Source organism: Variovorax sp. 05L425, from assembly GCF_056397705.1.
In genome coordinates this window covers 1-56,533 of the sequence record NZ_JBFTNY010000020.1, presented here as the reverse complement: position 1 = coordinate 56,533, position 56,533 = coordinate 1, and the positions used below count along the sequence as shown (strand labels likewise).

The 56,533-nt window shown below is 65.8% G+C and carries 51 protein-coding genes (1 of these 51 cut by a window edge); 24 read left to right on the top strand and 27 right to left on the bottom strand.

What is annotated here, in order from left to right:
• The 4 genes from AC1DN9_RS21700 to AC1DN9_RS21685 all read right to left on the bottom strand — a co-directional run.
• On the bottom strand, positions 1–566 hold the 5' portion of the coding sequence (locus AC1DN9_RS21700) for an alpha/beta hydrolase (RefSeq protein ID WP_478103612.1). 58 nt of this gene lie to the left of the window's left edge; 566 of the gene's 624 nt are visible here — the first part of the coding sequence; it begins with the start codon at positions 564–566; its stop codon lies off the left edge, out of view.
• 212 nt (positions 567–778) lie between these two features.
• Entirely contained in the window at positions 779–1,651 is an 873-nt protein-coding gene (locus AC1DN9_RS21695) for a LysR family transcriptional regulator (protein ID WP_478103611.1), read from the bottom strand.
• Positions 1,652–1,682: 31 nt separating this feature from the next.
• Positions 1,683–2,939 carry a type II toxin-antitoxin system HipA family toxin gene (locus AC1DN9_RS21690; protein WP_478103610.1) on the bottom strand — a complete coding sequence of 419 codons (1,257 nt, stop codon included), beginning with the start codon at positions 2,937–2,939 and terminating at the stop codon, positions 1,683–1,685.
• Positions 2,929–3,198, bottom strand: coding sequence for a helix-turn-helix domain-containing protein (locus AC1DN9_RS21685; RefSeq protein WP_478103608.1), 270 nt, complete (start codon positions 3,196–3,198; stop codon positions 2,929–2,931). Before AC1DN9_RS21685 ends, AC1DN9_RS21690 begins: the two co-directional genes overlap by 11 nt.
• A 319-nt stretch (positions 3,199–3,517) precedes the next feature.
• On the opposite strand from AC1DN9_RS21685, the gene AC1DN9_RS21680 reads away from it, so the two are divergent.
• Positions 3,518–4,657: an ABC transporter substrate-binding protein gene (locus AC1DN9_RS21680; RefSeq protein ID WP_478103607.1), complete on the top strand. Its 1,140-nt coding sequence runs from the start codon at positions 3,518–3,520 to the stop codon at positions 4,655–4,657.
• Between the two features lie 18 nt (positions 4,658–4,675).
• Here the strand turns inward: AC1DN9_RS21680 and AC1DN9_RS21675 are convergent, their stop codons facing one another.
• Positions 4,676–5,701 carry a GGDEF domain-containing protein gene (locus AC1DN9_RS21675; protein ID WP_478103606.1) on the bottom strand — a complete coding sequence of 342 codons (1,026 nt, stop codon included), beginning with the start codon at positions 5,699–5,701 and terminating at the stop codon, positions 4,676–4,678.
• Between the two features lie 537 nt (positions 5,702–6,238).
• Between AC1DN9_RS21675 and pgaA the strand changes: the two genes are divergently transcribed.
• From pgaA to AC1DN9_RS21655, 4 genes are read left to right on the top strand one after another with little or no spacing between them, the layout of a single operon-like run.
• Positions 6,239–8,311, top strand: a complete 2,073-nt coding sequence (pgaA, locus tag AC1DN9_RS21670; protein ID WP_478103604.1) for a poly-beta-1,6 N-acetyl-D-glucosamine export porin PgaA — start codon at positions 6,239–6,241, stop codon at positions 8,309–8,311.
• Between the two features lie 14 nt (positions 8,312–8,325).
• Positions 8,326–10,104, top strand: a complete 1,779-nt coding sequence (gene pgaB, locus AC1DN9_RS21665) for a poly-beta-1,6-N-acetyl-D-glucosamine N-deacetylase PgaB (RefSeq protein WP_478103603.1) — start codon at positions 8,326–8,328, stop codon at positions 10,102–10,104.
• Positions 10,105–10,133: 29 nt separating this feature from the next.
• A complete protein-coding gene (gene pgaC / locus AC1DN9_RS21660; protein ID WP_478103602.1) occupies positions 10,134–11,387 on the top strand; it encodes a poly-beta-1,6-N-acetyl-D-glucosamine synthase in 1,254 nt (417 codons plus the stop codon).
• Between the two features lie 16 nt (positions 11,388–11,403).
• The gene (locus AC1DN9_RS21655) at positions 11,404–11,925 is read left to right on the top strand and encodes a PgaD family protein (RefSeq protein WP_478103600.1); all 522 of its coding nucleotides are present in this window, start codon (positions 11,404–11,406) and stop codon (positions 11,923–11,925) included.
• Here the strand turns inward: AC1DN9_RS21655 and AC1DN9_RS21650 are convergent.
• The 6 genes from AC1DN9_RS21650 to radA all read right to left on the bottom strand — a co-directional run bounded on the left by AC1DN9_RS21650 (position 11,922) and on the right by radA (position 19,107).
• On the bottom strand, positions 11,922–12,335 hold the full coding sequence (locus AC1DN9_RS21650; protein ID WP_478103599.1) for a PaaI family thioesterase: 414 nt from the start codon (positions 12,333–12,335) through the stop codon (positions 11,922–11,924). The two genes, AC1DN9_RS21655 and AC1DN9_RS21650, sit on opposite strands and share 4 nt — an antisense overlap.
• Before the next feature lie 229 nt (positions 12,336–12,564).
• Positions 12,565–13,269, bottom strand: coding sequence for a PIN domain-containing protein (locus tag AC1DN9_RS21645; protein ID WP_478103598.1), 705 nt, complete (start codon positions 13,267–13,269; stop codon positions 12,565–12,567).
• On the bottom strand, positions 13,266–15,080 hold the full coding sequence (locus AC1DN9_RS21640; RefSeq protein WP_478103596.1) for a DEAD/DEAH box helicase: 1,815 nt from the start codon (positions 15,078–15,080) through the stop codon (positions 13,266–13,268). Before AC1DN9_RS21640 ends, AC1DN9_RS21645 begins: the two co-directional genes overlap by 4 nt.
• A gap of 69 nt (positions 15,081–15,149) precedes the next feature.
• Positions 15,150–16,526 (bottom strand): ATP-dependent nuclease, encoded by a 1,377-nt coding sequence (locus tag AC1DN9_RS21635; RefSeq protein WP_478103595.1) that lies wholly within the window; start codon positions 16,524–16,526, stop codon positions 15,150–15,152.
• Positions 16,527–17,089: 563 nt separating this feature from the next.
• On the bottom strand, positions 17,090–17,446 hold the full coding sequence (locus tag AC1DN9_RS21630; protein WP_478103594.1) for a hypothetical protein: 357 nt from the start codon (positions 17,444–17,446) through the stop codon (positions 17,090–17,092).
• Positions 17,447–17,715: 269 nt separating this feature from the next.
• Positions 17,716–19,107, bottom strand: a complete 1,392-nt coding sequence (radA, locus tag AC1DN9_RS21625) for a DNA repair protein RadA (RefSeq protein WP_478103592.1) — start codon at positions 19,105–19,107, stop codon at positions 17,716–17,718.
• 95 nt (positions 19,108–19,202) lie between these two features.
• Between radA and AC1DN9_RS21620 the strand changes: the two genes are divergently transcribed.
• Both AC1DN9_RS21620 and AC1DN9_RS21615 read left to right on the top strand, forming a co-directional pair.
• Positions 19,203–19,598 (top strand): MAPEG family protein, encoded by a 396-nt coding sequence (locus AC1DN9_RS21620; RefSeq protein ID WP_478103591.1) that lies wholly within the window; start codon positions 19,203–19,205, stop codon positions 19,596–19,598.
• Between the two features lie 155 nt (positions 19,599–19,753).
• Entirely contained in the window at positions 19,754–21,682 is a 1,929-nt protein-coding gene (locus tag AC1DN9_RS21615; protein WP_478103590.1) for a hybrid sensor histidine kinase/response regulator, read from the top strand.
• 98 nt (positions 21,683–21,780) lie between these two features.
• On the opposite strand, the gene AC1DN9_RS21610 is transcribed toward AC1DN9_RS21615, so the two are convergent.
• On the bottom strand, positions 21,781–22,683 hold the full coding sequence (locus tag AC1DN9_RS21610) for a LysR substrate-binding domain-containing protein (protein WP_478103588.1): 903 nt from the start codon (positions 22,681–22,683) through the stop codon (positions 21,781–21,783).
• Between the two features lie 98 nt (positions 22,684–22,781).
• On the opposite strand from AC1DN9_RS21610, the gene AC1DN9_RS21605 reads away from it, so the two are divergent.
• The 12 genes from AC1DN9_RS21605 to AC1DN9_RS21550 all read left to right on the top strand — a co-directional run bounded on the left by AC1DN9_RS21605 (position 22,782) and on the right by AC1DN9_RS21550 (position 33,561).
• Positions 22,782–24,476, top strand: coding sequence for an FAD-dependent oxidoreductase (locus AC1DN9_RS21605; protein ID WP_478103587.1), 1,695 nt, complete (start codon positions 22,782–22,784; stop codon positions 24,474–24,476).
• Entirely contained in the window at positions 24,473–25,459 is a 987-nt protein-coding gene (locus tag AC1DN9_RS21600; protein ID WP_478103586.1) for a Bug family tripartite tricarboxylate transporter substrate binding protein, read from the top strand. The genes AC1DN9_RS21605 and AC1DN9_RS21600 overlap by 4 nt, the downstream gene beginning before the upstream one ends.
• An 80-nt stretch (positions 25,460–25,539) precedes the next feature.
• Positions 25,540–25,971: a homoprotocatechuate degradation operon regulator HpaR gene (gene hpaR / locus AC1DN9_RS21595; protein WP_478103584.1), complete on the top strand. Its 432-nt coding sequence runs from the start codon at positions 25,540–25,542 to the stop codon at positions 25,969–25,971.
• Positions 25,968–26,591: a fumarylacetoacetate hydrolase family protein gene (locus AC1DN9_RS21590; protein ID WP_478103583.1), complete on the top strand. Its 624-nt coding sequence runs from the start codon at positions 25,968–25,970 to the stop codon at positions 26,589–26,591. The genes hpaR and AC1DN9_RS21590 overlap by 4 nt, the downstream gene beginning before the upstream one ends.
• Positions 26,588–27,340, top strand: a complete 753-nt coding sequence (locus tag AC1DN9_RS21585) for a fumarylacetoacetate hydrolase family protein (RefSeq protein WP_478103582.1) — start codon at positions 26,588–26,590, stop codon at positions 27,338–27,340. Before AC1DN9_RS21590 ends, AC1DN9_RS21585 begins: the two co-directional genes overlap by 4 nt.
• A gap of 35 nt (positions 27,341–27,375) precedes the next feature.
• Entirely contained in the window at positions 27,376–28,833 is a 1,458-nt protein-coding gene (hpaE, locus tag AC1DN9_RS21580; protein ID WP_478103580.1) for a 5-carboxymethyl-2-hydroxymuconate semialdehyde dehydrogenase, read from the top strand.
• 1 nt (position 28,834) lies between these two features.
• The gene (hpaD, locus tag AC1DN9_RS21575) at positions 28,835–29,713 is read left to right on the top strand and encodes a 3,4-dihydroxyphenylacetate 2,3-dioxygenase (protein ID WP_478103579.1); all 879 of its coding nucleotides are present in this window, start codon (positions 28,835–28,837) and stop codon (positions 29,711–29,713) included.
• A gap of 14 nt (positions 29,714–29,727) precedes the next feature.
• Positions 29,728–30,132: a 5-carboxymethyl-2-hydroxymuconate isomerase gene (locus tag AC1DN9_RS21570; RefSeq protein ID WP_478103578.1), complete on the top strand. Its 405-nt coding sequence runs from the start codon at positions 29,728–29,730 to the stop codon at positions 30,130–30,132.
• A 1-nt stretch (position 30,133) separates the two neighbouring features.
• Positions 30,134–30,934, top strand: coding sequence for a 2-oxo-hept-4-ene-1,7-dioate hydratase (gene hpaH / locus AC1DN9_RS21565; protein ID WP_478103576.1), 801 nt, complete (start codon positions 30,134–30,136; stop codon positions 30,932–30,934).
• A 9-nt stretch (positions 30,935–30,943) separates the two neighbouring features.
• Positions 30,944–31,756, top strand: a complete 813-nt coding sequence (locus AC1DN9_RS21560; RefSeq protein WP_478103575.1) for an aldolase/citrate lyase family protein — start codon at positions 30,944–30,946, stop codon at positions 31,754–31,756.
• 12 nt (positions 31,757–31,768) lie between these two features.
• Positions 31,769–32,560, top strand: coding sequence for a class II aldolase/adducin family protein (locus AC1DN9_RS21555; protein WP_478103574.1), 792 nt, complete (start codon positions 31,769–31,771; stop codon positions 32,558–32,560).
• 23 nt (positions 32,561–32,583) lie between these two features.
• Positions 32,584–33,561 (top strand): 2-dehydropantoate 2-reductase, encoded by a 978-nt coding sequence (locus AC1DN9_RS21550; protein ID WP_478103572.1) that lies wholly within the window; start codon positions 32,584–32,586, stop codon positions 33,559–33,561.
• 40 nt (positions 33,562–33,601) lie between these two features.
• Here AC1DN9_RS21550 and AC1DN9_RS21545 read toward each other — a convergent pair whose 3' ends face one another.
• Entirely contained in the window at positions 33,602–35,410 is a 1,809-nt protein-coding gene (locus AC1DN9_RS21545) for a tannase/feruloyl esterase family alpha/beta hydrolase (protein ID WP_478103571.1), read from the bottom strand.
• A 166-nt stretch (positions 35,411–35,576) separates the two neighbouring features.
• On the opposite strand from AC1DN9_RS21545, the gene AC1DN9_RS21540 reads away from it, so the two are divergent.
• Positions 35,577–36,128, top strand: a complete 552-nt coding sequence (locus AC1DN9_RS21540) for a MarR family winged helix-turn-helix transcriptional regulator (protein WP_478103570.1) — start codon at positions 35,577–35,579, stop codon at positions 36,126–36,128.
• Here AC1DN9_RS21540 and alr read toward each other — a convergent pair.
• Positions 36,112–37,200 carry an alanine racemase gene (gene alr / locus AC1DN9_RS21535; RefSeq protein WP_478103569.1) on the bottom strand — a complete coding sequence of 363 codons (1,089 nt, stop codon included), beginning with the start codon at positions 37,198–37,200 and terminating at the stop codon, positions 36,112–36,114. The genes AC1DN9_RS21540 and alr overlap by 17 nt on opposite strands.
• A 169-nt stretch (positions 37,201–37,369) precedes the next feature.
• On the opposite strand from alr, the gene lplT reads away from it, so the two are divergent.
• From lplT to AC1DN9_RS21520, 3 genes are read left to right on the top strand one after another with little or no spacing between them, the layout of a single operon-like run.
• Positions 37,370–38,674, top strand: coding sequence for a lysophospholipid transporter LplT (lplT, locus tag AC1DN9_RS21530; RefSeq protein WP_478103567.1), 1,305 nt, complete (start codon positions 37,370–37,372; stop codon positions 38,672–38,674).
• A gap of 19 nt (positions 38,675–38,693) precedes the next feature.
• On the top strand, positions 38,694–39,596 hold the full coding sequence (locus AC1DN9_RS21525; protein WP_478103566.1) for a DMT family transporter: 903 nt from the start codon (positions 38,694–38,696) through the stop codon (positions 39,594–39,596).
• Positions 39,593–40,078: a glutathione peroxidase gene (locus tag AC1DN9_RS21520; RefSeq protein WP_478103564.1), complete on the top strand. Its 486-nt coding sequence runs from the start codon at positions 39,593–39,595 to the stop codon at positions 40,076–40,078. Before AC1DN9_RS21525 ends, AC1DN9_RS21520 begins: the two co-directional genes overlap by 4 nt.
• A gap of 22 nt (positions 40,079–40,100) precedes the next feature.
• Here AC1DN9_RS21520 and AC1DN9_RS21515 read toward each other — a convergent pair whose 3' ends face one another.
• The 7 genes from AC1DN9_RS21515 to AC1DN9_RS21485 all read right to left on the bottom strand — a co-directional run bounded on the left by AC1DN9_RS21515 (position 40,101) and on the right by AC1DN9_RS21485 (position 46,900).
• On the bottom strand, positions 40,101–40,514 hold the full coding sequence (locus tag AC1DN9_RS21515; protein WP_478103563.1) for a carboxypeptidase-like regulatory domain-containing protein: 414 nt from the start codon (positions 40,512–40,514) through the stop codon (positions 40,101–40,103).
• 86 nt (positions 40,515–40,600) lie between these two features.
• Positions 40,601–41,839 carry a glycolate oxidase subunit GlcF gene (gene glcF / locus AC1DN9_RS21510; protein WP_478103562.1) on the bottom strand — a complete coding sequence of 413 codons (1,239 nt, stop codon included), beginning with the start codon at positions 41,837–41,839 and terminating at the stop codon, positions 40,601–40,603.
• A gap of 19 nt (positions 41,840–41,858) precedes the next feature.
• Positions 41,859–42,959, bottom strand: a complete 1,101-nt coding sequence (gene glcE / locus AC1DN9_RS21505) for a glycolate oxidase subunit GlcE (protein WP_478103561.1) — start codon at positions 42,957–42,959, stop codon at positions 41,859–41,861.
• Positions 42,960–42,986: 27 nt separating this feature from the next.
• Positions 42,987–43,907, bottom strand: coding sequence for an SMP-30/gluconolactonase/LRE family protein (locus AC1DN9_RS21500; RefSeq protein WP_478103560.1), 921 nt, complete (start codon positions 43,905–43,907; stop codon positions 42,987–42,989).
• A 157-nt stretch (positions 43,908–44,064) separates the two neighbouring features.
• Positions 44,065–45,603, bottom strand: coding sequence for an ammonium transporter (locus AC1DN9_RS21495; RefSeq protein ID WP_478103559.1), 1,539 nt, complete (start codon positions 45,601–45,603; stop codon positions 44,065–44,067).
• Between the two features lie 27 nt (positions 45,604–45,630).
• Positions 45,631–45,969, bottom strand: coding sequence for a P-II family nitrogen regulator (gene glnK / locus AC1DN9_RS21490; protein ID WP_028249673.1), 339 nt, complete (start codon positions 45,967–45,969; stop codon positions 45,631–45,633).
• A gap of 58 nt (positions 45,970–46,027) precedes the next feature.
• Positions 46,028–46,900, bottom strand: a complete 873-nt coding sequence (locus tag AC1DN9_RS21485; protein WP_478103693.1) for a TorF family putative porin — start codon at positions 46,898–46,900, stop codon at positions 46,028–46,030.
• Between the two features lie 165 nt (positions 46,901–47,065).
• On the opposite strand from AC1DN9_RS21485, the gene AC1DN9_RS21480 reads away from it, so the two are divergent.
• Positions 47,066–48,604, top strand: a complete 1,539-nt coding sequence (locus AC1DN9_RS21480) for a YifB family Mg chelatase-like AAA ATPase (RefSeq protein WP_478103558.1) — start codon at positions 47,066–47,068, stop codon at positions 48,602–48,604.
• Positions 48,605–48,613: 9 nt separating this feature from the next.
• Here the strand turns inward: AC1DN9_RS21480 and AC1DN9_RS21475 are convergent, their stop codons facing one another.
• The 6 genes from AC1DN9_RS21475 to AC1DN9_RS21450 are packed head-to-tail and all read right to left on the bottom strand — an operon-like array spanning position 48,614 to position 56,324.
• Positions 48,614–49,798, bottom strand: a complete 1,185-nt coding sequence (locus AC1DN9_RS21475; protein ID WP_478103556.1) for a fumarylacetoacetate hydrolase family protein — start codon at positions 49,796–49,798, stop codon at positions 48,614–48,616.
• A gap of 40 nt (positions 49,799–49,838) precedes the next feature.
• Positions 49,839–53,558, bottom strand: coding sequence for a molybdopterin cofactor-binding domain-containing protein (locus AC1DN9_RS21470; RefSeq protein ID WP_478103554.1), 3,720 nt, complete (start codon positions 53,556–53,558; stop codon positions 49,839–49,841).
• Positions 53,555–54,034, bottom strand: a complete 480-nt coding sequence (locus tag AC1DN9_RS21465; protein WP_478103553.1) for a (2Fe-2S)-binding protein — start codon at positions 54,032–54,034, stop codon at positions 53,555–53,557. The genes AC1DN9_RS21470 and AC1DN9_RS21465 overlap by 4 nt, the downstream gene beginning before the upstream one ends.
• On the bottom strand, positions 54,031–54,762 hold the full coding sequence (locus AC1DN9_RS21460; protein WP_478103552.1) for a nicotinamidase: 732 nt from the start codon (positions 54,760–54,762) through the stop codon (positions 54,031–54,033). Before AC1DN9_RS21460 ends, AC1DN9_RS21465 begins: the two co-directional genes overlap by 4 nt.
• A 27-nt stretch (positions 54,763–54,789) precedes the next feature.
• The gene (locus AC1DN9_RS21455; protein WP_478103550.1) at positions 54,790–55,524 is read right to left on the bottom strand and encodes an ABC transporter ATP-binding protein; all 735 of its coding nucleotides are present in this window, start codon (positions 55,522–55,524) and stop codon (positions 54,790–54,792) included.
• Complete coding sequence (locus tag AC1DN9_RS21450) at positions 55,521–56,324, bottom strand: ABC transporter ATP-binding protein (RefSeq protein ID WP_478103549.1); 804 nt, start codon at positions 56,322–56,324, stop codon at positions 55,521–55,523. Before AC1DN9_RS21450 ends, AC1DN9_RS21455 begins: the two co-directional genes overlap by 4 nt.
• Positions 56,325–56,533: the final 209 nt, after the last annotated feature.

Here is a 56,533-nt window from a genome sequence, read left to right as displayed (position 1 = left end):
TGCCAGTTGTTGTGCTCGGCACCTTTGACCAAGGTCAATCTCTTGGGATCGGGTAGTGCCTCATAGAGTGCCCGCCCGAAGGTTGGCGGCACGACACTGTCGCGCTCCGCAATGACGACCATGATCGGACGACCGAAGTCCCGCAGGTTCGTCTCGCTGTCGTAACGATCGCGCAGTAGCCATCGAACAGGCAGCCACGGGTAGTGATACGCCGCCACGTTCTCCAGGCGGTTCCATGGCGTGATCAGCAGCAGTCCTGCGACCCGGTTCCGCTGCCGCCCAGCCGCTGCCGCCGCGACGCCAGAGCCCAAGGACTCCCCGACGATCATGAGCGGTGCGCCATACATCTCGTAGGCCAGCCTGATCGTCTCATCGGCATCGTCCACGAGACTGGTCTCACCGACGCTGCCATCCCGCGGGCCATACCCTGGGTACTCGGCAAGTATGACGCGCAGGCCATGCGCCTCGAGTGTTTCTGCGTAGTACGCGCGATCGCCCGCATGGCCTGCATTGCCATGGAAAACAATCGCCGTGCCACGCTTCGAGCCAGCGGAATCAGCGATCAATCCGCGGAATTCGCCGGCTGAAGGCCAAGGTCGAAGACCGGCAGACGCCAAGTCTGAAATCTCGGCCTTTGCGGGATAGTAGAGGAGGCGGTCTTGAAGTGACACGAGGGCGAGGACGGGGGCGACAAGCGCTGTCAGAAGGAGAAGGCCGCACCACACGATCCGAGAAATGATTCGTGCATTCTTCATGTGAATCCGTCTGCGCGGAAGCCCTATCGCGCCTCGGCGGCCTCTCGAAGACACTCCGCGAACTGCGCGACGACGGGCGGGCTGGCCCGGGGCTTGCGCCTGAGCAGGCCGATCTGGCGGTAGAACGTCGATTCCCCCAACGAGATCGCGCGCACGCCCGGCGGCAGCGGAAGGTGCGCCTCGACCAACGGCACCAGCGCGACGCCCAAGCCCTTCGATGCCAGATGGATGAGTCCCGATATTTCATCGATCTCGATGGAATCGTGGACCGCAAGACCCTCGCGGCGCAGGAATCCTTGCACCAGCCGCCCGCCGAACGAGGCGCGGTCATAGCGAAGGAAGGGCTGCGACTGGATGAGCGTTCGCCAGTTCTTTCCCGGCACGGTCTTGGGTGCGATGAGGACATAGGGCTCGTGCACCAGGGCCTGCCATGTCAATTCAGGCAGCACGCCGAACGGCGGCCGGATGATCAGGGCCGCATCGATTTGTCCGGCGTCCAGATCGTCCATCAGGCGCATCGACACGCCGGGCGACACATGCACGAGCACCTGCGGAAGCGCCTTGCGAAATCGTTCGAGCGCACGCGCCAGAAGCGTCGGTTGCGCCGAAGCAATGGCCCCGATGCGCAGGAGCCCGCGCGTGGACGTGTCGCTGGGTGGATCGCCGAGCTTTGCGTAGAGCGCGCAGATTTCCTCCGCACGCGCGAGCGTTGTTTGACCTGCCGCGTTCAAGGTGGCGGACCGCCCGGTCCGGTCGAAGAGTTCGAAGCCCAAGGCTTCTTCGAGCCGCTTGATCTGGCTGCTGACCGCTGACTGCGTCAGGCCGATGCGCTCTCCTGCGGCCGCAAAGGTGCCATGCTTGCGCACGGCAATGAATGTCTGGAGTTCGCTGATCACCGATCGAGCATCTCAAGGATCGATGCTTGGGTCAACGATGCATCGACATTCGTTGTGGTCTGGCGTATCGCATGCCCTCTTCCCAAGTGCCCTTCATCTTCGCAAGGAGTTCTGTCGGCACCCGCGCATCGCCTTTGGCCTCTTCGAGGATCTGGTGCATAGCCCCGGCAATGGCTTCGAGCACGCGAGCAGGCTGGCTCACGCCGCAAACCCGGCGGCCGAAATCGTGGAGCTCTTCGGTGGTCGGGTAGGCCTTGGTTCGATGCCTGCCTGCGAAAAGCTTGAGCGCCAGCGTACGGTCCTCGAGCTCGGGGCCTCCTTGGTACTGCGCGTACTTGTAGATGGAGGTTGTCACAACGTCGAACATCGGGGCGAGCCATACCTCGGCAGAGGAGCGGTACAGCACGCCGAAGTTCTTCAAGTGCGCGTCGCCATTGCGAACCATGATGGAAAAGGCTACCTGCTGGAAGAACCGGTGCAAGTTGTCGCTGTGCAGTTGCAGCTGTCGCAACAGCTCGGCGATCCGTTGGTAGCTGCCTTGGTACTTTCTGTCCGACAGAACGTCACGTACGCGCAGGCCTGCCAAGGCGGCGACGTCCTCGAAGCCGAGCCGCTCAATGCGGCCGCCTTCGTGGGCCACCAAGTCGAATCGGTCCAGTATCAGCATCTGTCCATCGTCGGAGAGGGCGAACGAGGGGACATCGATGCCGGCGCTCCGGGCCGCGCTCAAGCACAGGTACTCATTGGCGGCCAGTCCCGGGTAAGCCGCGCTGGCAGCTTTCACGATGAGCGATGGGATGGGGACCGTCGGGCGGTCCGGGACCATGATCTTGGGTTGCATACCTGCAATCCCGGCGCCGGTACTCAGATAGGCGGCCACCAATTCGTTGAAGATCTCCGGCGTATAGCGCGTCTTGAGCAGTTCTTCCTTGCTCAGCGTCCGTGGTGCCGAAGGAACCGGCAACTCCGAAAGGCTGTATCCCAGCCGGCCGATGCCGTTGCGGCCGACCAATGCCAGCAGATGCATGGGCGTCATCGGCTGCTTGGGAAACAGCGCCCGAATCTTCATGAACAAGTCGCCCTCGGGCAGGTTCTGGTCCATCGGGGCGAACAGGTCGCCGTCTTGCCAGGTCAGGCGCTCCCGCGGTGACATCAGCAAGGCCACTGTCGGCTGCTCAGGGTCCGGACTCAGATAGCGGAACTCGTAGGTCGAGGTTTTGAGCAGCTGTCCCGCAAGCTCGGCGTCACCGATCGAGACCGAGAGGGCACGAATTTTTTCAGGAAGCATCGTCCTCTTCCTGGAAGCGGCGTGCGACCTCTTCGGCCGAAGGCAGACCGACTCGCTCCAGGCTCATTCCCAAGCCCAGAGCGCCCAGCACGGCCATCAGGGACGACACGGTGGTGTCTTCACCGGCCTCCAGCCGGTAGATGACCTCCCGAACCTTTCCGGCCTTCTCGGCGAGTTCAGACTTGCTCATTCCCAGAGCTTCGCGGCGCTCGCGTAGCTGGCGGCCAAGTTCGTCAGGCAGACGTGCGATGTCAGTCATAGCTGACAATTGTGACCATTCGACCCGTGGTTGCAAGCCATAGCTTCCGCATCCTTGTTGACCCACCGCACAACAAGCTGCAAGCTTTGACTTGCAAAATTCAGCAAGAGTCAGAATTTGTCAGCCATAACTGACACTTGTCGACGAATGATCGCCCAGAAAGACGGATAGTTTCTCAGCCCGGCAATTTCTCACGCTATGCCCCGCTCATTCGCAACGATCGGGCATCTCAAAACCGGAATGAATGGCTAGCATCGCCGCGCCGGCATGCAGCCATGGCGCGGCGCTGAAAAAAATCATTCGAGGAGACCCGACTCATATGGATCGTCGTACTTTTGTCCGCGCCACCGGCGCGGGCGTTGCACTGGGATGTGCCTCGCTGGCGCGTGCGGCCTTCGAGCCCGTCGCCGCAGGCGACGTGATCGCCATCGGCCAGAGCGCGGTGCTCAGCGGCCTGCTGGGGCAGACGGCCCTGGTCATGCAGGCAGGGGCCCGGCTGGCGTTCGACGAGGTGAACGCCCAGGGCGGCATCGGGGACCGCAAGCTGAAGCTGATCGCGCTCGACGACGCCTTCGATCCGGCCAAGGCCCAGGCCAACTACCAGACGCTGATCCAGAAACACAACGTCCTGGCCTGCTTCGGGGGCGTGGGCGCCGCCACCACGCTGGCCGCCCTGCCGCAATTGCGCAGTGGCGGCACGCCCCTGGTCGGCGCGACAGCGGTGGTGGACTCGGTGCGCGACAAGGCCGAAGGCATTGGCTACTTCACGCGGGCCAGCCAGCAGCGCGAAGCCACCGCCCTGGTGCAGCATCTCCACACGCTGGGCATTCGGCGCCTGGCGGTTGGGTACTTCAACTCGAAGGGTGGCGAGGAAGTGCTGGCCCAGATCAGACAGGCGGCAGAGAAGTCCGACATGTCGGTGCTCGGCGCGGCTGCAGTAGACGGGGACGGCGGCAACGCCGCCGCGGCGGGCAAGGCACTGTCGCAGATGCGGGCGCAGGCGGTCATCCTCTACCTCACCGCGGCGCCGGCCGCCGGACTCGTCCAGGCTGTGTGGGCCGACGGCGGCGCGCCCTCCTTCTACGGCATGTCGATCCTGGCCGGCGACGTTGCCGCAAAGTTGCTGGGCCCGCAATCGCGCGGCATCGCGATTTCGCAGGTCACGCCCTTTCCCTGGGACGCTGCCGATGCGGATGCCACCCGCTACCGCCAAGCCGCCCAGGCGGCCAAGGTGCCCCTGGGCTACCACAGCTACGAGGGCTACATCTCCGCCCGCGTGCTGGTCCAGGCGATCCGGCTGGCAGGGCGCGACCTGAGCCGCGCCAGCCTGCATGCCAGCCTGCGCAAGCTCAAGACGCGCGTGGCGACGCTCGACGTCGATTTCAGCGCGGGGCAGAGCACGGGCTCGGAATTCGTCGAACTGGTGCAAGTGCGAAGCGACGGCCGCTACGTGCGCTGAACACGGCGCGCCGAGGAGCTAGCGTGGCTGCAACCCGATGCGGGTGACACCGAATTTCTCAAGCGCTTTCGTGAACACGAACGATCGCTCGAAATCGGGTCGATTGTCCGGTTCGGAGTTGACGCTCCAGCAAATCTCAAAGTTGTCGACAGGCTTTGCCGCCCGGCCGGCGTAGAAGCTCGTGTAGCACTCGCTGACCCTCTCGAGCGCATCCTGGGCATATCGCTTCGCGTTCGCCGGATCGGGCCAATGGACTTGCGCCAGCGCGCAACGAAAACTCAACGCGATCCTCTCTCCGAGGATGGGCTCGGTGTTGAAGTCGCGGAAGAGGTCGCGCAAGCGATTGCAGAAACCCAGCGCAGCGATCAGATCGCCGCGCACCAGGAACAGGAACTCATCACCCGCCGCGTACTTTCTGTAGAAGCGGCGTTGGGTCAACGGGACCTTGGCGAGCGACTCGCTTCCGACTGGAGCGTCGCCAAATTTCTTCTTGTACATCTCCTCGTCCCTGCGCATGGTTGCGTGGATCTTCTGCACGATGCCCCTGAGCAACCGGTCACCGCGTTCAAAACCGAAGTTCTGGTTGACGCTGCTGAAGTCATGGATGTCGAGGAGGATCAGGTGCCCTTCGCGCTGCAGACCCTGAGCCAGCGCGAACATGGAAAAGTCTTCTTCAAGACGGTCCTGCCGAGGTATGCCGGTGACGACGTCGAGCGTGAAGCTGCGATTGACCGAAGCCAACATCCGCCTGAGATTCTCGATTTCATCGTCCTTGCGCTTGCTCGCCACCTCTTCCGCGAACCAGAGCCTGTCGACCAGAAACCACGCAGCGCTCGCCGCAAGCATCATCGAGAAGATCAACAACGGCCACGAAAGCAGGAGCACCGAGCCATCGACATGCACGATGGTGTCGGCCGGCACCAGGAAGAAGTCAACCAGCGTCTTCCGGAAATCGTCACTCAGCTTGGCCGCCCCCAGCAGCAAGCTTGCGACCGGGCCCACGACCGCGATCACCAGTTTGGGATTGACCGGCCTGAGTTTCATGCGGGGCTCACAACGCTACCGGAACCACTCGGCCGACGAGAGGTAGCTTCTGTCGCTTCTCCCCCCCACGGCCAGAACCAGGCCGTGCCCCCCGCAACCAGCATCTGGCCGTCGGGCAGCAGAACGGCAGCGGCAGAGGCATGCACGTGCTTCATGCTGCCGGCGAGCGACCAGGCGCCGGTCTTCGGATCGAACAGTTCGGCAGTGGCGCCGTCGCCGCGGCCTCGCCGACGGCCTGGACCTTTCGCGACATCATCTTGATCCCCCGCCGCAGCCCCCGTGCAACGGGGTGGGCCGCGCATGTTCAGTAGAAAGCGGTGCCTTTCGCCTGCCCGAAGTAGATCTCGTCGGGTGGGTGCCTGTCCAGCGATGCGTGCGGAGGCCGGACGACGCCAGAGAGGATTGATCGTATGCTCCCGGCGGATGACGCTCCGACTGCGATTCACGGCTCGGACCCGCTGGAGGTGCATCGGAATCGCTGTGACGGTTGCATGCGGCAGTGCGGGGGGACAGACCGCGCCACCGCATGACCCGGCCATGCCGGTGCCCGGCGCAGCTGAAACCGCCCGCGCGCAAGCCGGTCCCGACAAACATTCCGATGCCGGGACGGAGGCGTCCGCGTCGGCGTCCGCGTCGGCGTCGGCGTTGCTCGAGCGCGGCCGCGCCTCCCTGCGTGCCGGCGATCGGTACGCGGCCCTCGCCGCCATCGCGCAGGCCCGACGCCTGCAACCCGACAACGCCGAGATTGCCCAGGCCCTGGCCGATGTGCTGATGGAACTGGGCGCCCCGAGTGCCGCAGCCCAGGTGCTGGGCGCGCGCGCTGACCCAGGCGTGCGCAGCCGCGTCGCCGGTCAGCGCCTGCGCTGGGCCATCGACATACCACCGCGTTCGCCGGACCCGCGGCGGCGCTTCGATGATGTGGATGCGGCATTGGCACGGCTGGACGCGCTGCTGGTCGAGGCGCGCACCGCCGCCCCGCCGGATACCGGGCTCATCACCCGCCTGGAGCGCGACCGTGCGGTGGCCCTGCGCCATCGCGAGCGCTGGCAGGAGGCGGTCGACCAAGTGGGCGCGCTGCGCGAAGCGGGGGACACGCTCCCCGCCTATGTCCTGCGAGCAGAAGCGGACGCACTGCTCGCTCTGCGCCGCCCGATGGATGCTCGCCGCGTCTACGAAGAAGCCCTGCAGCGCCTGTCACCGGCCGAGCGCGCGGATGACGACGGGCCGTGGCGCTCGATCATGGTGGGGCGCGCGTACGCCGAGGAAGAGAGCGAAGACTTCGATGCGGCCTTCGCCACTGTTGACGCCCTGCTGGCCGCCGCTGGCCCTCCTTTTCGCAGCGCCGGCGAGTTCCAGACGCCGCGCGAGAACGACGCCTGGCTCGAGGCAAAAGCGCTCGACGCCGCCATACGCAGCTACGCGGACATGCCGGCCGAGGCGTGGGCACGGATCGCACCGCTGGAGCAAGGCGCGCCGGCGCTGCCTTGGCTGCGGGCGCAAGCGGCCGATGTCGCTGCGCAGCAGGGCTGGCCTCGCTTGGCCGAAGACGACGTGGACACCGCCGCGGCCCTCGCGCCGGAAGACTTCGGCGTCCGCGTGCAGCAGGTGGATTCGGACACGCGCCGACATCGCCTGCTGCGGGCCGATGAGCGCCTGGCGCCGTTGCTGGAAGAGGGCGCGGACATCCCGCGCGTGCAGCAGGTTCGTCGGGAACTCGACGCCGCAATGGGCCCCAGCCTGAGCTTCGAGCTCGGAGGAAGGCACACCAACAGCCAGGCACTTCAAGGGCCGGGGAATGGCGGTGAGGCCAGTCTTCAGGTCGAGTCCTCGACCTTCGCCGGAACATGGCGGCTCATCGGCATGGCCGACAGCAGCTCCGACTCGCTGGAGGAAGGCCGCGCCGAGCGCCATCGCTTCGGCGGCGGCGTGCAGGCCCGCTGGCCCGATTGGAAGCTCAATGCGTTGGCATGGTCCCAGACGGGCTCCCTGAACACTTCCGGCGGTTCGCTCGCCGCTCAGTGGGAGCCCACCGATCACTGGACCTTTCTGGCGGACGCCGCCAAGCATTCGCCCGACGCCCCGTTGCGCGCCGACTTCCACGGCATCACCGCGGACGCCGTGCGCGGCGGTCTGCGCTATGCATGGAGCGAATCGGCGGAGGCGGGCCTGAAAGCGCAGTACATGGACTTCAGCGACGGCAACAGGCGGGACCTGGTGACGATCGACGGCGTCCTCAAGGTGCTCGAGCAGCCCCACCTGCGCGTCACGCTCAAGCCGCGCATCGAGTGGCAGAGCAACAGCCTGTTGGTCACGCCGTATTTCAATCCGAGCGAATCGTGGCTGCCGTCCATCGAGGCTCAGGTCGAACACGTCATGTCGCGCGTCTACGAGCGCACACTCTTGCAGCGGCTGCGACTGACCGTGGGCATGTTCGATCAACGCTTCTTCGGCGAACACGCGGTTGGCGGCGCCGCGTATGAACAGACCTGGCGCCACGATCCATGGACCGAGGTGACCTGGGGCATCGAATGGGCGAGCGCGGTGTACAACGGCCAACGCGAACGCACCCTCAACGGCTACCTGAAGCTCGAACACAAGTTTGGACGATGAGCACGAACCATCCCTTGAGCACAGCGATCTGCGCCCTCGCGTCGGTGCTGCTGGGGATGTGCATTGCCGCGCAACCCGCGTCCGCGCAAGAACCGTCTTCGATGTCCTCGTCGCCACCCGCCTTCGCAACCATCGGCTTCCATGATGTGGTCGATGCCAAGAGCGAACTGGACGATGACGCGGTCACTGCCGACCGCCTGGTGAGCTTCTTCGACTGGCTGCGCGGCAACGGATGGACGGCGGTCTCGCTGGATGACATCGCGCGCGCGGGCCGGGGTGAGAAGGCGCTGCCGGCCAAGGCCGTGCTGATCACGTTCGATGACGGCTACCGAAGCTTGTACACCCGTGTCTATCCGTTGGCCCTTGCCTACGGAATCCCGATCGTCGCAGCGCTGGTCAGCGACTGGATGGAGCCGCCTGCGGGCTCGTTGGTGAAGTACGGCAGCCGCATGGTGCCGCGGGAGCGCTTCATCTCCTGGGATCAGGCACGCGAGATGCAGCGTTCGGGCCTGGTCGAATTCGCGCTACATACCCAATCGCTGCATGATGAGGTCGTCGGAAACCCGCAGGGAAACACCATGCCCGCCGCGGTGACGCGCAGCTACGCGGCCGGCGTCGGATACCAGAGCGAGGCCGACTTCGTTGACACCGTCCGCGTCGACCTCGCAAGCGGGCGCGCCACGCTGATGCGCGAGTTGGGCCGCGCGCCGCGTGCGCTCGTGTGGCCCTACGGCCGCTACAACGCCACTGGCACGCGGGTGGCTCGCGGTCTGGGATTCGAGTTTGCGCTCGTGCTGGACGAAGGGCCCTCCAGCCTGCGAGAACCTCTCAGGATTGCTCGCTACTTGCCCACCTACAACCCTCCTCTGCTGGACCTGGTGCGGAACCTGCGACCCGATCCGAATGAAAGGAGGGTGGATCGCCTGGTGTGTCTGGACCCGGAAGCCTTGTGGACCGGAGACGAGGCCACGAGCAACGAACGGCTGGGCCATGCGATAGAGCGCGTGCGCGCGCTGGGCGTGACCGGCCTCGTGGTCGATGCGGTTCGCCACGACGCGCAGGGGCAAATCACCGCCGCCTGGTTTCCGACGCACGAACTGCCGCTGGCGGGCGACTGGCTCTCGCGCATTGCCTGGCAGATGCACACGCGCGCCGGCGTGAAGGTCTATGCCCGCTTGCCGCACCGCGCATCGCTCGAGGTCCTGGGCGATGAGGCTCGGGTGCGGCGCCTCTACGAAGATCTGGGCGCACTCGTGCCGTTGGACGGTTGGCTGCTCGAGAACAGCGAAGTGCCGGCGCTGCCCCGCTTCGATGGTCCGCCGCCGCTCTTCGTGCATCGTCCTGGCATTCCTCCGAGTTGGTCCGCCTGGGTGGTGCGCGATCGGCGGCAATCGATGCTTCCTGCACTCGGCCAAGGTGACGGTATCGACGCGCTGGGCTGGCGGTCTTTTGCCGCGCTGGACGCCGCGCGACCCGGGTTGGAGTTGGTGTGGCTCGCGCCGACGCGTGCGACGACCGCCGCGCACCCACTCGCCGACATCAGCCTGGGGCCCGCCGGCTTCGGCGAACCGATCGCCGACAGTCGCCTCGCGCCGGTCGATCCCACGCTGACCCGCTGGTTCACCGGTGCCGAGCCACCCGACGCACAAGTGCTCGCCCGTGAGGCCATGGACTTCGAGCGCCACGGCGGCGTCTCGCTGGGCTGGTGCCCTGACGACCCTGTTGCAGACCTGCCTGGGGCGGCTGTCGTGGCGCCCGCGGTGTCTGCGTCCGTGTTTCCTCTGCGACATTGAGACGCAGGATCGCACCGAGGCTGAACCCAATGACCTTCCAGGACCTCATCGCCACCTTCTGCTTCGGCTATCCCTTCGTGATGGCGATCTACTGGATGTGTGGTGGCGCCCTCTACGTCTTTCTGCGCGGCCGCCATGAGCCGCGGCCGGAGGAACCCCCGCCTCTCTGGGACTATCCGGGCGTATCGGTGCTGGTGCCGTGCCACAACGAGGAGCGACAGCTGGCCGAAACCTTCGGTGCGCTGACGCTCATCGAATATCCGAACTTCGAGATCATCGCGATCAACGACGGCTCCAGCGATCGGACCGGAGCCTGGCTCGAAGCACTCGCCCTGCAGATGCCGACGCTTCGCGTGGTGCATCTGGACAGCAACCAGGGCAAATCCACCGCGCTGAACGCCGGCGCGTTGGCCGCTCGTCACGAGTTGCTCGTCTGCATCGACGGCGATGCGCTGCTCGAACCTCACGCGCTGACCTGGCTGGTGCGCCGATTCCAGACGGACCCCCGCATCGGTGCCCTCACGGGCAATCCGCGCGTGCGCAACCATGCCACGCTGCTGGGGCGCCTGCAGGTCGGCGAGTTTTCTTCCATCGTCGGGCTCATCAAGCGAGCGCAAACCGTCTACGGAGCACTCTTCACCGTCTCCGGGGTCATCTGTGCATTCCGCAAGCGCGCGTTGCAGGACGCCGGCTGGTGGTCGCGCGAGGCCCTGACCGACGATGTCGATGTGAGCTGGCGCATCCAGCTTGCGGGCTGGCGCGTGGTCTTCGAGCCCAAGGCCCTCTGCTGGATCCTGATGCCAGAGACCCTGCGGGGGCTGTGGCGCCAGCGCCTGCGATGGAGCGAGGGGGGGACGACGGTCATGATCAAGGTCTTGCCGTCACTGCTTCGCCGGCCGGGCCTGCTGCCGATATGGATCAATTTCGTGGCGGCGATCGCCTGGGCCTACGCAGTCGGGATCGGCTTTCTGGTCTGGGCCGTCGTTCCATTGCTCGAGCACTGGGGGTTCAGCTTCCCTGGAATCTGGCCGTCCTTCGGCCCGTATCCCCGCGACTGGGGCCAGGTTCTCGCGATGACCTTCCTTGTGCAGGCCCTGACCAGTGCGGCGATCGACGAGCGTTTCGAGCGGGGGATCCATCGCTCATTGTTCTGGATCGTTTGGTATCCGCTGGTTTTCTGGGTCGTCCAGGCCCTGACGTCGATCGTCGGGGCACCGCGTGCCATATGGCATCTGGGTCGGACGCGCGGCACCTGGGTGAGTCCGGACCGAGGCCTGCGCTGACCTTCAGGAGCATGCAATGCATCGAGAGACGTCTGCCGACACCCCTCAGCGAGACGGCGAGCCCCCGGTCAGGCCGGCGCCGCCGCAACAATGGCCGCCTCGAATCCCGCCGACGCACGCGCCGTTTTGGATGCGGACTCGGGATCGAGTGTTGACCGTCGCCGTGTGGATGGCCTACCTCTGGATCCTTCGCGAGCGCATCGTGATCCTCGTTGGCCGGTTCAGTCCTGAACTTGAGGCGTTTCTCAGGAAGAGGATCGATGTCGAGTTCACGGTGTACCTGCGGCCCTATGTCTGGGCTGCCGCGGTCCTCGTGGCTTGGATCGTCTTGTTCGGCGTGCTCCGTCGACGATCCCTGTCGGCCTCGGCGCACGCTGGGCACGAGGTGCCAGCGCTGCCTCCCGCGCCGCACTTCGCGACCGCGGGTGTGCCTGTGTCGCAACTGCCGGTGTGGCGCAGCGCGCGCTGCCTGCATGTGCAGTACGACACGGAAGGCCGCATCACAGGCGTCGCACCATCACCGCCTGCCGCCAACTAGAGATCTGCCAATAAGCCGGTCGAAGTGGCTTCGGCCGCCAACTTGCCTGCGGGGTTGTAGAGCGAAGCCTCCAGAAAGGTCACCCGCTTGCCGCGCCTGATCACGCGCCCCTCGACCCAACCCTCACCGGGGCCGACCTTTTCGTAGAAGCTGACCTTGATCTCCAGGCTGAAGACGGTTTGCGCATGCCCGGTGTCGTGGATCACCGCATGCGCCATCGCCGCATCGAGCCAGGCCGTGATGAATCCGCCCTGAGCGATCGTGCCGTTCGTGTGGCAATACTCAGGGCGAACCGTGAATGCCGCCTTCAGGGCCTTTCGTTCGGGGTCCCATTCGGTTACGTGGAAGTTGCCCATCGATTCGCTCAGCGCCTTGCCTGAGCGGATTCGTGCGTCCTGGTCGTCGGTCATGGATTGCGATTGCTTGTGGAGGTGGGGCATTGTCGTGCCGGGGGTTGATGGGCAATGCTCGGGCTTTCAAGCGCTAACAGCTGTCGTTGCCTGACCAGATCAATTCGGTGGCTAGGATGGGTTCGCTATAGCGCGCTAGGCCGCCCTGAGCAGCGTGACCTGTATCTAACCTGTCATGTCAGGTAGGTACCAGAACGGCCATCTTGAGCGATGTATTCCACGCCTTGGATCAATTCTTGATCGACCCAGCGGCCGGACTCAGCGGCACATAGATCAGTACCCCCTCGATGACCTTGATCACATCCATGGTCTCCAGCCTGGCAATCACGGCAGCCACCTTGTCAGGTGCTGGTTCCTGACCGATGCGTGACTGGATGCGGGTCTTCAACGCTTCGAGGTTTCGTGGCCTGCTGAACCCGCGAACGTCGCTCAGGATACCGCCGTATACCAAGCTCACGGACTTCGGCTTCCCGGCCTTTGGTACGGATTGAACGCGCGCTGGCGACTCGCTGGCGGCAGACTTGGGCGGGGCATTCGATGTCGCGACAACCGACTTCGAAGGGAGTTCGGCGACCGCGGGCATGACGGCCAGATCTTCCACGCGCTCGACTTTCCGCCCCTTCGACAGGGCGTGAGCGATCACCGGGTCGTAGTCGCCGTCGGCCGCGACGATCACGAATCTCGCATTTGGTTCGTGCCTGCCAACGAGGTAGCCCAGATAGAGCACAAGGTGGAAATCGAGCGAGTTCTTGCCGGGCCTGGAGATGTCGACGATGGAGACTCGCTCGCCCAGTTCCAGGTACTGCGGAAGTGCGCCGATCTCTTGCTCGCCGAAAAAGATCCAGGCTTCGCCGTCTACGCCCATCCATCGCGCCACGCATTCCGGCGCTGGCCGTCGATTCTGCAGATCGATCAGCAAGTAGGTCTTGGTCAATGCGGCACCGCGTTGGCAACGATAAGCCGTGAAGTCGCGCGTGTCGCCCCGACATAGAACAGCCGCATTTCCTCCAGCGCATCGCCATCCGCAGCGCTCGCGTCGCTACCCACCGCAGGCTGGCGCGCCCCCATCACCGCGACGACCGGAAACTCCAGACCCTTGCTCGCATGCAGCGTCATCACCTTGATGTCGTCGGCCAGCGGATCGAAATCGTTCGTGCCCTTGCGCACCTTGTGCGGCAGGCGACGACGACTCAACGCCCGTGAGCACTCGTCCATCAGCGCCCAGCTGCGGCACAGCACCGCCATGTCGCCCCAAGCATGGCCTTCGTTGTGGGCGCTGGCCATCAGCTCCGCGATGCGGTCGGCCTGCTCGCGCGGGCTCGGCAAGTCGATGACGATCGGCTCCGGGCCATCGCGGCCACAGCTCACGGGTTGCAGGATCGGGATGCCGTCATCGTCCTTTTCCTGCGGGCGCAACAACTCCGACGCCATCGCGCTGGCGGTCTGAAGGATCTGCCGGGTGTTGCGGTAGTTGATCTTGAGGATCGTTGTGCGCCCCTGTGCCTGCACGCCGACGCTCTTGAAGCTGAAGGGCTTGCCCCGCCGCTTGTCGTAGATGCTTTGCGCATCGTCATAAAGCAGCAGCAGGCTGTTGGTGCTCGGGTCGACCATCTGCGTGACCAGCTTGAGCCACTCCGGCGCGAAGTCATGACCTTCGTCGACCAGCACCGCCAGATACTGGCCCGAGGGGATCATGCGACGGTCGACCCCTTCGATGACGTTGAGCACCATCCGATCCATCTTGGCGCCCACCGGCAGCTCGTTGGGCGGCAGCGGCTGGCCGAAGGCCACCAGCTGATCGCGGCACCACTTGTGGAAATGCCGGACATGCACACGGTCCGACAGTCCCTTGGCCCGCATCGTTGCGTGCAGCTTGACCGCCAGCGGTTCGTTGTAGCAAAGGATGAGCACCGGCTTCGCACCGGCGGTCGCGGCCTTGGCCAGGTACTCCGCGCGGTAGCCCAGGATCATCGTCTTGCCCGATCCGGCCACGCCGTGGATCACGCGGTGGCCGTCGCCGAGGCTGCGCGCGAGTTGCTCCTGCTGCAGGTCCATCACGCGAAGGAAATCCGGGATGGCTGCCTCTTCATTCGCATCGTCGAAGAGCGAGCCTTGATCGGGCACACGCACTTCGGGAAACAGGTTCCACCGCACGCGATCGATCTGGGGTAGCGACAGCGTGCCGCGCATGAGCTGCGGGAACATGTCCCACAGCCGAGATTGAAAGGCTTCAGGCTCGGCGTCTTCGAGCATTTCGTCGGAGCAGATCACCCGGTGCGGCTCGATCGCGCGGGAAAGGCCGGCCGCTTCGAACTGCTTTCGCGTGATGCGCGTGAAGACGACGCCGTAGCTCCACGGAAAGGTGAGCATGCCTTTGTATTTGCCCTCGTGCTGCACCAACTGCGCGTCGCGCTTGAGGGCATCGACCACCTGCAGGGTCTGGTGGCGGGCCTGCTCGATGGGGTTGGGGACGCTCTTTGGCACACCGTCGGGCACGATCTGCCAGTCGCCGCGGCTGGCCTCGCGGATGGTGTCGAGGCGCCAGTCCTTGGTCTCCAGGATCAGGAGGCCGCGGCGCGGATGCAGGACCACGAAGTCCGGATGGCACTGCTTGGGGCCGATGGGGACGTCGAACCACAGGAGGTAGTCGTCGTCGAGCTTCTGCTGCAGCCGTTCCGCCAGGCGGCGCTCGCCGGAGGTCATGCGAGCGGCGCAAGTGCTGAGGGCGGGCATGAGGACGGCCATCGGAGGTTCCCAAGGTTGGTCAGGCTGGGATCATGGTGCCACTGGGAGGGAAATGTGCGCCATGCGATGTCAGTCGGCGAACGGGGCGATGTATGCGGAAAGCTTGCCGAGCAACTGCCTTGTTGAATCGACGAATTCCGGCTTGATCAACAGGTTCTCGTCGAGCAAGCCCTCGACCTGTGCGCTTGCACCTCGAGCTGGCTTGGTGCGAATGTCTTTCGCTGCGATGCAGCCGAAGAAGAATTGGGGAAACTCGCTTTCAAGCCTGTGGGCTTTGCGCTTCACGTCACCATCAATCAGAGCCGCAACCTTAGTGAACCCGAGGTCGGCCAGTATCCTGCAGAGATGCGCAATATTGTCGACCCCTCCGGCGCCCCATCCGAAGAAGCTTCCGGGAATGGTCATTCCTAGCTGCTCTGCCACGCGCGGATATAGCAGCACATCCTCCTGCCCCTCAGTGAGAACGATGCCGTCCTCCTGAAAGAAAAGTTCACGCGCGTCCAAACCGAAAACGTGCGGGTTGTATCGGTTTCCCTTGGCCAATCGGTTGATAGCTTCCTTGGAAGCCGGAGTTAGTTGATGGATGCGAGTGCCATCGTCGGAGGACACAATCCGCGCGAGGTGCCCACCGTTTCCGAGCGCTCGCAGGTCAACGAAGTAGGGAGAATGGGTGGAGATGACTATCTGCCGATTGGCGGCATACCTGTTAAGCATCGCTGCTACACGCTTCTGCAACGCCGGATGCAGTGACAGCTCCGGTTCGTCGACCACGACGACGTTGCCTTCCTTTGAGTCGTACAGCGCATCGACAATCGAAAAGATGCTGACGATGCCTTCACCCAGACCATCACTCGAATGGGAATTGCTCCCTCTGAAGAACTTGAGGAAGTACTGGCCTTGATCTGTCTGATCGATCGTCCAGTTCGGTTTAAACCCAAGGGCCTCGTGAAGCAAGGTGTTGAAGACCTCTGGCTCTTTGGCCATCGTGAACAGCCTGTACTCGAAGTTGGTCAGGATCGATGAACGTTGCGATGTGGAAAAGGACGACGAAGCGTACTGCTCCCGCGATAGCTCACCCTTGGTGAAGTACGGGGCGAACGCGCGCCGCGATGGCAGGACGAAGACTTGGAACCCCTGATCGACGCCATACTTTTTTGTTTCGCTAGATCCCTTCATCACCGATCTGATGAACTCGTCCTTGCCGTTGATCGTGTACTTGATCTCGACCGATTCGATTGCGCCGTAGCGCATGCCTGAAGTGAAGCTGGGCGGCTGCGATGAGCCCCGCACACGCAGAGACTCGAGGATGCTTGACTTACCCGCGTTGTTGGGGCCGGTCAAGACCGTGAGGCCGCTACCGGGCTCACCGGTCGGAACAGCGAAATCCAGCATCCCGCGCTGACTGAAGCCGCGATAGCCGATCAGTTCGATTGAGGTCAGGGACATTGTGGTCAGAGGGTAATGCGGCGCACTGTGTGCGATCGTGCCGCTCCGCGAAGCAGCGGAAAGTGGTTGTTGCCGCGCTCGGCTCGACTACACGCCGTTCCCGCGGCGCCAGACCCCCCTCGCACAGCGGGAAAGATCAATGCATGGCGAAACCCTTCGGAAATTCGAAGCTGGGCCTTATAGGTTATTGGTGCGTAAGCGACTCTGAGGCGGAATCGTATCAAACTGCATCGAAATACAACCATCCCTGTTTACAGGTAAGGTGGATTTGAAAAATGGGGTCGTCGAGCTGCTAGGTTGCTTCGACCGGCCCAGACCGAGTGATCTCGCGAGCGGCACAACGGCCCTGGACCTCTACAGCTACGAGAAAAATCGAGTCGTCGCCAAGCTCTGAAGATCGCGCACAGAACGCCCGCTTCGAAGCGAAGGCGTACAGCCGCTGCCCGATCCTTGAGACTGATCGTCGGTTGGTCAACGTCCGCAACCAGTATCTGGAGCGGACACCGCACGAACTCAAACCGCCCACCCCTCGGCCGCCCGCAGCGGCCGAGCTTTTTACGGTTTCAGTGAAGCGCCTCACGCACCGCCTGAATCGCATCGGTCACCGTCTGAATACGCCGCACCATCTCCGCATTGACCACTTCCATCAAGGCGCTCAACTCAATCGGCTGGATCCGGAATTCCTCGATTTCCTGCAGATAGCTCGGCGTCAGAAAGCTTTGCACGCAGGCGTACGCACGATGCGCCGCGCGCAGATTGTTGAACTCATCCTCGACGAGTAGCGCGGCGCTACGGGCCGCCTTGTTCTTGGCTGATTTCTGAAGCGCTGGACTTGTGGCCTGTCGACGTCCGACGGCTTTGTGCCTTTTGGAATTGGAATCGCTGGATGCAAGCGCGAGCGCGCGAACTGACTTGGCCATGTTGGCCTCCCTGAGGTTGCGGTTTGCTGAAACCGCCGCCCCGCTTCCAGTCGGTGGCGGCAGCTCGAACGGGTTGGAAGACCGGGCAACCTTTTACAAGAAACCGGCAGGACTTTCGCCCTCCCGTCCGAGCCGCCAAAAAAGGAGCACGAACGAGGAAGCCGCAGGGCCAATGAGGCATCTGCGGCTTCCGCCTGTAAAAACATTGCTATGGGCTTCCAAACCCAATCACGTCCTTTTTCGACGCGGCTCGCGCAGTATGCCAGCGCCTACTGCATCTGCCTCACGATATCCAGCGCCTCCTCAATGCGATCCACCGCATGAATCGTTAGCCCTTCAATCTCCTTTGCCCCCTTCCTCGGCGCATTCGCCTTCGGCACGATCGCCACGCTGAACCCCAGCTTCGCCGCCTCACGCAACCGCTCCTGCCCACGCGGCGCAGGCCGCACCTCGCCGGCCAGCCCCACTTCCCCAAACGCAATGAACCCCTTGGGCAACGGCTTCCCCCGCAAGCTCGACGTGATCGCCAGCATCACCGCCAAGTCCGCCGCCGGCTCACTGATCCGCACCCCACCCACCGCATTCACAAACACATCCTGATCCATGCAAGCGACCCCCGCATGCCGATGCAGCACCGCCAACAGCATCGCCAGCCGATCCCGATCCAGCCCAACCGACAGCCGTCTCGGACTCGGCCCGCCGTTGTCCACCAGCGCCTGAATCTCCACCAGCATCGGCCGCGTCCCTTCCAGAGTCACCAGCACCACGCTCCCGGGCACCGGCTCCGCATGCTGGCTCAGGAAGATCGCGCTCGGATTCGCAACGCCCTTGAGCCCGCGCTCCGTCATCGCAAACACGCCGATCTCATTGACCGCCCCAAAGCGGTTCTTGATCGCCCGCACCAGCCGGAAGCTCGAATGCGTGTCGCCTTCGAAGTACAGCACCGTGTCGACCATGTGCTCCAGCACGCGCGGCCCGGCGAGCGCGCCTTCTTTCGTGACGTGGCCGACCAGCACCACCGCCGTGCCGCTGGCCTTGGCGAAGCGCGTGAGGTGTGCCGCGCATTCGCGCACCTGCGCCACGGAGCCCGGCGCGGAGGTGAGCTGGTCTGAATAGACGGTCTGGATCGAATCGATCACCGCGATCGCGGGGCGCGTGGCGTCGAGGGTGGCGATGATCTTTTCCAGTTGGATCTCGGCCAGCACCTGCACCTGCGAATGGTCGAGGCCGAGCCGGCGCGAGCGCATCGCGACTTGCGCGCCGCTTTCTTCGCCGGTGACGTAGAGCGCGTTGCGGCCGGCGCGTTGCAGCGCATCGACGGCCTGCAGCAGCAGCGTGGACTTGCCGATGCCCGGATCGCCGCCGATGAGCGTGACGCCGCCGTCGACGATGCCGCCGCCCAGCACGCGGTCGAGTTCGTCCAGGCCGGTGGGCGTGCGGGCGACCTCCGAGGCTTCGATTTCAGACAGGGTCGCAAGCTCGGCGGAGCCCGCGAGCGCCGCGAACTGGGTGCCGAAGCGGTTGTTGGCGGTGCCGCCTCCGGGCGCGGCGACCTGCTCGATCAATGTGTTCCAGGCGCCACAACTGGGGCATTTGCCGAGCCACTTGGCGCTCGTGCCGCCGCATTCGCTGCAGACGTAAATCGTTTTTTCTTTGGCCATGGCGTCGAGTGTAGGGAGGCGCAGATGTAACACTCCGGCGCACAATGGCCCGCCCGAGGCTGAGACGCCGCACATCGATCAACCAGGACCTTGATATGACCACCACCCTGACGCTCGTGATCTACATGGCCATCCTTACGTTTCTCACAACGCTTGTCGCGAGCCTCATCCGGGTCAAAGGATGGACCTTCCCCGGCACCAGGCTTGCGCTCGGGAACCGCGACAACTTGCCCGAAGCCACACGATTCGCGGGACGGGCCGAGCGCACGGCCCGAAACACATTCGAGAACTTCGTGCTCTTTGCCGTGATCGCCCTGGTTGCGCATGCAGCGGGCGCCACCAGTCCGAAGATCGCCACGGGGGCGGAAATATTCTTTTGGGCGCGCGTGCTGTACATCCCGGTCTACTACGCTGGGATCGTCTATCTGCGCACGGCGATCTGGGGGGTCAGCATCGTGGGTCTGGTGATGATGGTGCTTGCCATCTTGTAGACAAACGCTGATCGGCGGCGCAGAGGATCTGCAGAAGCTCATTGCGAGCGGCGAGTTGCCCAGGCTGATGGACGAGACGGCGGTGCTTTAGTACTCTGTTTCGTCGCGCCGCACAGGTCGCCGCCGCGGCATCCCGGCGCTAGACTCGCTGGACCATGACGGCAAGCCTCGATCAGCCTTCCCGGCAGGTGTTCACACCGCAGGCGTCGGCCGGCGAGGCGGATCGCTCGCCGCCTGTGGCAGCTCTTGCCGAGGGGGCGCTGCTGGACCGCGAACTGGAAGACCGGCTGCGTCGGCGGCTGTTCGTGCTGGGTCATTCGGCCGTGCGCCAGGGCCTGATGGCGGTGGCGGTGTTCGCAGCGGTGTTCTCGGCGCTCACCGGCCCGCGGCTTGCCATTTTCCTGTGGGTGGCGCTCGTGTGTGGCGTGCTGATGGTGCGCCTGTACTTCCTCGAACAGAACCTGCGGGTGTACCCGGCGCCGCAATACGCCGAACGCCAACCGGCCGGCAACTGGCGCTACTTCGCGCCCTACACCGCGACCAGCGTGGCCTGGGGCCTGGGGCCGTGGTTCCTGATGCCGCTGGGGCCGATCCCGACCGAGTGGCTGGCGGTGCAGGCGGTGTTCGTATCGGGACTGATGACGGGTGTCGTTCCGGTGGTGGCGCCGTCGCGCACGGCCCCCTACGTATGGCTCGTGCCGCTGGCGCTGGGCATGGCGACTCGCTCCGGGGTCCAGGGCGGAGCGGTCGGCTGGACCCTGTGCACCTACATCCTGCTGTACGCGATCGTGGCGTTGCGCTTTGCGCGCCAGCAGAGCGAACTGCTGCGGGCCGGCCTGCGTTCGCAGATCGAGAAGGAAGAGCTGTCCCGACAGCTGATGGCCCAGTCGCACGACCTGGAGCGGCTGAACACCGAGCGCAGCCGCTTCTTCGCGTCGGCCAGCCACGACCTGCGTCAGCCGGTGCACGCATTGGCATTGTTCTCCGAGGCGCTGCGGCGCGAAGTGCAGGGCACCCCGGCACAACGGCTGGCCGACCGCGTGGTGGAGGCCACGCAATCGGTGAGCGGGCTGCTCAACGGATTGCTCGACATTTCCAAGATCGACGCTGGCGCGGTGCAGCCGGTGTTCGCGCCAGTGGCGGTGGATCAGATCTTCCTGCGCCTGTCCCAACTGTATGAAGACCGCGCCGCCGCGGCCGGCCTGCAGCTGCGCTTTCACCCGATCCCGTGCGAGATCGTGAGCGACGCCGATCTGCTGCTGCGCGTGCTGTTCAACTTCGTCGACAACGCCTTCAAGTACTGCGAGCGCGGCGGCGTGCTGGTGAGCGCGCGGCGGCACGGCGGGCGCATCAGGCTGGCCGTGTGGGACACCGGGCGCGGCATCGGCGCCGAGCACCTGTCGCGGGTGTTCGATGAGTTCTACCAGGTGGACAACCTGCATCGCGACAGCGCGCGCGGGCTCGGAATCGGGCTGGCGATCGTCAGGCGGCTCGCGGTGCTGCTGGAGGGTCAGGTGGGCTTGCGTTCGGCGCCAGGGCGGGGCAGCGTGTTCTGGATCGAGCTGCCGCTGCGCCCCAGCCTTGCCGCGCAGCACAGTGCGGTCGCCAACGTCGCCGGTGCGCCGGTGCCCTGGGTGGCGAGCGCCGGTGCAGCGGCGCCCGAGCGGCCGCTGCACGTGTTGTTGCTGGACGACGAGGCAGCAGTCTGTGAGGCGATGCGCCTATGGCTCGCGCCCTACTGCGCTGCCATCCACACCGCGCAGACGGTGGACGAGGCCGGCGTCGTGGTGGCGCGCGAAGGCGCGAGGCTCGACGCGTTGCTGGTGGACTTCCGGCTGCCCGGCGAACTCAACGGGATCGGCGCCACGCACCGCCTGCGCGCCCAGGCCGGGCGCATGCTACCTGCCATCCTGATCACCGGCGACACTGACCCGGTGCTGGTGCGTGAAGCCTACGACAGCGGTCTGGTCGTGATGTTCAAGCCGGTGCAGCCCGAGCAGTTGGTGAAGCGGCTGCGCGAGCTGTGTGCGGCGCCGGCCGGTGCGGGCATCCCGCCGTGCGACAGCGCGCGTTTGTCACGATGAAGTGTTTCTCATTGTTGGCAAATTGGTAGCTTTGCCAACAATGAGAAACGATTCAGCCAATCGCACTCGGTGCAGACGTCGAGTGCCGGGAGGCGCGCTCAGTGGCTCGCGCCGAATTCGCGCACGAGAAGTTCCGCGAAGGCCTCGGCGGCTGGCGACAGTGACCGGCCGCGCTTGACCACGACCGCGATGTTGCGCGCCACCGTAGGTCGCACAAGTCGCCTGGCCACCAGATTCGGGTAACTCGCGTGTGCGAGTATCGATGCGGGCAGCACCGAAGCGCCGAGTCCGCTCGCTGCCATCGCGAGTGCGGTGCCAAGCAAAGTCACCTCGTGCGCAATCTTCAGTTCCACGCCCGCCTGGGCGGCGGCGCGGTCGATGCTGCCGCGCACGCCGTAGCCCGGCTTCACGGTGATCAGCGGATGCGCGGCCAATTGCTTCCACGAGATCTGCGGAGACGATGAAAGTCGCATCTCGCGGTCGACGATGACGCTCAGATGGTCGCGCACGAAGACGCGCTCTTCCAGCCCCGCGACCTTGCCGTCGAGCGTGCCGACGCCGAAATCAACCTGCTCGCTCTGGATGCGTTCGACGAACTGACCGGGCGCGCAGTCGTCGATATTGACCTGCACATCAGGATGGGCGCCGAAGTAGCGCTGCATGGCCTTCGGCATCAGGGTCTGCGCGATGGTCGATGTGGCGGCCACGCGAACGCGGCCATGCCGGCCGCTGGCGAGGTCGGTCATGGCGGAGCCAAGCGCGTCGAGTTCGGCCAGCACACGCTCGGCGAAGACGATGGCCTGGTCGGCGGCCTCGGTGCTGCGCAAGGAGCGCGTGGTGCGATCGAACATGCGCAGGCCCATGCGCTGCTCGAATTCGCGCAGCAGCACGCTGACCGCCGGCTGCGTCAGCGCAAGCTGGTCCGCCGCGCTCGACAGCTGGCCGCTGTGATACACGGCGACGAAGGCGCGCAACTGCCGCACGGAGGGCACACCTCGCATAGATAACGGTTTTTTATGAATCGCCATGAAAGCTTCATTTTTGAGCCGGCGCACATCGGCATCTAATCGCCGGCTGAGATTCCTGGAGACAACGAGCAATGAGTGAAGAACTCGAAACGCAGGTGCTGATTGTCGGCGCCGGCCCGGTCGGCCTGACGCTGGCGATGGATCTGGCGCAGCGCGGCATCGACGTGCTGGTGGCCGAGACCCGCCATCGCGGCGAACCGCCGAACGTGAAGTGCAACCACGTGTCGGCGCGCTCGATGGAGATCTTTCGCCGGCTGGGCGTTGCCGCCAAGCTGCGCGACAGCGGCCTGCCAGCCGACTACCCGAACGACGTGGCCTACCGCACGACGATGACGGGCGACGAGTTGTCGCGCATCCCGATTCCCGCGCGCCGCGACCGCTACACCGCGACGGGCGGCCCCGACACGTGGTGGCCGACGCCGGAGCCGCCGCACCGCATCAACCAGATCTATCTGGAGCCGGTGCTCTTCGCGCATGCCGAAGCGGTGCCGGGCCTGCGCATCCGCAACCGGACGCGCATCGACGACTTCACGCAGGACGATGAGGGCGTGTGGGCGAACGGCGTCGATCTCGACGACGGGCGGCCGGTGCGCATCCGCTGCCGCTACATGATCGGCTGCGACGGCGGGCGCTCGATGGTGCGCAAGAAGATCGGCGCGCAGTTGCACGGCACCGATGTGGTCGGCCGCGTGCAATCGACCTACTTCCGCGCGCCGGCGTTGCTTGGGCTTCTGAAGCACGCGCCAGCCTGGGCCACCTTTTCGCTCAATCCACGGCGCTGTGGCAACGTCTACGCCATCGACGGGCGCGAGACCTGGCTGCTGCACAACTATCTGCTGGCGGACGAGACGGACTTCGAGGCGGTCGACCGCGACTGGGCCATTCGCGAGATCCTGGGGGTCGGCCCGGAGTTCGAGTACGAGATCATCTCGAAGGAGGACTGGATCGGACGCCGACTGGTGGCCGACCGGTTCCGCGACCGGCGCGTGTTCATCTGCGGCGATGCCTCACACCTGTGGATTCCGATGGCCGGCTACGGCATGAACGCAGGGATCGCGGATGCGATGAATCTGTCTTGGGTGCTCGCGGGCCGTTTGCAAGGCTGGGCAACGGAGGCCGCGCTGAATGCGTACGAAGCGGAGCGCCAGCCGATCACCGAGCAGGTGTCGAACTTTGCGATGAACCACGCGATTGCGTTGCAACGTCAGCGCGAGGGCGTGCCTGCGGGCATCGAAGCGCCGGGCGCGGAAGGCGACGCGCTGCGCGAAGCCACCGGGCGTGCGCTCTATGACCTGAACGTGCAGCAGTATTGCTGCGGCGGGCTGAACTTCGGCTACTTCTATGATCGTTCGCCGCTGATCGCTTACGACGGCGAACCGGCGCCGGCCTACACCATGGCCACCTTCACGCCATCGACCGTGCCCGGCTGCCGCACGCCACATCTTTGGCTCGACGATGGCCGATCGCTCTACGATGCGATGGGCACAGGCTACACGCTGTTGCGGCGCGATCCGAATGTCGATGTCCGTTCGATCGAAGCCGCTGCAGCTTCGCGCGGCGTGCCGTTGACGGTGCTCGACCTTCGCGCCGCCGACGCCGAGACACTCTACGACCGCAAGCTGGTGCTGTCGCGACCCGACCAGCACGTGGCGTGGCGCGGCGATGCGGTGCCTGCCGATCCATTCGCATTGATCGACCTCGTGCGCGGTGCCGGAACGCCCGCCGCGCTTCAACTCGAAGAGAAAGACAAGGAGACCGTCCAGTGAACCGCCGTCAAGTCATCCGCCGCATCGGCACCCTGTCCGCCGCCGTCTGTGCAGCCGGGCCATCGTGGGTCCTCGCGCAGAGCGACCGGCCGATCACCATCGTCGTGCCTTACGCACCGGGGGGCACGACCGACATGCTGGGCCGGCTGATCGCGCAGCAGCTCGGCACCGCGCTCGGCCGCACCGTCATCGTCGACAACAAGCCGGGCGCAGGCACCGCGATCGGCGCCAGCCAGGTCGCCCGCGCGGCACCGGACGGCAATACGCTGCTCGTGGCGACCAGCACGACGCTCGCCATCAACCCATGGCTCTACAAGAAGCTGCCCTACGACCCGGCGAAGGACTTCGCGCCTGTGGGGCTGATCGGCGCGGTGCCGCTCATGGTGGTGGTGCATCCTTCGGTGAAGGCGAACTCGCTGGCCGAACTGGTGGCGCTCGCGAAAGCCAAGCCCGATGCATTGAGTTACGGATCGGCCGGCAACGGGAGTCCGCAGCACCTGGGGCCCGAGATGTTCAAGGCAGCGACTTCCATCAATCTCAGCCACGTGCCCTACAAGGGCAGCGCCCTGGCGCTGACCGATCTGCTGGGCGGCCAGATCCAGCTGATGTTCACGGACATCGCGCCGGCCCTGCAGCATGTGCGCACCGGCAAGCTGCGCGCGCTCGCCGTCACTTCGCTGAAGCGCCAGAGCGCCGTGCCCGAAGTGCCGACGGTGGCCGAATCCGGAATCCCCGGCACGGCCGGATTCGAGGCCGTGGCATGGCAGAGCATCGTCGCGCCCGCGGGTACGCCGGCAGAAATCACCGAACGCTACAGCCGCGAGATCGCGAAGATCCTCGCGCAGCCCGATCTGCGCCAGAAGCTGGAGCGCGAAGGACTCGAATCGCGATCGAGCACGCCCGCCGAGTTGGCCGCCTACATGAAGACCGAAGCCAAGCGCTGGGGTGAGGTGGTGCGCCTCTCGGGCACGACGATCGACTGATCGTTCCGAGGGGCCACGAGGGTTAACCCGAGGAGGGGTCACAAGCCGATCATTTAACATGTTAAGTAAATGAGGGCTTCATGACGACCACTTTCGCGCACCGCAATCTTCCGCGCCTGCTCTTGCAAGCGCGAGAGGCCGTGATGGCCCATACGCGCCCCAGCCTGCGCGAGCATGAATTGTCCGACCAGCAATGGCGCGTGCTGCGCGTGCTGGGCGAACACGGCGCGGTTGAAACAGGCCGTGTGGCGCGCGAGGCTTTCATCCTCGGACCCAGCCTGACCGGCGTGCTGGCGCGCATGGAGCGCGACGGGCTCATCACGCGCAGCCGCGATCCCGAGGACCAGCGCTGCACCGTCATCGAGGCCACGGCCCATGGCCGCAAACTGGTCAAGCGCCTTTCCACCAGCATCGAAGCGCACTACAAGTGGATGGAAGAGACGCTGGGCAAGGACAAGCTCGAACAGCTCTACGGGCTGCTCGATGAACTGATCGCACTGGAACAACCATGAGTTTTCTCCCAACGGGCACCGTCTACGGCGTGCTGCTGAACTTTCGCAAGGAAGTCGAAGCACTCGCGCCGCAGATGGACCAGCCCCCCTACAAGGCTCCGCCGAAGGCGCCGATCCTCTACGTGAAGACAGCCAACACCTGGAGCCCGAACAGCAGCGCCATCGCGGTGCCGGCGCGCGTGCCGGAGGTCGAGGTCGGCGCGACCGTCGCGATGGTGATCGGCCCAGACAACGACGTCGAAGGCTTCGTGCTGATGAACGATCTCTCGATTCCGCACACGAGCTTTTTCCGGCCTCCGGTGAAGTTCAAGTGCCTGGACGGCTTCCTCGGCATCGGCCCCGCGATGCGTGACGCGCAGGACGTCGGCGATCCCGCCGACTTCAAGCTCGAAGTGCGCATCAATGGCGAACTGCGCCAGTCGGTGGACTTCTCGCAGACGGTGCGCAACGCCGAGCAGTTGCTGTCCGATGTCGGCGCCTTCATGACGCTGCAGCACGGCGACGTGCTGATGCTGGGCTGCGACGCCGGCCGTCCGCTCGCGCGGCCCGGCGACCGCATCGAGATCAGCGGCCCGGGCTTCGAGACGCTCGTCAACACGCTCGTGAAGGAAGAAGCATGAAGCGCGCACGCATCCTGTTCGAAGGGGCGGTGCACGACGCCGTCGAGAAAGAAGGCCAACTGCTGCTGGCCGATGGCCGCCTCGTGGCGCTGGACGCCGTTTCGTGGCTGCCGCCGTTGGCGCCTACGCCGCGCCCGCGCACCATCCTCGCCCTGGGCCTCAACTACGCCGACCACGCCAAGGAACTCGAGTTCAAGGCGCCCGAAGAGCCGCTGGTTTTCGTCAAGGGCGAGAGCACGCTCACCGGGCACCGTCAGCTCACCTATCGCCCGTCGGACGTGCAGTTCATGCACTACGAATGCGAGCTCGCGATCGTCGTCGGCAAGACCGCGCGCAAGGTGCGCCGCGACGATGCCTACGACTTCATCGGCGGCTACACCGTGGCCAACGACTACGCGATCCGCGACTACCTCGAGAACTGGTACCGCCCCAATCTGCGCGTGAAGAACCGAGACACCTGCACGCCGATCGGCCCTTGGCTGGTCGATGCCGCGGAAGTGCCTGACCCGATGGCGCTGGCGCTGCAGACCACTGTCAACGGCAAGGTGACGCAGTCGGGCAACACGAAGGACATGATCTTCGATGCGCCTTTCCTCATCGAGTACTTCAGCAGCTTCATGACGCTGGCGCCGGGCGACCTGATCCTTACGGGCACGCCAGATGGCGTGGTCGACTGCCGGCCCGGCGACGTCATCGTGACCGAGATCGAGCGCATCGGCGCGCTGGTCAACACCATTGCAGCCGCCTGAGCGGCGACGCCCAACGAAACCGAACGAGATATTCAATGCAGATCGATCACCTCATCAACGGCAAGCCGGTCGCGGGCCGCGACTATTTCCAGACCGTCAATCCCGCCACGCAGGAAGTGCTGGCCGAAGTCGCCTCGGGCGGCGAAGCCGAAGTGAACGCCGCTGTCGCGGCCGCGAAGGAAGCCTTTCCCAAGTGGGCCGGCATGCCCGCGCCTGAGCGCGCGAAGCTGATCCGCAAGCTGGGCGACCTCATCGCGAAGAACGTGCCGGAGATCGCCCAGACGGAGACCAACGATTGCGGCCAGGTGATCGCGCAGACCGGCAAGCAGCTGGTTCCGCGCGCGGCCGACAACTTCTACTACTTCGCGGAGATGTGCACGCGCGTCGACGGCCACACCTACCCGACCCCCACGCACCTGAACTACACGCTGTTCCACCCGGTGGGCGTCTGCGCGCTGATCTCGCCGTGGAACGTGCCCTTCATGACCGCAACGTGGAAGGTCGCGCCCTGCCTCGCCTTCGGCAACACGGCGGTGCTCAAGATGAGCGAGCTCTCGCCGATGTCGGCCGCGCGTCTTGGCGAGCTTGCGCTCGAAGCGGGCATTCCGCCCGGCGTGCTGAACCTCGTGCATGGCTACGGCAAGGAAGCCGGCGAGCCGCTGGTGGCGCACCCGGACGTGCGAGCGATTTCGTTCACGGGATCGACGGCGACCGGCAACCGAATCGTCAAGAGCGCGGGCCTCAAGAAGTTCAGCATGGAACTCGGCGGCAAGAGCCCCTTCGTGATCTTCGACGACGCCGACCTCGACCGCGCGCTCGACGCGGCCGTGTTCATGATCTTCAGCAACAACGGCGAGCGTTGCACCGCGGGTTCGCGCATCCTGGTGCAGCAGTCGATCTATGCCGACTTCGTGGCGAAGTTCGTCGAGCGCGCCAAGCGCATTTCGGTTGGCGACCCGCTCGACGAGAAGACCATCGTCGGTCCGATGATTTCGCAGGCGCATCTCGCCAAGGTGCGCAGCTACATCGAGCTCGGCCCGAAGGAAGGCGCGACGCTGCTGTGCGGCGGCCTGGGCGCGCCCGAGCTGCCGGACCGCGTCAAGAAGGGCAACTACGTGCTCCCCACCGTGTTCGCCGATGTCGACAACCGCATGAAGATCGCGCAGGACGAGATCTTCGGGCCGGTCGCATGCCTGATTCCGTTCAAGGACGAGGCCGATGCGATCCGGCTTGCCAACGACATCCAATATGGCCTGTCGAGCTACGTGTGGACCGAGAACATCGGCCGTGCGCATCGCGTGGCCGCCGCCGTCGAAGCGGGCATGTGCTTCGTCAACAGCCAGAACGTGCGCGACCTGCGCCAGCCCTTCGGCGGCACCAAGGCTTCCGGCACCGGGCGCGAAGGCGGCACGTGGAGCTACGAAGTCTTCTGCGAGCCGAAGAACGTGGCGGTGTCCTTGGGTTCGCATCACATTCCGCACTGGGGAGTCTGAGATGGGCAAGCTCGCACTCGCAGCCAAGATCACGCACGTGCCGTCGATGTACCTGTCGGAGTTCCCCGGTCCGAACTTCGGCTGCCGCGACGCTGCGATCAACGGCCACAAGGAGATCGACCGGCGCTGCCGTGCCCTCGGCGTCGACACCATCGTGGTCTTCGACGTGCACTGGCAGGTGAACAGCGAATACCACATCAATTGCGGCCCGAAGTTCGAGGGTATCTACACGAGCAACGAACTGCCGCACTTCATCAAGAACATGCCCTATGCGTATCCGGGCAATCCGCAGCTCGGCCACCTGATCGGCGACATGGCCAACGAGATGGGCGTGAAGAGCCGCGCCCATAGCGACACGACGCTCGATCTGGCGTACGGCACGCTGGTGCCGATGCGCTACATGAACGCGGATCAGCACTACAAGGTGATCAGCATCAGCGGCTGGTGCGACTGGCACGACCTGCGCGAGTCGGGCCGCTTCGGCCTGGCGGTGCGTCGCGCCATCGAGGAGCGCTACGACGGCACGGTGGCCGTGTTCGCGAGCGGATCGCTCTCGCACCACTTCGCCGACAACGGCCGCGCACCCGAATTCATGCACAAGGTCTACGATCCGTTCCTCGAACAGGTGGACCACCGCGTGGTCGAACTCTGGAAGGCGGGCGACTGGAAGACCTTCATCGGCATGTTGCCGATGTACGCCGACAAGTGCTGGGGCGAAGGCGACATGCACGACACCGCGATGCTGCTCGGCCTTCTCGGCTGGGACCAGTACGAGGCGCCGGCGGAGATCGTCACGCCCTACTTCGGCAGTTCGGGCACGGGGCAGATCAATGCGATCTTCCCGGTCACGCCCTTGCCTGCGAATGCAACCACTGCCTGAGAAGGTCCAAATCCATGCCGCATCTCGTCATCCTCTACACCCCGAACATCGAGCCGGAGACCGACATGCCGGCACTCTGCCGCACGCTCGCCGACACCATGCTCGAACAGCGCGACGAAGACGGCAAGCAGGTCTATCCGACCGGCGGCACGCGCGTGCTCGCCTACCCGGCCGCGCACTACGCGGTGGCGGACGGCAAGGCGGACTACGCTTTCGTCTATCTCAACCTGCGCATGGCGGCAGGCCGCAGCGCGACCGTCAAGAAGCACGTCGGCGATGCGCTGCTCGATCAGGTGAAGCGGCACTTCGCGCCGATCTTCGACAAGCGGCACATCGGCATCACGCTGAACATCGACGAGAGCCCCGGGCAGGTCTACGACGGCAAGCACAGCAATCTGCATCCTCTCTTCAACAAATAACATGCTCGATCAACACGTCATCCTGCAGCTCGCCGCCGAACTTCACGAGAGCGAGAAGTCGCGCTTGCAGGTCGAACACTTCTCCAAGCGCTTTCCGCAGATGACCATCGAGGACGGCTATGCAGTCTCGCGCGAATGGGTGAAGGCCAAGATCGCCGAAGGCCGCGTCGTCAAGGGGCACAAGATCGGCCTGACTTCGCGCGCGATGCAGCAGGCCAGCCAGATCACCGAGCCCGACTACGGCACGCTGCTCGACGACATGTTCTTCGAGCAGGGCGACATCCCCTTCACGCGCTTCATCGCGCCGCGCGTCGAGGTGGAGCTGGCCTTCGTGCTCGGCAAGCGGCTGAAGGGGCCGAACGTGACGATCTGCGACGTGCTCGCTGCCACCGAATACGTGGTGCCCGCCATCGAGATCATCGACGCGCGCATCGAGCAGTTCGACCGCCACACCAAGGTCATGCGCAAGGTGTTCGATACCATCGCCGACAACGCGGCCAATGCCGGCATCGTGACCGGCGGCCGACCGGTGAAGCCCGACGCAGTGGATCTTCGCTGGGTGAGCGCCCTGCTCTACAAGAACGGCGTGATCGAGGAATCCGGCGTCGCCGCCGCCGTGCTCAACCATCCCGCGACCGGCGTCGCCTGGCTGGCCAACAAGCTCGCGCCCTGGGACGAATGCCTGGAAGCCGGCGAGGTCGTCCTCGGCGGTTCGTTCACGCGGCCGACCACGGCGTTGCCGGGCGATACCTTCCACGCGGACTACGGCCCGCTCGGCTCAATCGCCTTCCGCTTCATTTGAAGGAACAGCATGCAAACCCCCACGAATCTCTTCAAGCAGGCGCTGATCGAGAAGCGCGCCCAGATCGGCCTCTGGCTCGGCCTTGCCGATGCCTACAGCGCGGAGATCTGCGCAGGCGCCGGCTTCGACTGGCTGTTGATCGACGGCGAGCACTCGCCCAACGGGCTGCAGAGCATCCTGCAGCAGGCGCAGGCGATCGCGGCCTATCCGGGCGTCAACGCCATCGCGCGCGTGCCGCTGGGCCACGGCGATGCCGGCACGGCGCTGATCAAGCAATACCTCGATCTCGGCGTGCAGACGCTGCTGGTGCCCATGGTCGACACGCCGGAGCAGGCGAAGGCCATCGTCCGCGCGATGCGCTATCCGCCGCAGGGCATCCGCGGCATGGGGGGCGCGCGCGCGTCGGGATGGGGCCGCTTCCCGGCCTACGCGAAGGAAGCCAACGACCGGGTCTGCCTGTTGGTGCAGGCCGAGTCGCGCGAGGCGCTGGCGAATCTGGACGCCATTGCTGCGGTTGATGGCGTCGACGGCGTCTTCATCGGCCCTGCCGACCTGTCGGCGTCGATGGGCTTCATCGGCAACGCGGGCCATGCCGAAGTGCAGTCGGCCATCGAGGATGCCATCGCGCGCATCGGCCGCGCCGGCAAGGCCGCGGGCATCCTGACGCCCGACGAAACGCAGGCCCGCAAGTACCTCGACCTGGGTGCGCTCTTCGTCGCCGTCGGGCTGGACACCAACCTGCTGGTGCGCACCACCACCGCGCTGGCAGCCCGCTTCAAGGGCGGCGCCAAGGCGACATTGGCGACCGGCGGCACCTACTAGGAGGAATCGATCATGAACACCCGACTCGACACGCCCCTCTCCGCGACAGGCCATCCCGACATGCACCCCGACGAGCACGCCGCGCGGCTCGAACTCGCCGCCTGCTACCGCGTGTTCGCGATGCTCGGCTGGACCGAGATGATCTACAACCACATCACGGTGCGGTTGCCCGACAGCGTGACGGGCGGCGAGAAGCAGTTCCTGATCAATCCCTTCGGCCTGCACTACAGCGAGGTGACGGCGAGCAATCTCGTCAAGATCGACCTCCAGGGCAAGGTGCTCGACGGCTCGCCGCATCCGGTGAACCCGGCCGGCTTCACGGTGCACGCCGCCATCCACGACGGCCTGCCCGGCGCACATTGCGTGATGCACATGCACACGACGGCCGGCGTGGCCGTGGCCTGCCTGCAGGGCGGACTGCAGCAGACCAATTTCTATACGGCGCAACTGCACGACATGGTCGCGTACCACGACTTCGAGGGCATCACGATCCACGCCGACGAAGGACCGCGCCTGCTCAAGAGCATCGGCAACCGCAACGCCGTCATCCTGCGCAATCACGGCCTGCTGGCCTGGGGCCGGACGCTGCCGCAGACCTTTGCCATTCTCTGGACGCTGCAGCGCGCCTGCGAGATCCAGATGGCGACGTTCTCGATGGGCGCGGCGATTCCCGTGCCCGAGGACATCGCCCGAAAATGCACGCGCGATGCGCTGCAGTTCAATCCGAACCACGGTGCGGGCAAGGACGTGTTCGATGCGCTGGTGCGCCAGGTCGACCGTATCGACGGCTCGTATAAAAACTGAACCCCACTGAACCCAACCGAACCATGAAAGTTTGCATCTACGGAGCCGGCGCGATCGGCGGCTGGATGGGCGTGAAGCTCGCGCAGGCGGGCTGCGAACTCGATGTGGTCGCGCGCGGTGCGACGCTCGGCGCGCTCCAGCGCGACGGGCTTTCGCTGGTGAGCGGCGACGCGCGTGTGTCGGTGCCGGTGAACGCCAGCGACGATCCAGCCGCGCTCGGCGTCCAGCAATTGGTCGTCGTCGCGGTGAAGGCGCCTGCCCTGCCCGCCGTCGCGGAACGGATCGCGCCGCTGCTCGGGCCCGACACCATCGTGCTCACTGCCATGAATGGCGTGCCGTGGTGGTTCCTGCAAGGTGGCTTCGGCGGCAGCGTGGCCGGCGGTCAATTGCAAGCGGTCGATCCGGGCGGAATGATCGAAGCGGCGATTCCGGCGAAGCACGTGGTCGGCGGCGTGGTGCATGCGAGCTGCTCGCTCGACGCGCCCGGCGTGGTGCGGCATCACTTCGGCAACGGCCTCATCGTCGGCGAACCTTCCGGCCAGGCCACGCCGCGTGCGGAGGCGCTGCGCGATCTCCTGGTGCGCGCGGGCATCGACACCAAGCTCTCGCCGCAGATTCAGAAGGACGTCTGGTACAAGTTGTGGGGCAACATGACGGTCAACCCGATCAGCCTGCTGACCGGCGCCACGACTGACCTGATCCTCAACGACGACCTGGTGCGCGGCCTCATCTCCACGATCATGCTGGAGGCCCGCGAGATCGGCGCGCGCATCGGCGTGCCGATTGCCGAGAGTCCCGAAGACCGGCATGCCGTCACGCGCAAGCTGGGCGCGTTCAAGACCTCGATGCTGCAGGACGTGGAAGCCGGGCGCTCGGTGGAACTCGATGCGCTGGTGTCGGCAGTGCGCGAACTCGGCCAGTTGGCCGGCGTGCAGACGCCGTTCACCGATGCACTGCTGGGGCTTTCGCGCTTGCGGGCGCGGCAGTTGGGGCTCTACTGAATCCGCTCAGCGGTGCGCATCGCGCGCACCGCCCCGGGGCCTATTGGCAGCTGAAGTTTTCCGCCTTCTCGATGTCACCGCTGCCCTTGTAGCGCGCGACCTTCGGATAGGCGCAAAGCGGCCGGGTGCGATCAGGTGCCCAGCTTGCCGGAACGTCGGCATTCACGCCACCCGCGTTGCCCGTGCCGCGCGCGGAAGCCACGACGGTATCGACGACGTCGCCCTTCTCGACCCAGTTGACGAGCGGCGTGAGCATGTCGAACTGGTCGGTCGCGGGACCGCCGCTGCAGTGGTTCATGCCGGGGACGCGATAGAAGCGGGCAAAGTTCGAAGCGTCGCCCCCATTGGCCGCCATGAGCTGGTCGTACCAATGCTGCGTGTCGTCGCTCGAAAAGATCGGGTCGCTCGTGCCGTGATAGGCCATCACCTTTGCGCCGCGCTTCTTGAGTCGGCTCAGGTCCGCAGGATTCGGCGGAGTCATGAACGACAGCGAGTTCTCGGTGTAGAGCGCGCTCGTCGCGGTGATCTTCGCGAGGATCGAGTCGATGCTGGTGGTGAGCGTGAAGTTCGGACCATTGAAGCCTGCCTGAGCCTCAGGCGGAACTTGCCAGATGAACCCCACCGCGCCCGAATCGAGGTTCAGCGAGTTTGAGAACTTCCACGACGCCCAGCCGTTGGTGTTCACCCCTGCATCGAAGGGGAAGCTGGCGTAGAACTTCTGCCCGTTTCCGTCGAGCGCGCCCGCGAAAAGCTGACCGATCCGCTGCTTCTGGTCCGCACTCAGGCAAGTGCCGTCACGCGTGCCGCTGCAGGTGGGGACATCGCGATCGAGGTTGAAGGCGGCCTGGCAGGCGGCCGTGTCTTGAACCAGCCCATCGGCCGATCCATCAAGCGCATCGCATTTGGCCAGCACCGCATTGGAGACCAGCGTGCGTTCGGCCTGCGTGAAGCCCGTGCCCGGATCGCCGGGTGTGGTCGCCAAGGCGTTGTAGTTCTGGGCGCCGACGATGTTCGCCGAAGCCGCCAGAGGAAGCCTGAAACCGGGATCGCCGACGAGGAAGCCATCGTAGTCGTCCGGATAGCGGGACATGGCGACCATCGTGTGTCGGCCCCCGTTGGAGCAGCCGCCGAAGTACGAACGATCCGGCCCCTTGCCATAGGCCGACGCGATCAGCGCCTTCGCCATCGGCGTGAGCTTTGCAACCGCCTGATAGCCGTAGTCCAGGCGCGCCTGCGGATCGATGCCGAAGAACGGCGTCGGCGCCTGGTGGCCCGCGTCGGAACTGATGACGGCAAAACCCATGTTCAGGGCGTTGTTCAGGCCGCCACCTCCGTTCACCGCGCCGGTGGCGGTGGCGACGCTGCCATCGACACCGCCATTCGCTTGATAGAAAAAGCGCCCATTCCAGTTCAGCGGCAAGCGCATCTCGAAGCCGATCGCATAGTTCTGACCATCGACCGAACTGGTTCGGGAGTACATGGTGCCGCGCACCTGGCAATGCGCATCGATGGACTTGCCGGCGACCTTCAGGGTGCCCGCTGCGATCGAGTTCGCCGCGGTGATCGCGGTGTTGGCAAAGCTGAAGCCGGCGAGCGAGGCGCAGTTGCCCAGGGTTGCGCCGGTGGCCACGCCGAGGACCGGCAATGTCTCGACCGGCGTCGTCGAACCGCCGGAATTGGTATTTCCGGAGTTGCCGTTCCCGGAACTGCTGCCTCCCGTTGTGCTGGTCCCGGCTGTTGACGTGCCCGTGGCGGGCGTTGGAGAGAGGAAGCCGCCACCTCCGCCGCCGCCGCAAGCGGCCAACAGGGAGGCGACAACGACCAGCGATAGCGATGCAGGGGTCTTCAAGAATGTCTCCTTTGACGCATGCAAACAGCGCCATCTAGTTAGTTTATTTAACTATGTGTAGTAACTTTTCATGGTTTTCCACTAGCTAATCAAGCATCCAATGGCATCGCTGAATCGAATGAAGTTCATCCAATGAAGCAATGAGAGTCGCGCGACAATTCGCCGGATGCCCAAGAACAGAAGCACCCCGCAGGACGCCACGCCCGCCGGCCGGCTGGTCGAAGCCTCCCTGCACCTTGTGCTGGGCTACCAACTCGCACAGGCGACGATCGTGACCGACGCGGTGTTTGCCGGCCGGGTGGGAGGCTCTTTTGATCTGCGCCCCGTCGAGTACACGGTGCTCAGCCTGATTCACGAAAACCCGGATGTGTCGGCCGCCCGCCTGGCCAAGGCGCTCGCGGTGACGGCGCCCAACATCACGGCATGGATCGAGAGACTCGAGCGGCGAGGCTTGATCCAGCGCACCCCCCATGCGACCGATCGCAGGGCGCAGTACTTGCGTACCACGCCGCCGGGCGCGGCGCTCGCCGGCAAGGCCACCCGATCAGTGCTGGAGGGCGAGGAAGAAGCGCTCGGCAATCTGTCGACGGCCGAGCGCATGATGTTGATCGAACTGCTGCACAAGGTTGCGCTGTCGCGCAGCGTCTCCCCGGATGCGCAACGAGCGCCAGCCGGAAAGGATCCTCAAGCGAATCCGACTGTCAGCCGACCACGATAGGCACGCGCTGCGAGACCGCGCACATGAGTTCGTAGCCCACGGTACCGCCGGCCTGTGCCACCTCGTCGATCGTCAGCACCGCGCCGCCGGACGCGCGCCCCCACAGGATGACTTCGCTGCCGAAGCCGGCGTCGGGCACCGGGGTGAGGTCGATGGTGGCCATGTCCATGCTGACGCGCCCGACGATGCGCGTGCGCACGCCGTTCACCAACACCGGCGTGCCGGTGCCGCAATGACGCGGGTAGCCGTCGGCATAGCCGACCGCCGCCACGCCGATGCGCAGCGGGCCGTCGGCGGTGAATCTCGATCCGTAGCCGACGGCGTCGCCGGCCTTCAGGGTTTGCACGGAGATGAGCTTGGTCGACAGGGTCATGCCCGGCTGAAGCTGCCAGTGCGCGATGTCATGCTCGGGAAAATCCGGCGCGCTGCCGTACAGCAGGATGCCCGGCCGCACCCAGTCGGCGCGCGTGCCGTGCGAATGGCGCAGCGTGGCGGCGCTGTTGGCAATCGATCGCTCACCGGGCAGGTCCTGCGTGGCGCGCTCGAAGGCCTCCATCTGGTGGGCGATGCCGCGGTCGGCGTCCGCGTCGCTGAAGTGCGTCATCAACGAGATCTCGTCGACCTGCGGCAGCGCGTTCAGGCGCGTCCATGCCGAACGGAAGCGATCAGGCGTGAAGCCCAGGCGGTTCATCCCCGAGTTCATCTTGAGGAACACGCGCTGCGGCACCTGCGTCTTGTGCGCCGCCAGCCAGTCGATCTGGGCGTCGCAGTGCACCACATGCCAAAGGTCGAGGCGGGAACAGAGTTCGAGGTCGCGGGCGTCGAAGACGCCTTCGAGCAGCAGCACCGGCCCGCGCCAGCCCAGCGCACGCACGCGTTCGGCCTCGGCCAGGTCGAGGAGCGCGAAGCCGTCGGCGCCCCGGAATGCTTCGAACACTCGTTCGATGCCGTGTCCGTAGGCGTTGGCCTTGACGACGGCCCAGACGCGCGAATCAAGCGCCGCTCGGCGCGCGCGGTCGAGGTTGTGCTGCAGTGCGGAAAGATGAACAGTGGCAAGGATCGGACGCGGCACGAAAATAAACCCTGGAAAAAGCAGGAAACACTCACAAAAATGAGCCCGACGCTACGGGACATCGCGCCATTTTGACACCGCACCCCCATGCTATAACCGCGCAGCCGCCGCTGAAGCGGCCCCTCTTCCACAATCGCCGGACCCCTCGTTGCCGGCCAGTCAGCCATCGATGAAGCGCGGTTTCTATACGATCATGTCGGCCCAGTTCTTCTCGTCGCTGGCCGACAACGCGCTCTTTGTCGCTGCAGTCGAACTCATGCGAAGCAGCGGCGCGCCCGAGTGGCAGCGCGCGGCGCTGGTCCCGATCTTCACCGTCTTCTATGTCGCGCTCGCGCCGCTCGTGGGTGCCTTTGCCGACGCCTTGCCCAAGGGCAAGGTCATGTTCATCAGCAATGCCATCAAGGTGGTCGGCTGCGTGACGATGCTGTTCGGCTCGCATCCGCTGATGGCATACGCGATCGTCGGCCTGGGGGCGGCGGCGTACTCGCCGGCGAAGTACGGCATCCTGACCGAGCTGCTTCCGGCCTCGCAACTGGTCAAGGCCAATGGCTGGATCGAAGGCCTGACCATCGCTTCGATCATTCTCGGCATCGTGCTCGGAGGGCAACTGGTGAGCCATGCCCTTTCGAGCCACTTGCTGGCGCTGGACTTCCCCTTCATCGACACCGGCGTCAGGACGCCGCCCGAAGCCGCGATCTCGACGCTGATCCTGGTCTATGTGGTGGCCGCCTGGTTCAACACCCGCATCCCCGACACCGGCGTGGAGATGCGTCCGCTGCGCGCCAATCCGCAGCACGGCTTCGTGCGCAACATGGCCGCACTGCTGCCCGATTTCTGGCACTGCAACTCGCGGCTGTGGCGCGACAAGCTCGGCCAGATCTCGCTGGCCACCACCACGCTGTTCTGGGGCGCGGGCGGCAACCTCAAGTACATCGTGCTCGCCTGGGCCTCGCTGGCACTGGGCTACAACACGGCGCAGGCTTCGTCGCTGACGGGCGTGGTGGCGATCGGCACTGCCGTCGGCGCGATCGTGGCATCGGTGCGCATGCGGCTCGACATGGCGACCCGCGTGATCCCGATGGGTATCGGAATGGGCGTGCTGGTCATCGGCATGAACTTCATCGGCAACATCTGGCTGGCCGTGCCCTTCCTGATCCTGCTCGGCGGGCTGGGCGGGTTCCTGGTGGTGCCGATGAACGCGCTGCTCCAGCACCGCGGCCACAACCTGATGGGCGCCGGGCGATCGATCGCGGTGCAGAACTTCAACGAGCAGGCCTGCATCCTGGTGCTCGGCGCGTTCTACAGCGCATGCACCGGGATCGGCATGTCAGCCTATTCGGCCATCACCGCCTTCGGCATCGTGGTGGCCGGATTCATGTGGCTGATCAAGCGCTGGCACCAGAGCAATCTTCGCAAGTACCCGGAAGAGGTCGAGCACCTGCTCGCCATCGCACGCAGCGACAAGCACCACTGAACGCGGGTCCGGAACAGTCTTGCCCGCCATTGCGCTGATCTTCAACGCCTTCGTCTGGGGCGTTTCGTGGTTTCCCTTCCGGCAGATCGAAAGCCATGGCCTGCATCCGGTGTGGGCGACGTGCCTGATCTACGCCGCGATCACGCTCGCCATCGTGCTGCTGCGCCGCACCATGTGGCACGTCTTTGTGCGCAACCCCGCGCTCGTGCTGCTGGGCCTGGCGGCGGGCTTCACCAACGTCGGCTTCAACTGGGCGGTGACGCAAGGCGACGTGGTGCGGGTGGTGCTGCTGTTCTACCTGATGCCGCTGTGGATCGTGCTGCTCGCGTGGATCTTCCTGGGCGAGCGCCCGACGCTGTCGGCGCTGGCGCGGGTGGCGCTTGCGCTGGTCGGCGTGGCGGTGGTGCTGAAGACGCCGGAGACGGACTGGCCGATCCCCTCCAGCCTGCCGGACTGGCTCGGCGTGGCAGCGGGTTTCGGCTTCGCGGTGACGAACATCCTGTTGCGCCGGCTGCGCGCGGCACCGGGCGAATCGCGCGCGCTGGCGATGTTCGGGGGCTGCGCGCTGGTGGCCGGCGTGACAGCCATGGCCGGCACCCTCGTGGCGGCGATTCCGGCGCCCCCGCTCGGCGACACCGGGTGGTGGGGCTGGGCGCTGGTGCTGGGGGGCGGCTTCGTGATCGCCAACATTTGCCTGCAGTACGGCGCCGCGCGTCTCGCGGCCAACGCGACCTCGGTGATCATGCTGTCCGAAGTGCTGTTCGCAAGTGTCTCGTCGGTCGCATTGGGCGCCGCCACGCTCGACGCGCGGATCTGGATCGGCGGCGCGCTGATCGTGCTGGCGGCCGCGTGGTCCGCGTTTGCGCGAACGCCAAGTGGCGACGATGATCGACGCTCTGATTTCCAGGAGGACATGCCATGACCAGCGTCTATGACTTCGAAGCCCGCCAGATCGATGGCAAGCCCGTGCCGCTCTCCAAGTTCAAGGGCAAGGTGCTGCTGATCGTCAACACGGCCAGCCAATGCGGCTTCACGCCCCAGTTCGCGGGGCTGGAGGTGCTCTACGAGAAATACAAGTCGAAGGGCCTGGCGGTGCTGGGCTTCCCGTCCAATCAGTTCGGCCACCAGGACCCCGGAACCAACGAGGAAATCGGCGCCTTCTGCACCCAGAACTACGGCGTGACCTTTCCGATGATGGAAAAGATCGACGTCAACGGATCGGGCGCGGCGCCGCTCTACAAGTGGCTCGTGAAGGAAGCACCGGGCTTCCTCGGCAGCACGGCCATCAAGTGGAACTTCACCAAGTTCCTGATCGGCAAGGACGGCCAGGTGGTCAAACGCTACGCGCCGCTGGACAAGCCCGAATCCATCACGCGCGACATCGAGGCCGCATTGGCGGCCTGAGATTCAGAACGTCTTCAGGGCGTCAGAACCGGAAATCGGCGGTTTTCGATCCGCTGCCCAGCATCACGACCTGGGTCTTGAGGACGCCCTCGCTCTCCGCCTCGACGGTGTAGCGCCCCGCCGGAAGATCCACGAGGCAGACAGGCCCGCTGGCGCGCATCGCCAGTGCGGTGGTGCCGCCCGCGTCCTTGACCGTCACAGCCACGTCGGCCAGGTAGGCGCCGCTTGCACGAGCGAACAGCAGCGACAGCGGATGGTCCTTCATGGCAGCCCGCATCGCGACGGACTCGTCCGAACCGATGCCGCCGCACACATACTGCGCGCCGCCATCCTCGGACATATGCACTGCAGGGGGCTGGGCCTGCGCCATCCATGGAACAAGTGAGCACGCGCACACGGCAGCGGTGCGCGCAACAGTTTGGAAAGAAGCTTGCATCGAATCACTCCCGGAATGAACACCTGAAAATGCTCACGCCGCCCGGGCTGCGCTGGGGTCAGACCAGACCCCCAGTTCCTGTCCGATCAGGCTGCCGAGGCAGGGGCCAGCGCTTCGTCGAGCAACTCGACCCAGTGCCGCACAGGCACTTCGCTGCCGCTTTGCAGATGAGTGATGCAACCGATGTTGGCCGACACGATGGCGGTCGGCTGGAGCTGGTTGAGATGGCCCAGCTTGCGGTCCCGCAGGGGGTAGGCCAGTTCAGGCTGCAGCACCGAATAGGTGCCGGCCGATCCGCAGCAGAGATGCGCCTCGTTCTGTGCGACCTGGATGTCGAAGCCCATCGTGCGCAGATGCATCTCGACACCGCCGCGCAGCTTTTGCCCGTGCTGCAGCGTGCAGGGTGGGTGGTAGGCGATCACGCCGGACGACGCCCGGACGCGCGCTTTCAGCGATGCGGAGAGTTCGGGCAGCAGTTCGCTCAGATCCCTTGTGAGCGCACTGATGCGTGCCGCTTTTGCGGCGTAGGCAGGGTCGTCCTTCAGCATGTGGCCGTATTCGCGCACGGTCACTCCGCAGCCCGATGCATTCATGATGATCGCCTCGACCTCACCGCTGTCGACCTGCGGCCACCATGCGTCGATGTTCGCGCGCATCTGGGCCTTGCCACCGTCGTGGTCGTTGAGGTGAAACTTCACCGCGCCGCAGCAACCCGCGTTGGGCGCGACGATGACCTGAATACCGGCTGCGTCGAGCACGCGCGCGGTCGCGCTGTTGATGTTGGGCGACATCGAAGGCTGCACGCAACCGGCGAGCATCAGCATCTTGCGAGCGTGCGTGTGCGCAGGCCACGCACCGGCGGATCGCGGCGCGGGCACCTTGGCCTTGAGCTTGCCGGGCAAGAAGCCGCGCAACGATTGGCCGAGCTTCATCGCCGGCCCGAACAGCGGCGACGGCAGTCCTTCCTTCAGCGTCCAGCGCACGGCGCTTTCGAATGCCGGTCGCGGCACTTTCTCGTCGACGATCTTGCGGCCGATGTCGACCAGATGACCGTACTGCACGCCGCTGGGGCAAGTGCTCTCGCAGTTGCGGCACGTCAGGCAGCGATCGAGGTGCAGCTGCGTGCTGCGCGTCGGCGCCTTGCCTTCGAGCACCTGCTTGATCAGGTAGATGCGCCCGCGCGGCCCGTCGAGTTCGTCGCCGAGCAACTGGTAGGTCGGACAGGTGGCCGTGCAGAAGCCGCAGTGCACGCACTTGCGCAGGATCGCCTCGGCTTCGCGACCGTCGGGAGTACCCTGGAATTCGGGTGCGAGTTCGGTTTGCATGCTGGGGTGTCGGTGCGTGTCAGTGCGCGGGATAGAGCCGCCCGCGATGGAAGACGGCGTAGGGATCGAATTCCTGCATCAGTGCGCGATGAATGCGCTCGACCGGTGCGCTCAATGCGTCGAACCTGTCGAGCACCCGGTGCCCATGGGCATCCGACGGCCTGAACAGCGTCGCGTGGCCGCCGGCCTTGTGTGCCGCTGCGCGCAGTCGCGGACGTTGGTCGGGCGGCGCAAGGTACCACCGCTGCCCGCCGTGCCATTCGACCAGCGGTGCGCCGTCGACGTCGAGCACCGGCGCCGTCTGCGGCACCGAGATTCGCCAGAGGTCGTTCGCGCCCTGCGCCGTGGCGAACCACGGATGCCGTTGGTCGCGCAGCGAATCCCACCCGGGCACTGTCTGGGCATTGTCTTGCCGCTCGCCGCCGAGGTGTGCGCAGGCGGCCTCCACGGCCGCCACCGCGCCGCGCAAGCGCAGCGACAACACGCCTGCGCCGTCACGTTCGCGCCAGACGCTGGCATTGAGCGGCAGCGGCCGGCCGCCCCATTCGTTGAGCAATCGCAGCGCATCGGCCTGGCTGCACGCGAACTCAAGCGTCGCCTCGGCGGGTGCCAGCGGCAGCACCTTGAGGCTCACCTCGGCAATGACCCCGAGCACGCCCAGCGACCCCGCAAGCACGCGGGAGACGTCGTAGCCCGCCACGTTCTTCATGACCTGGCCGCCGAAGGTGAGAACCTCGCTGCGGCCGTTGACCAAAGTCGCGCCGAGGACATAGTCGCGCACCGAGCCCACGCTGGCACGCGCCGGCCCGCTGAGTCCGGCGGCCACCATGCCGCCGACCGTGCCACCTTCACCGAAGCGTGGCGGTTCGAACGGCAGGCATTGGCCTTGCGCGGCCAGCACGGATTCGAGCTCGACGAGCGGCGTGCCGGCACGCGCGGTGACGACCAGTTCGCTGGGCTCGTAGCTCGTGATACCCGCGAGTCCTTCGGTGGGCAGCGGCTCGCCCTGGGGCATCTCGCCGTAGAAGTCCTTGGTGCCGCGGCCGCGAACGCGCAGCAACGTCCCATCGGCGGCGGCGGCGCGTATGCGCTCGGTGATCTGGCAAAGGGCTGGATCCATGCGGGCGATCGTACCGCCAGCGCAAGTTCAGTCTTCGAAGAACTGGACCGGCAGCCCCGGCGTCGCCACGCGAATCGACAGCACATGCCCTGACGCGGGCCGCTGTTCGAGTTCCGCCGCCGGCCTGCCGCGCCGTGCGGTCGTCACGAACAGGGTGCGCAGATCGTCCCCGCCGAAGCAGGGCATGGTCGGGCACTGGACCGGCGTGGGCAGCGCCGACACGCGCTCGCCCGAGGGTGCAAAGCGCAGCACCTGGCCGCCTTCGAACATGGCGACCCAGTAATGCCCGTCGGCATCGACCGTCGCGCCGTCGGGCCGGCCTTCGTAGTGCAGGGGCGACTCCGGCGTCCAGCCATCGGGCTTGTTGTCGAATTGCTGGAACACACGCGGACGGGTCATCGCGTTGACCCGTGCCGCCCAAGTCCAGGCGCGCACGCGATGCGCCGCGGTGTCGGCCCAGTACAGCGTGTCGCCGTCGGTCGAAAAAGCCAGCCCATTGGCCGTGGTGGCTTCGTTGGCCATCTGCTTGAGCGACGGCGCACGACCGCCGCGCGCATCGAGGCAATAGAGCGCCGCATTGGGCCGGTCCTTGGCCTCGTTCAGGGTGCCGGCCCAAAACCGTCCCAGCGGATCACACTTCCCGTCGTTGAAGCGCATGGTGCGCACATCGTGATCGACCCGCGCCATCATCTGGAGCGTGCCACCCCATTCCCGCGCACGATAAACGCCGTCACGCAGCGCGATCACCAACCCGCCGCCACGTGCCGGCGCCATGCAGCCCGGCTCAGTCGGAAGATCCCAGCGCTCCACCGTGGCATCGGCAATATCGCCGCGCGTCCGCAAAACAGCGCGCCCCGGAATGTCCAGCCAGTACAGCGACCGTTCCGCCGGATGCCAAAACGGCGATTCACCAAGCTGGCTCAAGCTGTTGTTCAGTGTGGTCCACATCAAAAAATTATGCCCGCCGCAGCCTGACTGCGGCGGGCAAAGCCACGCCCGTTGGTGAAACACCGCGGATCTGGCTTTGCCAGTCCGCCGGTGTTGCCCCCGGCAGGGGGTGGGCGCCCGGACACGAAGTGCCGGGCAACCTGGGGGCGAGTTTGAGTTACCTGTTGTATGCAGTCTCGCCGTGCGCCGAGATATCGAGGCCTTCGCGCTCTTCTTCCTCGCTCACACGCAGGCCGATGGTGAGGTCGGCGATCTTGTAGGCGATGAAGGACACCACGCCCGACCACACGATGGTCAGCAGCACACCCTTGAGCTGGATCCAGAACTGCGCGCCGATACCGTTGGAGATGACGCTGGCCGTGACCCAGTCGCCCACCAGGCCGGGGCCGCCGAGCGCTTGCGTGTTGAAGACACCGGTCAGCAGCGCGCCGACGATACCGCCGACACCGTGCACGCCGAACACGTCGAGCGAGTCGTCCGCGCCGAGCAGCTTCTTGAGACCGTTGACACCCCAGAGGCAGGCGAAGCCTGCGATGAAGCCGATGACGATGGCCCCCATCAGGCCGACGTTGCCGGCGGCCGGCGTGATGGCCACGAGGCCGGCAACGGCACCCGAAGCGGCACCCAGCATGGAAGCCTTGCCACGCATCAGCGCTTCACCGATGCACCATGCGAGCACGGCGGCGGAGGTGGCGGAGAAGGTGTTCATGAACGCCAGCACGGCGCTGGTACCCGCTTCGAGCGCGGAGCCGGCATTGAAGCCGAACCAGCCCACCCACAGCAGGGAGGCACCGACCATCGTGAGCGTCAGCGAGTGCGGCGTGAACGATTCCTTGCCGTAGCCGATGCGCTTGCCGATCAGGTAGGCGCCGACCAGGCCGGCGACGGCCGCGTTGATGTGCACCACGGTGCCGCCCGCGAAGTCGAGCGCGCCCCACTGCCAGACCAGGCCGGCCTTGGCGTTCATGGCGTCGACCACTTCCTTGCTCGAGTAAGCGTCCGGGCCCATCCAGAACCAGACCATGTGCGCGATCGGCGCATAGCTGAAGGTGAACCAGATCGCCATGAACAGCAGCACCGCCGAGAACTTGATGCGCTCGGCAAAGGCGCCGACGATCAGGCAGCAGGTGATGCCGGCGAAGGTCGCCTGGAAGGCGGCGAACAGCAGTTCGGGGATGTACACGCCCTTGCTGAAGGTCGCGCCGGGTGCGAACACGCCGGTCGACGCATCGAAGATGCCCTTCATGAAGAGCCGGTCGAACCCGCCGATGAATGCGTTGCCTTCGGTGAACGCCAGGCTGTAGCCGTAGATCAGCCATAGCACGACGATCATCGAGAAAGTGACCATCACCTGCATCAGCACCGACAGCATGTTCTTGCTGCGGACCAGGCCGCCGTAGAACAGCGCCAGGCCGGGGACCGTCATCATGATCACCAGCAGCGTGGACACGAGCATCCACGCGGTGTCACCCTTGTTGAACGAGGGTGCAGGCGCGGCGGCGGGGGCGGCGGCATCGGCAGCCGGTGCCGCGGTCGCGGCGGCGGGTGCAGCAGCAGCGGCGGGCGCGGCGGCAGTGGCGGCAGGCGCCGTCGCCGCGGGTGCCTCGGCCGCGGCCGGTGGCGTCTGCGCGAAGCCGGMGGTGCCGGCGGCAAGCACGCTCAGGCCGAGCGCGAGTGAAACAAGGAATTTTTTCATTTCGGTTTGTCTTTCATGCCTTGCAGGTCAGAGTGCTTCGCGGCCCGTTTCGCCGGTGCGGATGCGTACGACTTGCTCCAGGTCGTACACAAAAATCTTGCCGTCGCCGATCTTGCCGGTGCGTGCGGCGGCCTCGACGGCCTCGATCACGCGCTCGACGAGTTCGTCGGCCACGGCGGCCTCGATCTTCACCTTGGGCAGGAAGTCGACGACGTACTCCGCGCCGCGGTAGAGCTCGGTGTGGCCCTTCTGTCGACCGAAGCCCTTGACCTCGGTGACGGTGATCCCTTGCACGCCGATGGCCGAGAGGGCTTCGCGCACTTCGTCGAGCTTGAAGGGTTTGATGATGGCTGTGACCAGCTTCATGGTGTTTCTCCTACGGATGGATGGAAGCGGCGCGGCTTCGAAGCCGCGCCTGCGGCAACTACAGCGTCTTGGTCAGCATGACAATGAATCGAGTGACGTTCGGCGAGAACGTGGAGCCGCCGATCGGTCCGAAGACGGTGCCGGTGGGGATGCCCGGGCTGGCGACCAGGTTGAAGGCGCTCTGGTTGTTGCCGCCCTGTACCGAGCCACCGAGCGCCAAGCCGCTGCCGAGGTCGTAGGACACGCCCACGTTGTAGTCCAGGTAGTCCTTGTAGCCCAGGCTCTTGATGTCGCTGGTGAAGAAGGTGTAGCCGATGGCCGTCTTGAAGGTCAGCTTGGGAAAGATCTCCTTCGTGTACGACAGGTTCAGGTAGCTGGTGTTCTGGCCGTCCAGGCCCGAGCCGCCCTGGTTGCCGGCGTAGTTGAAGTAGTCGTTGGAGACGGTCCAGGAGTACTTGCCCGCGAAGGTGCCGATACGCTCGTCGGTCCAGCTGGCGCCGCCGTAGATTTCGGTGGTGTTGCCCGCGGTGTTGCCGGGGTAGTAGTACTGGTAGACGCCGACGTCCCAGTCGATCGGGCCGCCCTTGAATTTGTAGCCGCCGTAGAAGTCCATCTCGACCGAGTTGCCCGCCAGCCAGTTGACGCTGGAGTTCCAGTTGCCGACGTAGAAGCCGCTGTCGCCGAAGACGTAGTCCAGGCCGCCCTGGATGGCGGGCTTGAACCAGCTGGTCTTGGCGAAGCCGTTGTGTCCGATGGTGTCCTGGTCCTGGCCGCGGAACTTGTAGTTCGTGGTCAGGGAAACGTTGCCCGTGAGATTCGGGGCCGGGGCCGCTGCCGGCGCCGCGCTCGCGTCGGCGGTTTGCGCGCTCGCCAACATCGGCAAGACGGCGAGGGCGCCCAAGGCCAGGATTCGGACGGGTTTGCGGTGCATCATCGAGAGACTCCTCGGAGTTGTTTTGAAAGTGGGTTGGAAACCACGTCAAAGCAGGGAGCGTGCCAAGCGCATCAAGGCCAGGCTTACAAAGGCTTGCGCAGGCATGTACGTCGTCACAAACAAGATGGGATGGAACGCACCATCCTGGGGATAGGGAGAGTCATGAGTCTTTGTTTGGTGCAAAGCCGTGCGTTGTTGGGCCTGGAAGCGGCCAGCGTCACGGTCGAGGTGCATCTGGCCAATGGTTTGCCCAGCTTCACGCTGGTCGGTCTGGTCGATGTCGAAGTCAGGGAAGCGCGCGAACGCGTGCGGTCGGCCATCCAGAACGCCGGCCTCGAGTTCCCCAACAACAAGCGAATCACCGTCAATCTCGCGCCTGCGGACCTGCCGAAGGATTCCGGGCGCTTCGATTTGCCGATTGCCCTCGGCATCTTGGCGGCCAGCGGCCAGATCGAGGCGAGCCGGCTGTCGGGGCACGAGTTCGCGGGCGAACTCTCGCTTTCGGGGCAATTGCGGCCCGTGCGTGGTGCGCTCGCGATGTCGCTGGCCCTGCACACGCGCGGCATCGCCACGCGGCTGGTGCTGCCGACCGACAGTGCACAGGAAGCCGCCCTGGTGCCCGGCGCCGAGGTCTACGGTGCGCGGCACCTGCTCGACGTGGTGCGGCAATTCCTTCCGGCTGACGGCGCGCCGCCGGCGGATGCCGATGAAGACGGTTGGGCGCGGGTTCTTCCAGCGCCCCGCGGACCGGCCGCTCGCCATGCCGACCTCGCCGACGTGAAGGGACACGCCAGCGCCAAGCGCGCATTGGAAATCGCCGCGGCCGGCAACCACAGCCTGTTGATGGTGGGACCGCCCGGCTCAGGCAAGTCGATGCTGGCGCAGCGCTTTGCAGGCCTGCTGCCCGCGATGAGCGTCGAGGAGGCGCTCGAAAGCGCTGCCGTGGCCAGCCTGGGCGGCCGCTTCGCGGTCGATCGCTGGATGTGCCGGCCGACGTCGAGTCCGCATCACACGGCCAGCGCGGTGGCGATGGTCGGCGGTGGGTCGCCGCCAAGGCCGGGCGAGATCTCGCTGGCGCATCACGGCGTCTTGTTTCTCGATGAATTTCCGGAGTTCACCAGGCCCGCGCTGGAGGCGCTGCGAGAGCCGCTGGAGACCGGAACCATCACGATCGCACGCGCGGCGCGGCGGGCCGAGTTTCCGGCGCGGTTCCAACTGATCGCGGCGATGAATCCGTGTCCGTGCGGTTATCTCGGCTCGACGCTCAAGGCGTGCCGGTGCACGCCTGATCAGGTGTCGCGCTATCAGGGCAAGCTCAGCGGGCCCTTGCTCGATCGCATCGATCTCCACATCGAGGTGCCCGCGGTCTCGGCACAGCAGTTGCTGGATGCGCCTGCCGGCGAGGCGACCGATGCCATTCGTGAGCGTGCTGTCCGCGCCCGCGAGCGCTCACTGTCGCGGCAAGGCAAGACCAACCATGCGCTGCAAGGGGCGGAGATCGACCAGCACGCGTCACTGGCGCCGGACGCGCTGAAGTTCATGCACACCGCGGCAGCGAAGCTGGGTTGGTCGGCGCGCAGCACGCACCGGGCACTGAAGGTGGCCCGGACGATCGCCGACCTGGCGGAGGCCAGCGCGGTCGAAGTCGCGCACGTGGCGGAAGCGGTGCAATACCGGCGGGCGCTGCGCGCGGTGAACTGATTCGACGGCTCAGAGAATCCCGCGCCCCGCAAGATTGCGCATCAGCGCGCCGATGCCGAAGGTCCACCGCGCCGCATTTTCGGAATGCACGACACGATTCTCCAGCGCGCCAAGTTCGGGCGCCGAGATGGTGACCCGGTCGCCCACGACGTGCGTGAAGCCCTGCCCTGGACCGTGGCGATCCTGCGTGGGCGCGAACATGGTGCCGAGGAAGAGCATCAGCCCGTCGGGGTAGGCGTGGTGCGGGCCGATCGCCTGCGACACGAGGTCGAGCGGATCGCGGCTGATCTTCGAGAGCGAACTCGATCCTTCGAGCGTGAAGCCTTCCGGCCCCTGCACGCGCAGCGCGACGGTGATGCGGCGAACGTCGTCGATGCCGAAATGGTCGTCGAAGAGCCGGATGAAGGGGCCGATCGCGCAAGACGCGTTGTTGTCCTTCGCCTTGCCGAGCAGCAGCGCGCTGCGGCCTTCGAAGTCGCGCAGGTTGACGTCGTTGCCCAGCGCCGCGCCGAGCGTCTGCCCGCGGCTGTTGACGGCCAGCACGACTTCGGGCTCGGGGTTGTTCCACGCCGACCCTGAATGAATGCCCACGTCGGCGCCGGTGCCGACCGCCGACATCACGGGCGCCTTGGTGAAGATTTCGGCGTCGGGGCCGATGCCGACTTCGAGGTACTGCGACCACGCACCCTGCGCGATCAGCACGTCCTTGACCTTCGCGGCTTGCGGCGATCCGGGCACGATGCCGGCGAGGTTGTCGCCAAGCACGCTGCCGAGCGCGGCGCGAATGGATTCCGCCTTCGACGCATCGCCGCGCGACTGTTCTTCGATCACACGCTCCAGCAGGCTCGCGATGAAGGTCACGCCGCTGGCCTTCACCGCCTGCAGATCGCAGGGTGCGAGCAGCCACGGATGCCGCGTGTCGCGGCGCGATTCGTCGCTGTTCGCCAGTGTCGCCTCCAGCGAAGCCACGCGCGGCGTGCGCTCGTCGCGCAAGACCTGGCGCACGGCGCCCACCGGATCATCGAGCTCCAGCAGCTGGCTGGTCGTCGCTGCAATGCGCGAGAGGTCGTGCAGCCCGCCTTCGTGCACGGCCGCAAGCACGGGCCCGACGTCCGGCAGCCAGAGGCGGCCGATCAGGGTGGCGCGCTCGGCGTCCCGAGGCAATGACTGGGCGGGCGTCAGCGTCGATGTCATGCGGAAGTCTCCTGATTGATCCGCTGATCGTACGGGACTGTCAGCGCTTCATGTCGACGTGGCTCGCCCGGACCCGGGCGACCGCCTTCGGCAGATCCTCCCATGCCGGTGCCTGTGGCGCGAAACGCGCGCGCATGTAGCCGGCCAGTTCGGCGATCTGCGCATCGTCGAGCGCTTCGCGGAAAGCGGGCATGAAGCCGATATCGCGCGCCGCCGGCTCGCGCACGCCGTCGAGGATGGTGCGCAGCAGGTTGTCCGGCCGCGCGCTTGTGAGGTTGCTGTTCAGCGCGAGGGGCGTGTTGACGCCGAGCAGCGTGGGCCCGTCGCCATCGTGATGGCAGGCCGCGCAAGCGCTGTCGAACATGCGCTGGGCGCCGCCGAGCAACTGGCCCTGCCGGCCCGCGGCATCGGCGACGACACCCTGCGCCTGCACTGCGGCTGTCTCGTCCGATGTTTCGGCGTTGAAGGACGCAAGGTAGGTCGCCATCGCGCGGATGTCCGCGTCCGGCACGGCGGCGAGTTCGCGCACCACTTCCGCCATCGGGCCGCCTGCGATGCCGTGGTTCTTCGCGTGACCGTGGCGGAGGTAGCGATAGAGCGCTTCGGTGTTCCACGGCACCGCGGACTTCGACAGCGAGGTCAGCGCTGGCGCCTCCCAGCCGTCCACCATGGCGCCCGACAGATAGGCCGTGCCGCCCTGCTCCGCGCCGAGCGCATTGCGCGGCGTATGGCAGGCACCGCAATGGCCCAGGCCGTTGACCAGATAGGCACCGCGATTCCACTCGACGCTTTGCGAGGCGACGGGCCGCATCGGCGACGGATCGTGGAACAGCGCGTTCCAGCCCGCCATGAGCGGTCGTGCGCCGAAGGGGAACTTGAGCTGAGCCATCGGTGTTTCTGCGCTCACGGGCGTCAACGACATGAAGTACGCATACAGCGCCTGCAGATCGTCGTCGCTGGTCTTCGCGAACGCTGTGTAGGGGAAGGCGGGATACAGATGGTGGCCGTTGCGCGAGATGCCTTCGCGCATCGCCCGCTGGAAGGCGCTGAACGACCAGCGACCGAGGCCGGTGTCGGCATCGGGCGTGAGGTTGGTGGTGTGGATCGTACCGAAGGGTGTTTCCATCGCGCGCCCTCCCGCGTTGGGCGTGCCGCCGGGTGCCGTGTGGCAGACCGCGCAGTCGCCCAGTGCGGCGAGCGTGCGGCCGCGCTCGATGGTCGATTCGCTGTAGGCCGGCGCGCTGAAAGACACCGGCGCGATCGCGGACCGCCAGCCCATCGATCCCGCGACGACGCCGATGCCGCCCACGACCAGCGCGGCGAGGCCCGCCCACAGTCCTCGGCGTCGCGGCCACGGCGCGGTGGCGGGCAGCTCGCGGTCCGGCTCGGCGTGGTCCGGGTGCGAGCCATCGCCCTCCTCCTCGCCCGCTGGCGCCGGAAGCGGATTCAGCGCAGGGCGCACCACCTCCGGTGTGAACGGCGGCGCGCGGAAGCGAACGCCGGTCGCATCGAAGATCGCGTTCGCGATCGCCGCCGTACCCGGCACGGACGACGATTCACCCGCGCCCAGCGGCGGCTCACCGGGGCGCTGCATGTGCATCACCTCGATCACCGGGACCTCGCGGAAATTGATGATCGGATAGCCACCCCACTCGCGGCTCGCGACCACGCCCGAAGGCCGCACGCCCGGGCGCATTTCGGCATCCGGCGCCCGCTGCGGCGCGAACTGCACGCGCTCCTTCAGTGCACGGCTCGTCGTCTGGATCACGTTGCCGTGGATCTGGTGTTCCACGCCGGCCGGATTGACCATCAGGCCCGCGTCATGCCCCACGACCACGCGGCGCACGTGCACCTCGCCGGTCTTGCGGTTGACCTCCACATCCGCCACCCACGCAGACCATGCGGCGCCGAAGCCCGGCCACTTGCTGTGCACATAGCGCGCATACGCAAAGCCCTGGCCGAAGAGGATGTCGCCCCCGGGCCCCAGGCCGCCGTCGGCGTTTTCCTGCGGACCGGTGCGCATGCGCCAGCCGGCCTTCTGTGCCGTCTCGCGCACCAGGTCGGCGGCTCGCGGATCATGCAGATGGCGCAGGCGGAACGCGACCGGATCGACGCCGGCAGCGGTCGCGAGTTCGTCGACGTAGGACTCGTGCGCAAACGAACTCGGCAAGGCCGACACGCCGCGAAGCCACGAGGCCCGAACGATCGGCGCCATGTCGTTGACCTTCACGCGCAGGTTGCCGTAGGCATAGGGCGGCCGCGCCGTGCGGTCGCCCATCTCGAAGACCTGCGCCACCGGGTCAATGGTTCGGGTCAGCAGCAGCGCCAGCGTAGGTGCGCCGTTCGACGGATACGAGGTCTCGAAGTCGTAGGCCGCGACCTCGCCGTCGGCATCGAGGCCACCGCGAACCTGCATCAGCTGCGCGGCACCTTTGGGCTCCCACGTGTGCTCCTGCTCGCGCGTGAGTTGCACACGCACCGGCGCGTCGACCGCACGGGCGAGCAGCGCCGCGTCGGCCGCGACGTCGTCAGCACCGTTGCGGCCGTAGCAACCGGCCGCTTCCATCCGAACGACATCGACTGCCACATCGTCCAGGCCCATCAGCTTCGCGAGATCGGCACGCAGCACATGGGGGTTTTGCGAGCCGGCCCACACGCGCAGCCTGAAGCCGTCGCCGCTTTCGGGCTCCCAGTGCGCGAGCGCGCACGAGGGGCCGATCGACGCATGCATCTGGTAGGGCCACACATAGGTCCGCGGCATCGGATTGGCGGCATTCTCGAGCGCGCCGTCCACGTCACCTTCATCGACCAGCAGGCGCTGCGTCGCCGGATTGGCACGCAGCGCGCCTTCGAGGTCGTCGAGCGCCGGCAAGCCGGGCCAGCTTTTCCAGGTCACACGCAGTTCGCGCAGTGCCTGCTCGGCATGCTCCTCGCGCTCCGCGACGATGCCGACGAAGTCGCGAATGACCACCACGCCCCGGATGCCGGGAATGTGCGCAATCGACGATTCGTCGACAGATTCCAGCGTGTTGCCGATGAAGTCGCCATGGTCCGCGCCGGCATACGGCGGCCGCACGACGCGCCCGTGCAACATGCCGGGCACGCGCATGTCATGTACGAAGACGAGTTCGCCCGCAAGCTTGGCCGGAATGTCGACGCGTGGAATGCGGCTGCCGACGATGCGATAGTCGGCCGGGTCCTTCAGGCGCGAAACGGTGTCGAGTTGCAGCACGGTGCGCGCGCCAGCGACCAGTTCGCCGAAGCCGAGGCTGAAGATGGGATCGTCCCCGGCGTGCACGCGTCCGTCGCGCACCTTCAGCAGGGACGGCTGCACGCCAAGCCGCTCCGACGCCTGCGCAACCAGCCACGCCCGCGCCTGCGCAGCCGCGTGGCGCAACGGGCCGGCGTGGATCTGGATCGACGCGCTCGCAATGGTCGCGCCCTGGTTGGGCACGCGCGCGGTGTCGCCCAGCATCATGCGAAGCTGCGCCAGCGGTACATCGAGCTCTTCCGCCACGATCTGCGACAGCGCGGTCTGGATGCCGGTGCCGAGATCGACGTGGCCGTTCAGTGCCGTGACGCTGCCGTCGTCCCAGATCGCGATCAATATCTCCGGCCCTTCGGCCGGATTGCCCGCCACGAGCGCCGGCTGGCCTTTGGCCTGCGGCGGCGCGGGCGGCGTGTCGCGCACGACGACGAGCACGCCGTCGGCATGGAGGAATTCGCTGCGCGTGCGGGGCTGGTCGGCGCGCCGCGTCACGAATCGGTGCCCTTCGCCATCGACAGCGCGGCAAGCTGCACGGCCGCCACGATCTCCACGTGCGTGCCGCAACGGCAAAGGTTGCCGGAGAGTTCGCTGCGGATGCGCGCCTCGCTCGGGTTCGATTCGCGCGCGAGCAAGGCCGCCGCCTGCATCACCATGCCATTGAGGCAGTAGCCGCATTGCGCGGCCTGCGCTTCTTCGAAGCCCTGTTGCACGGGATGCCAGCGATCACGCGAGCCGAGGCCTTCGAGCGTGGTGATGGCGCGGCCCGCCACGCCGTGCGCCGGAATCACGCAGGAACGCGCAGCGACACCGTCCACCCATACGGTGCAGGCACCGCATTGCCCGAGCCCGCAGCCGTACTTGGGCCCGTTCAGGCCCAGGTCGTTGCGCAACACATGCAGGAGCGTCGCCTCGCGGGACGCCGTGAGTTCGACGTTGCGTCCGTTGACCGTCAGGCTCGGCAGGGTCACACGCTTTCGATGTCGGCGGATTGGATGCGCTTGACGCCCTTGGCGGCCATCTGCTTCCATGCGGCGGCGAGCGAACCGTTGAGGTCGATGGCGCGCGTCGCGTCCTCGATCACGTAGACATCGAAGCCGGCCTTGCGCGCGTCCATCGCAGTCCACGCCACGCAGAAATCGGTCGCCAGGCCGGTGACGAACACCGTCTTGATGCCGCGCGCCTTCAGGTAGCCGCCGAGTCCGGTCGCCGTCTTGTGATCGGCTTCCTCGAAGGCGGAGTAGCTGTCCATGTCCTTGTGGAAGCCCTTGCGGATGATGATTTGCGCCGTGGGCAGCTTCAAGTCCTTGTTGAGCGCGGCATCGTCCGTACCCTGCACGCAGTGGTCGGGCCAGAGCACTTGCGTGCCATAGCTGAGTTTGGTGGTTTCAAAGGGCTTCTTGCCGGCATAGGTGCTCGCGAAGGAAGCATGGCCGGGCGTGTGCCAGTCTTGCGTGACAACGATGTTGTCGAACGAGCCCGCCAGCTTGTTGATGATCGGCACCACCTCGGCACCGCCCTTGACCGGCAGCGTGCCGCCGTCGATGAAGCAGTTCTGCACGTCGACAACGATCAGTGCCGCGTTGGCTGCGGGCTTGATCTTCGAAGCCGCGAAGAGCGGTGCCGATGCACCCAGGCCGCCGATCAGGCCGAATGCCGCGGCCGACTTCAAGAGAGTTCTGCGTTGCGTGGAATGCATGGTCTTCGCTCCTCGGTGTTGAACAATCTATACGCTGAGATAGGCGCGGCGCACTTCATCGTTGGTAGACAGGTCGGCCATTGACGACTGGTAGCGGATTTGCCCTTTTTCGAGCACGTATGCGCGATCGGACACCAGCTCCGCGAAATGCATGTTCTGCTCCGACAGCAGGATGCTCACGCCTTGCGCCTTGAGTTCCAGGATCATGTTCGCCATCTGCTCGACGATCACCGGCGCCACGCCTTCGGAGGGCTCGTCGAGCAGCACGAGGTAGGGATTGCCCATCAGCGTACGCGCCACGGTCAGCATCTGCTGTTCGCCGCCGCTCATTCGGCCACCGGGGCGGTTCGGCATCTCGCCGAGGTTGGGGAACAGCTTGAACAGGCGTTCCGGCGTCCACAGCGGCGCATCGGTGCCGTCGCTCCAGCGGCGCGCGGCCTGCCTGCCGACTTCGAGGTTCTCCATCACGCTGAGGTCGGTGAACACGCGACGATCCTCGGGCACGAAGCCCAGGCCCAGGCGCGCGGCCTGATGCGGTTCGCTCCTGGAGATGTCGTGACCCAGGAATCGCACCGCGCCGCGGCGCTTGCCGAGCATGCCGATCAGCGCCTTGAGCGTGGTCGACTTGCCCGCGCCGTTGCGCCCCATGAGCGCGACCACCTCTCCGCGCCGCACTTCGAGGTCGACGTCGTACAGGATCTGCGCGGCGCCGTACCAGGCGCACAGCGCCTTGGCTTCGAGCAGCACTTCGTGCGAACTCATGCCGCCTCTCCCACCGCTGCGTTCACTGCGGCTGCTTTCTCTGCAATCTTCTCGAAGGTCTTGCCGCTGCCGAAGTACACCTCCTGCACCTTGGGATGGTCGCGGATCTCCAGCGGCTTGCCTTGCGCAATCAGGCGGCCGCGCGCGAGGACGATCATTCGATCGGCATAGGCGAACACGACATCCATGCTGTGCTCGGTGAAGAGAACGGCCATGCCGCGGTCGATGACGAGTTGCTTGGTCAGTGCCATCAGCGAGTTGCGTTCCTTGGGCGCCATGCCGGCGGTGGGCTCGTCCATGAGCAGCAGCTTGGGGCGGTTGGCCATTGCGATCGCGAGTTCGACGCGCTTCACGTCGCCGTAGGCGAGGACGCTGCAGGGGCGGTCCGCCTGTGCCTTCATGCCGACCTGGTCGAGCAATGTCAGCGCTTCGTCGCGCTTGTGATCGGACGCGCGGCGCCAGGTGGCGAAGAGCTTGTGATCGTGCGATAGCAAGGCCATTTGCACGTTCTCGACCACGGTGAGGGATGCGAAGGTTTCGGCGATCTGGAAGGTGCGGCCTACGCCCTTGCGCCAGATTTCTCTTGGTTTGCGGCCTACCAGTTCTTCGCCGTCGAGGAGGATGGAGCCACGGTCTGCCTTGAGCTGGCCGTTGACCATGTTGAAGGTGGTGGACTTGCCGGCGCCGTTCGGGCCGATGAGGGCTAATAGCTCGCCGGGGGGGAGGTCGAAGCTGATGCCGTCTACGGCTTTGACGCCGCCGAAGGACTTGCCTAGGTCTTTGACTTTTAGGAGGGTCATTTTTGGGGGGCGTGTGTTTTATTGAGGCTGTGGGCCGGGTCTCGCCCCGGCGGGCGACTTACTTTTCTTTGTTTCGCCAAAGAAAAGTAAGCAAAAGAAAGGCGACCCCACTGTGCGTGTCCCTGCGCTTCGCTTCGGGCAACCTGCGGTGCTCGCTTCAGGCGGGGTCCGCGTGAAACTCGCTTCGCTCAAACACACGCGGCCCTGAT

What these genes read in the sequence shown, in the direction of transcription:
- hpaD (WP_478103579.1), top strand. Translation starts at nt 28,835, where the DNA reads ATGGGCAAGCTCGCACTCGCAGCCAAGATCACGCACGTGCCGTCGATG.
- AC1DN9_RS21605 (WP_478103587.1), top strand. Translation starts at nt 22,782, where the DNA reads ATGAGTGAAGAACTCGAAACGCAGGTGCTGATTGTCGGCGCCGGCCCG.
- AC1DN9_RS21590 (WP_478103583.1), top strand. Translation starts at nt 25,968, where the DNA reads ATGAGTTTTCTCCCAACGGGCACCGTCTACGGCGTGCTGCTGAACTTT.
- AC1DN9_RS21555 (WP_478103574.1), top strand. Translation starts at nt 31,769, where the DNA reads ATGAACACCCGACTCGACACGCCCCTCTCCGCGACAGGCCATCCCGAC.
- AC1DN9_RS21515 (WP_478103563.1), bottom strand. Translation starts at nt 40,514, where the DNA reads ATGCAAGCTTCTTTCCAAACTGTTGCGCGCACCGCTGCCGTGTGCGCG.
- AC1DN9_RS21550 (WP_478103572.1), top strand. Translation starts at nt 32,584, where the DNA reads ATGAAAGTTTGCATCTACGGAGCCGGCGCGATCGGCGGCTGGATGGGC.
- AC1DN9_RS21610 (WP_478103588.1), bottom strand. Translation starts at nt 22,683, where the DNA reads ATGCGAGGTGTGCCCTCCGTGCGGCAGTTGCGCGCCTTCGTCGCCGTG.
- AC1DN9_RS21635 (WP_478103595.1), bottom strand. Translation starts at nt 16,526, where the DNA reads ATGTCCCTGACCTCAATCGAACTGATCGGCTATCGCGGCTTCAGTCAG.
- AC1DN9_RS21640 (WP_478103596.1), bottom strand. Translation starts at nt 15,080, where the DNA reads ATGGCCGTCCTCATGCCCGCCCTCAGCACTTGCGCCGCTCGCATGACC.
- AC1DN9_RS21585 (WP_478103582.1), top strand. Translation starts at nt 26,588, where the DNA reads ATGAAGCGCGCACGCATCCTGTTCGAAGGGGCGGTGCACGACGCCGTC.
- AC1DN9_RS21485 (WP_478103693.1), bottom strand. Translation starts at nt 46,900, where the DNA reads ATGCACCGCAAACCCGTCCGAATCCTGGCCTTGGGCGCCCTCGCCGTC.
- AC1DN9_RS21500 (WP_478103560.1), bottom strand. Translation starts at nt 43,907, where the DNA reads ATGTGGACCACACTGAACAACAGCTTGAGCCAGCTTGGTGAATCGCCG.
- AC1DN9_RS21620 (WP_478103591.1), top strand. Translation starts at nt 19,203, where the DNA reads ATGACCACCACCCTGACGCTCGTGATCTACATGGCCATCCTTACGTTT.
- AC1DN9_RS21570 (WP_478103578.1), top strand. Translation starts at nt 29,728, where the DNA reads ATGCCGCATCTCGTCATCCTCTACACCCCGAACATCGAGCCGGAGACC.
- glnK (WP_028249673.1), bottom strand. Translation starts at nt 45,969, where the DNA reads ATGAAGCTGGTCACAGCCATCATCAAACCCTTCAAGCTCGACGAAGTG.
- pgaA (WP_478103604.1), top strand. Translation starts at nt 6,239, where the DNA reads ATGCCGGTGCCCGGCGCAGCTGAAACCGCCCGCGCGCAAGCCGGTCCC.
- AC1DN9_RS21460 (WP_478103552.1), bottom strand. Translation starts at nt 54,762, where the DNA reads ATGCATTCCACGCAACGCAGAACTCTCTTGAAGTCGGCCGCGGCATTC.
- AC1DN9_RS21475 (WP_478103556.1), bottom strand. Translation starts at nt 49,798, where the DNA reads ATGACATCGACGCTGACGCCCGCCCAGTCATTGCCTCGGGACGCCGAG.
- radA (WP_478103592.1), bottom strand. Translation starts at nt 19,107, where the DNA reads ATGGCCAAAGAAAAAACGATTTACGTCTGCAGCGAATGCGGCGGCACG.
- AC1DN9_RS21655 (WP_478103600.1), top strand. Translation starts at nt 11,404, where the DNA reads ATGCATCGAGAGACGTCTGCCGACACCCCTCAGCGAGACGGCGAGCCC.
- AC1DN9_RS21675 (WP_478103606.1), bottom strand. Translation starts at nt 5,701, where the DNA reads ATGAAACTCAGGCCGGTCAATCCCAAACTGGTGATCGCGGTCGTGGGC.
- AC1DN9_RS21685 (WP_478103608.1), bottom strand. Translation starts at nt 3,198, where the DNA reads ATGACTGACATCGCACGTCTGCCTGACGAACTTGGCCGCCAGCTACGC.
- AC1DN9_RS21690 (WP_478103610.1), bottom strand. Translation starts at nt 2,939, where the DNA reads ATGCTTCCTGAAAAAATTCGTGCCCTCTCGGTCTCGATCGGTGACGCC.
- glcE (WP_478103561.1), bottom strand. Translation starts at nt 42,959, where the DNA reads ATGGATCCAGCCCTTTGCCAGATCACCGAGCGCATACGCGCCGCCGCC.
- AC1DN9_RS21650 (WP_478103599.1), bottom strand. Translation starts at nt 12,335, where the DNA reads ATGACCGACGACCAGGACGCACGAATCCGCTCAGGCAAGGCGCTGAGC.
- hpaH (WP_478103576.1), top strand. Translation starts at nt 30,134, where the DNA reads ATGCTCGATCAACACGTCATCCTGCAGCTCGCCGCCGAACTTCACGAG.
- lplT (WP_478103567.1), top strand. Translation starts at nt 37,370, where the DNA reads ATGAAGCGCGGTTTCTATACGATCATGTCGGCCCAGTTCTTCTCGTCG.
- AC1DN9_RS21560 (WP_478103575.1), top strand. Translation starts at nt 30,944, where the DNA reads ATGCAAACCCCCACGAATCTCTTCAAGCAGGCGCTGATCGAGAAGCGC.
- AC1DN9_RS21630 (WP_478103594.1), bottom strand. Translation starts at nt 17,446, where the DNA reads ATGGCCAAGTCAGTTCGCGCGCTCGCGCTTGCATCCAGCGATTCCAAT.
- hpaE (WP_478103580.1), top strand. Translation starts at nt 27,376, where the DNA reads ATGCAGATCGATCACCTCATCAACGGCAAGCCGGTCGCGGGCCGCGAC.
- AC1DN9_RS21615 (WP_478103590.1), top strand. Translation starts at nt 19,754, where the DNA reads ATGACGGCAAGCCTCGATCAGCCTTCCCGGCAGGTGTTCACACCGCAG.
- AC1DN9_RS21450 (WP_478103549.1), bottom strand. Translation starts at nt 56,324, where the DNA reads ATGACCCTCCTAAAAGTCAAAGACCTAGGCAAGTCCTTCGGCGGCGTC.
- AC1DN9_RS21520 (WP_478103564.1), top strand. Translation starts at nt 39,593, where the DNA reads ATGACCAGCGTCTATGACTTCGAAGCCCGCCAGATCGATGGCAAGCCC.
- hpaR (WP_478103584.1), top strand. Translation starts at nt 25,540, where the DNA reads ATGACGACCACTTTCGCGCACCGCAATCTTCCGCGCCTGCTCTTGCAA.
- glcF (WP_478103562.1), bottom strand. Translation starts at nt 41,839, where the DNA reads ATGCAAACCGAACTCGCACCCGAATTCCAGGGTACTCCCGACGGTCGC.
- AC1DN9_RS21455 (WP_478103550.1), bottom strand. Translation starts at nt 55,524, where the DNA reads ATGAGTTCGCACGAAGTGCTGCTCGAAGCCAAGGCGCTGTGCGCCTGG.
- AC1DN9_RS21680 (WP_478103607.1), top strand. Translation starts at nt 3,518, where the DNA reads ATGGATCGTCGTACTTTTGTCCGCGCCACCGGCGCGGGCGTTGCACTG.
- AC1DN9_RS21480 (WP_478103558.1), top strand. Translation starts at nt 47,066, where the DNA reads ATGAGTCTTTGTTTGGTGCAAAGCCGTGCGTTGTTGGGCCTGGAAGCG.
- AC1DN9_RS21540 (WP_478103570.1), top strand. Translation starts at nt 35,577, where the DNA reads ATGCCCAAGAACAGAAGCACCCCGCAGGACGCCACGCCCGCCGGCCGG.
- pgaC (WP_478103602.1), top strand. Translation starts at nt 10,134, where the DNA reads ATGACCTTCCAGGACCTCATCGCCACCTTCTGCTTCGGCTATCCCTTC.